The following is a 55,186-nucleotide window of genomic DNA, read 5'->3' on the forward strand; positions in this document are numbered from 1 at the left end:
GAGATCGAGGGAGCCGCGCACGCCGCGGCCGCCGACCGGGCCGACCCGTTCGCCGAGGGGGCCCTCAGCCCGGCCGGAGCCGCCGTGCTGCTGGGCCTCGCCGCCGTCGCCGCCTCGCTGGTCATCTCCGTCCGCATCGGCCGCGTCCTGGTCGTCGAGCTGGTCTCGCTGCGCAACACCGCCCTGGAGATCGCCCACCGCAAGCTCCCGTACGCCATGGAGCGGCTCCGGGCGGGCCAGGACATCGACGTCGCCGCCGAAACCCCGGCCGGGCCGCCCGCCGACGACGAGATCACTCAGGTCGGCGAGGCACTGGCCACGGTCCACCGGGCCGCGCTCAGCGCCGCCGTCGAACGGGCGGAGCTGGCCAGCGGGGTCTCCGGGGTCTTCGTCAACCTCGCCCGCCGCAGCCAGGTCCTCGTACACAAGCAGCTGACCCTGCTCGACTCGATGGAACGGCGCGCGGACGACCCGAACGAGCTCGGCGACCTGTTCCGCCTGGACCACCTGACCACCCGGATGCGCCGGCACGCCGAGAGCCTGATCATCCTTTCGGGCGCCGCCCCCGGACGCGCCTGGCGGATGCCGGTCCCGCTCACGAACGTCGTACGGGCCGCCGTCTCCGAGATCGAGGACTACCCCCGTGTCGAGGTGCGCCAGCTCGCGGAGGCCGCCGTGGTCGGCGGAGCCGTCGCCGACCTCACCCACCTGCTGGCCGAACTCATCGAGAACGCCGCCCAGTTCTCCCCGCCGCACACCAAGGTCCGGGTCAGCGGCGAGCCGGTCGGCGCCGGCTACGTCCTGGAGATCGAGGACCGCGGGCTCGGCATGGGCCGCGAGACCCTGAGCGACGCCAACCGGCGCATCGAGCAGTCCGAGGCGCTCGACCTCTTCGACAGCGACCGGCTCGGGCTCTTCGTCGTCAGCCGCCTCTCGTCCCGGCACGGTGTGAAGGTGCACCTGCGGACCTCGCCGTACGGGGGCACCACCGCCGTGGTGCTGCTGCCGAACTCCGTGCTCCAGGGCGCCATCACGGCCGGCGCCCCCGAGCCGGAGCCCCGAGCGGGGGCGGCCGGCGGCCCGCGGGCCGCGGCATCGGCACCCATGGCGGTGGCCGCACCGGTACCGGCCCCGCAGGCCGGAAGGGCGGACCGGCCGCCGGCGATGACCGTCGTACGGGAGGACGCGCGCGGGCTCGGCGCCCCGGATCCCCGCCCCGCCCCCGATCCGCGCCCCGCTCCCGCCTCCGGTTCACTGCCTGGTTCAGTGCCCGATTCCGCGTCCGGTTCCGCGTCCGGTCCCGCCCCGGACCCGGCCGGACCCCGCCCCGCCCCCGTGGCAGCCCTGCGGCCGCGTACTCCCGGCGGCGCGGTCACCGGCACGCAGTTCGCCGCGGCCCCGGCCGCCTCGGTGACGGAACTGCCGCGCCGGGTCCGCCAGGCCAGCCTCGTCCCGCAGCTGCGCGAAACCCCCGCCCCCGAGGCCCCGGCGGGCGCGGGCCTCGCCGGCGATCCGCCGGGGCGCAGCCCGGAGCAGGCCCGGGACCGGATGGCCGCGTACCGGGCCGGATGGGTCCGCGGCGCCCAGGAGAACTCGCCGCACGCACGCCGCGAAGGCCGCGCAGGCCGTGAAGGCACCGCAGGCAGCAAAGGAGAACTGTGATGATCGAACACCAGAGGACCGACCTCAACGGCAGCGTCCGCAGGTCCGGCGAACTGGACTGGCTGCTCGACGACCTGGTGCTCCGGGTCCGGGAGGTCCGGCACACCGTGGTCCTGTCCAACGACGGTCTGCCGGTCGGCGCCTCCAGCGCGCTGAGCCGGGAGGACGCCGAGCACCTGGCCGCCGTGGCCTCCGGTTTCCACAGCCTGGCCAAGGGCGCGGGCCGGCACTTCCACGCCGGGGGCGTGCGCCAGACGATGGTCGAGATGGACGAGGGCTTCCTCTTCGTCGCGGCCGCCGGGGACGGATCCTGTCTGGCCGTGCTGAGCGGCGCCGGGGCCGACATCGGGCTGATCGCCTACGAGATGGCCCGCCTGGTGAAGCGGGTCGGCGAGCACCTGTACACCCCGCCCCGGTTCGCGGCGCGGCCGCCGGCCGCCGGCTGAGGGCGGCGGTCCGGCACATGAACGGCCAGTGGTACGACGCCGACGCGGGCCCGCTCGTGCGTCCGTACGCGATGACCGGCGGGCGTACGAAGCCGGGACCCCACGGGGTCCGCTTCGACCTGATCGCGCTGGTCGTCGTGGATCCGGAAGGCACCGACGCGGCTGCCGAGTCGCTGCTCGGCCCGGAACACCGGGCACTGCTCGGACTCTGCCGGTCCGAGACCCAGTCGGTGGCGGAGCTCGCCGCCGACGCCGACCTGCCCGTCGGGGTGGTGCGGGTGCTCCTCGGCGATCTGCTGGAGGGCGGGCACGTCAAGGTCAGCAGGCCCGTACCGCCCGCACAGCTGCCGGACGAGCGGATTCTGCGGGAAGTCATCGAGGGATTGCGAGCGCTGTGATGGGACTGCATGACGACGGACCGGCGGATCCCGGTCCCGGCGAGGACACCGAACTGGCGGCGCTCGCGCTGAAGATCCTCGTGGCGGGCGGCTTCGGGGTCGGCAAGACCACGCTGGTCGGCGCGGTGAGCGAGATCCGGCCGCTGCGGACGGAGGAGTTGCTGAGCGAGGCGGGCGAACTCGTCGACGACACGGGCGGAGTGGACCAGAAGACGACCACGACCGTGGCCATGGACTTCGGGCGGATCACCATCCGGTCGGGGCTGTCCCTCTACCTGTTCGGCACGCCCGGCCAGGACCGGTTCTGGTTCCTGTGGGACGAGCTGTCGCAAGGGGCGCTGGGCGCCGTGGTGCTCGCCGACACGCGGCGGCTGGAGGACTGCTTCCCGGCGGTGGACTACTTCGAGCACCGGCGCATCCCGTTCGTGGTGGCCGTCAACTGCTTTGCCAACGCACGGCGTTACGGAGCCCACGACGTGTCGAGGGCGCTGGACCTGGACCAGGGGACGCCGGTGGTGCTGTGCGATGCGCGGGACAAGGACTCGGGGAAGGAAGTGCTGATCAGGCTGGTCGAGTACGCCGGGCGGGTGCACACCGCCCGCCTGCTGGACTCGGTGGAGCCGCAGGCCGGCCCGGTGTGAACCGGCCTGCGGCCGCGCGGGACCGGTCAGTCCGAGATCCCCGCGAAGGCGATCACCTTGTCGATCGGGACCCGGACGAGGAGCTCGCTCGGCACGGCGTTGCGGCGGCCGAAGGCCTCCGCGCGCTCCTCGCCCATGTAGCGGGCAGCGATCCTGGTCGCCCAGTGCAGGGTCGCGTCGGGGTCGTCGCCGTGCTCGTTGATCTCGGCGCGCCCTTGGAGCACGACGTAGGAGAACGGCGGGCGGTCGTCGTCCACGCACAGCGCGACCCTGCCGTCACGGGCCAGGTTGCGCCCCTTCACGGTGTCCTTGCCGGTGTTGAACACGAAGGAGTCGCCGTCGAGTACGAACCAGACGGGAGCGATGTGGGGGCTGCCGTCCTCGCGCACGGTGGAGAGCTTTCCGGTGCGGGTGGAGTGGGAGACGAACGCCCGCCATTCCTGTTCAGTCATCTTCTTCGCCATGAGTACATCCTCCTTGCCGGAAAGGCACTGGTGGGGAAGGCTTGCGGAACGACTACGCGGGGCGCGGCGCGGCCAGGTGGGCGGCGTCGACGGGGAGGGGCTCGGAATGGCACTGGACAAGCAGCTCGACTGGCTGCTGGACGACTTGACGCGCAGGGTCCAGCAGGTGCGGCATGCGGTGGTGCTGTCCAACGACGGCCTGGTGACGGGGGCGAGCGCCGGATTGGCGCGGGAGGACGCGGAGCACCTGGCGGCCGTGGCGGCCGGACTGCAGAGTCTGGCGAGGGGGTCGGGCCGGCACTTCAAGGCCGGCGAGGTCCGGCAGACGATGGTCGAGTACGACGACGGGGTGCTCTTCGTGATGGGCGCGGGCGCGGGCAGCTGCCTGTGCGTGCTGAGCGCCTCCGAATCGGACATCGGGCAGGTCGCGTACGAGATGACGCTGCTGGTCAACCGGGTGGGTGAGCACCTCGGCGTCGCGGAGCGGCGCGTCACCGGCGGCTGAGTTGTCCACAGGCCTCGCGGCCTGTCGTTGCGCTGAGTTACGGTCTTCACGCAGAGTAACCATGCTCGTGGGGGGAGACCGTGATGACGACGACGATGATGATGACGTTGGCGACGACGCAGCGCGCCGATGCCGATGCCAATGCCGATATCGCGCAGGCCGAGGTGCTGGTGGGCGGTGTACAGGCCGCCGGGGAACTGGGGCTGACCCGGGGAGAGTTCGCCCGGGCCGTCCAGCTGGGCATCGTGCGCGCCGGGCCCCCGGCGCCCGGTCGAGCCGCCCGCTACGCGCGGGCCGAGCTGGAGCGGGTCAAGGCCGCCGGGGGAGGCCCCGGCGAGGGCGGGCCGCAGGCGCTGCGCGAGCGGGTGGCGACCGTGGGCGGGGCGGAGGCGGCGGCCGGGGTACTGGGGGTCGGACCGAGCCGGTTCACCCGCCTCGCCCGCTGCGGGCACCTCACCCCGGTCGGCTACCGGATCAACCGGTACCGGGCGGTGGTGTGGCTCTACCTGACCGCCGAGCTACGGGAGTTCGCGGCGCGGGAGCCGGCGCTGCTGCGCGGAGTCGCACCCCCGGCGGACCGGAAGATGCTGGAGGCCAAGGCGGACCTGCGCCCGTGGAAGTGGCGCGGACGGCACGTCGGGCTGCTGCTGAGACGGACCGCCGACCCCTGGGAGCGTGCCGCGGTCCTGGCGTCCGTGCTCCCGGAGGAAGAGCTCCGGCGGGCCGTGCCCGATCCGGCGGAGCGGATCGTGCTGGCCGCCCTCGCCCCGCCCCCGCCGTACGGGCACCCGCAGGCGCCGGCGGCCGCGGCCGTGGCCCTGCGGCTGCTCAAGGCCGACCTGCCCGAGGAGGTCAACTGGTACCGCACCAGCCTGGACTTCGCTCTGACCGGGGCCCGCGGTCAGTCGAACTCGACGGGGGAGAGGGGGCCGACGTAGACCCAGGCGCCGGCCTCGCGGGAGAAGGCGCTGTGCTCGTGCAGTGAGCCCGTGTGCCCGCCCTCGCGGTAGTGCGCCCGGAACTCCACCGAGCCCTCGGTCTCGAACATCCCGCCGCGCTCGGTCGCGAGGATCTCCAGCCGCTCCCAGCGCTGACCGGGATCCAGGTCAAGGCGGGCCGGGCGGGTCGAGGGATGCCAGGAGCGCAGCAGGTAGGCGGTGTCGCCCACGGCGAAGGCGCTGAACCGGGAGCGCATCAGGCGTTCCGCGGTCGGTGCCTGCTGGGCACCGGAGTGGAAGCGCCCGCAGCACTCCGGGTACGCGGCGGGCAGCCCGCAGGGGCAGGGGACGGCCGGGGTGGGCATGGGTGTGCTCGGTTCCTCGTGAGGGCGGGGGCCGCGGGAGTTGCCGGGGCCCGGGGCTACTGGGCAGGCGGGGGAGGCGTGGCCGGGTACGGGCGGAAGAGGCCTTCCTGGACCACGGAGACCAGCAGTCTGCCCTCCAGGTCGTAGATGCGGCCCCGCGCCAGGCCCCGGCCGCCGTGCGCGATGGGGGACTCCTGGTCGTACAGGAACCACTCGTCCGCCCGGAACGGCCGGTGGAACCACATGGCGTGGTCGAGGCTCGCCATGTCGAACCCGCGCATCCCCCACAGCGGTTCCACCGGGATGCGCACGGCATCGAGGAGGGTCATGTCGCTGGCGTAGGTGAGGGCGCAGGTGTGCACGAGCGGGTCGTCGCCCAGCGGGCCGACCGCCCGCATCCACACGGCGCTGCGCGGATCGGCGCCCTTGAGCTCCTCGGGAGTCCAGCGGAGCCGGTTCACGTACCGGATGTCGAAGGCCTGGCGGCGGGCCATCCGCTCCAGGGACTCCGGCAGCGCCCCGAGGTGCTCGCGGATCTCGTCCGCGACCTTGGGGAGCGTGTCCGGATGAGGGACGTGGTGAGGAGGCAGCTGGTGCTCGATGCTGCCCTCCTCCGGATGGTGGAAGGAGGCGGTGAGATTGAAGATCGTCTTGCCCTGCTGGACCGCGGTGACCCGGCGCGTGGTGAAGGACCGCCCGTCGCGCACCCGCTCCACCTGGTACACGATCGGCACCCCGGGGATGCCGGGGCGCAGGAAGTACGCGTGCAGCGAGTGGACCGGGCGGTCGCTCTCCACGGTGCGGCCCGCGGAGACCAGCGCCTGGCCGGCGACCTGGCCGCCGAAGACGCGCTGGAGGGACTCCTGCGGGCTGGCGCCGCGGAAGATGTTGACCTCGATCTGCTCCAGGTCGAGCAGGTCGACGAGTCTCTCGGCGGGGTTCGTCATCAGAGGATCTCCCTGGTCACTGTCGGGTCCGGCGGGCGGGGTGGGATACAGCGGACGGTCAGAGCGCTCCGAGCTCGCCGACCGAGGTGACCCGGATGACCGCCCGGCCCTCCTCGTCGGAAGCCGCCAGGTCCACCTCGGCGCTGATGCCCCAGCCATGGTCCCCGTTGGGGTCGGCAAAGGTCTGGCGGACGCGCCACAGCCCGTGCGCCGCGTCCTCCTCGATCTGGAGCAGCTTCGGGCCGCGCGCGTCGGGGCCGGTGCCGAGGTCGTCGTACTCGTCCCAATAGCCGTCCATGGCCTCGCCCCAGGCGTCCGCGTCCCAGCCGGACTCGGCGTCCAGCTCGCCCAGCACGTTGACGTGGTCGAGGGCGGCCAGCTCCACCCGGCGGAACATCGCGTTGCGGACCAGGACGCGGAAGGCACGCGCGTTGGCGGTGACCGGCTTGACCTGGTCGGCCTTCTCCTGGGCCTGCTCCGCCGTCTCCACCTCCGGGTTCGCCAGCTGCTCCCACTCGTCCAGCAGGCTGGAGTCCACCTGGCGGACCAGCTCGCCGAGCCACTCGATCAGGTCCTGGAGGTCCTCCGACTTGAGGTCGTCGGGGATGGTGTGGTCCAGCGCCTTGAACGCGCTGGCCAGGTAGCGCAGCACGATGCCCTCGGTGCGGGCCAGCTCGTAGAAGGAGGTGAACTCGGTGAAGGTCATCGCGCGTTCGTACATGTCACGGATGATCGACTTGGGGGAGACCGGGTGGTCGCGCACCCACGGGTGGCTCTTGGCGTACACGTCGTAGGCGTGCAGGAGCAGTTCTTCGAGCGGCTTGGGATAGGTGACGTCCTGGAGCCGCTCCATCCGCTCCTCGTACTCGATCCCGTCGGCCTTCATCTGGCCGACCTGGATGCCGCGCTCCTTGTTCTGCTGGGCGGCCAGGATCTGCCGCGGGTCGTCCAGCGTGGACTCCACGACGGACACCATGTCCAGCGCGTAGGAGGGGGACTCCGGGTCCAGCAGGTCGAAGGAGGCCAGGGCGAAGGTGGACAGCGGCTGGTTGAGCGCGAAGTCCTGCTGGAGGTCGACGGTGAGCCGGATCGTGCGGCCCTCCGCGTCCGGAGCGTCGAGCTTCTCGACCACACCGCCGTCGAGCAGCGAGCGGTAGATCGCGATGGCCCGGCGGATGTGCCGCAGCTGCGCCTTGCGCGGCTCGTGGTTGTCCTCGAGGAGGTGGCGCATCGCCTGGAAGGCATCGCCCGGACGGGCGATGACCGACAGCAGCATGATGTTGGTGACCTTGAAGCGCGAGGTCAGCGCCTCCGGGTCGGCCGCGATGAGCTTCTCGAAGGTGGTGTCCGACCAGGCGACGAAGCCCTCGGGAGCCTTCTTGCGCACCACCTTGCGGCGCTTCTTCGGGTCGTCGCCCGCCTTGGCCAGCGCCTTCTCGTTCTCGATGACGTGCTCGGGCGCCTGGGCGACCACATAGCCCGCCGTGTCGAAACCGGCCCGGCCGGCGCGGCCCGCGATCTGGTGGAACTCGCGGGCGCGCAGCGTGCGGACCCGGTTGCCGTCGTACTTGGTGAGCGCGGTGAACAGCACCGTGCGGATCGGGACGTTGACACCGACGCCGAGGGTGTCGGTTCCGCAGATCACCTTCAGCAGACCGGCCTGCGCGAGCTTCTCGACCAGGCGCCGGTACTTGGGCAGCATCCCCGCGTGGTGCACACCGATGCCGTGCCGGACGTAGCGGGAGAGGTTCTGGCCGAACTTCGTGGTGAAGCGGAAGTTGCCGATCAGCTCCTGGATCTTGTCCTTCTCCTCGCGGGTGCACATGTTGATGCTCATGAGCGACTGCGCCCGCTCGACGGCCTGGGCCTGGGTGAAGTGCACGATGTACACCGGGGCCTGCCGGGTCTCCAGCAGCTCGGTGATCGTGTCGGTGATCGGCGTGGTCACGTACTCGTACGACAGCGGGACGGGCCGCGTCGCCGAGCGGACCACGGAGGTGGGCCGGCCGGTGCGCCGGGTCAGGTCCTCCTCGAACCGCTTCATGTCGCCGAGGGTCGCCGACATCAGGATGAACTGGGCCTGCGGCAGCTCCAGCAGCGGGATCTGCCACGCCCAGCCGCGGTCCGGCTCGGCATAGAAGTGGAACTCGTCCATCACGACCTGGCCGATATCGGCGTGCTTGCCGTCGCGCAGGGCGATGGAGGCCAGCACCTCGGCGGTGCAGCAGATGACCGGGGCGTCGGCGTTCACCGAGGCGTCACCGGTCAGCATGCCGACGTTCTCGGTGCCGAACAGCTTGCACAGGTCGAAGAACTTCTCCGACACCAGAGCCTTGATCGGGGCGGTGTAGAAGGTGACCTTGTCCTGGGCCAGGGCGGTGAAGTGCGCGCCCGCGGCGACCAGGCTCTTGCCCGAGCCGGTCGGGGTGGAAAGGATCACGTTCGCCCCGGAGACGACCTCGATCAGCGCCTCCTCCTGAGCCGGGTACAGGGTGATGCCCTGGTCCTCCGCCCACGAGGAGAAAGCCTCGAAGAGGGCATCGGGGTCGGCGTTCGGCGGGAGCTGATCAATGAGGGTCACACCCCCCATCTTGCCTGGCTTCCCCCCGGATGAGGGAACCGGCGGACGGAAGGAAGATCATCGACGGTACGCTGTGCCGTCGAAACGGCCCCGGCGAAACCGTCGACCAGGCCCGAGCACGACATCAGACACCACACCACCGGGGCGGGGAACGACCATGATGGGTCCGGCGCATTCACTCTCGGGGGCAGCGGCCTGGCTGGGGGTGGGCGCGGCGACCGCGGCGGCCGGGCACCCCATGCCGTGGCCGGTGCTCGTCGTCGGCGCGCTGATCTGCGCCGGAGCGGCCCTCGCCCCCGACCTCGACCACAAGTCGGCGACGATCTCCCGCGCCTTCGGGCCGCTCTCCCGGGGTCTGTGCGAGGTGGTCGACAAGATCTCCTACGCCGTGTACAAGGCCACCCGCTCGCCGAAGGACGCCCGCCGCACCGGGGGCCACCGCACCCTCACCCACACCTGGCTCTGGGCCGTCCTGATCGGCGGCGGCGCCTCCGCGCTCGCGGTGACCGCCGACCGCTGGGGCGTGCTCGCGCTGCTCTTCGTCCACCTCGTGCTCGCGGTCGAGGGCCTGCTGTGGCGGGCCGCCCGGATGTCCAGCGACGTCCTGGTGTGGCTGCTCGGCGCCACCAGCGCGTGGATCCTGGCCGGGGTGCTCGACCAGCCGGGCAACGGCGCGGGCTGGCTGTTCACCGGACCGGGCCAGGAGTACCTCTGGCTCGGCCTGCCGATCCTGCTCGGCGCCCTCGTCCACGACATCGGCGACGCCCTGACGGTCTCCGGCTGCCCCGTCCTGTGGCCCCTCCCGATCGCCGGAAAGCGCTGGTATCCGATCGGCCCGCCGAAGATGATGCGCTTCCGGGCCGGCAGCTGGGTGGAGCTCAAGGTCCTCATGCCGGTGTTCGTCCTGCTGGGCGGCTTCGGCGGGGCTTCGGCCCTCGGCTTCGTCTAGGGGTGTCCCGGGCGCACGGCGCGGGGGCGGTCGGACCGCCCCCGCGCAACGCGGCTCACCCGTGCCAGGAGCGCCACAGGGCCGCGTACGCGCCGCCCGCCGACACCAGTTCGTCGTGCGAGCCGAGTTCGCTGATCCGGCCGCCCTCGACCACCGCGATCACGTCCGCGTCGTGCGCGGTGTGCAGGCGGTGGGCGATCGCGATGACCGTACGCCCGTCCAGCACCCGGGCCAGTGACCGCTCCAGATGCCGCGCGGCCCGCGGGTCCAGCAGCGAGGTCGCCTCGTCCAGCACCAGCGTGTGCGGGTCCGCCAGCACCAGCCGGGCCAGCGCGATCTGCTGCGCCTGGGCCGGGGTCAGCGCCGTCCCGCCGGAACCGACCTCGGTGTCCAGACCCGACTCCAGGGCGCGCGCCCAGCCGTCCGCGTCCACCGCGCCCAGCGCCGCCCACAACTCCGCGTCCCCGGCGCCCGCCCTGGCCAGCCGCAGATTGTCCCGCAGCGAGCCCACGAACACGTGGTGCTCCTGGTTGACCAGCGCCACGTGCTCGCGCACCCGCTCCGCCGGCATCTGCGACAGCCGCGCCCCGCCGAGGGTGATCTCACCGGTGCGGGGGGCGTAGATGCCCGCGAGCAGCCGGCCCAGCGTGGACTTGCCCGCCCCCGAGGGGCCGACGAGCGCCATCCGGGTGCCCGGCGGCACGGACATCGACACCTCGTGCAGGACGTCCACGCCCTCCCGGTAGCCGAAGTGCACCCGGTCCGCCCGCACGTCGCGGCCGTCCGGCCCCACCTTCGCGTCCCCGGCGTCCGGTTCGATCTCCCGCACGCCCACCAGCCGGGCCAGCGACACCTGGGCGATCTGCAGCTCGTCGTACCAGCGCAGGATCAGGCCGATCGGCTCGACCATCATCTGGGCCAGCAGCGCACCCGTGGTCAGCTGTCCCACCGACATCCAGCCCCGGAGCACGCAGTAGCCGCCGATCATCAGCACGGAGCCGAGGATCGTCACGTACGTGACGTTGACGACCGGGAACAGGACCGTCCGCAGGAACAGCGTGTACCGCTCCCACGCCGTCCATTCCTTGATCCGGCGCTCCGACAGCGCGATCCGCTCCGGCCCGAGACGGTGCGCCTCGACCGTGCGGCCCGCGTCCACCGTCTCCGTGAGAGCGGCCGCCACCGCCGCGTATCCGGCCGCCTCCGAACGGTACGCCGACGGCGCCCGCCGGAAGTACCAGCGGCAGCCGATCACCAGCACGGGCAGCGCCACCAGCGAGGCCAGGGCCAGCGGCGGCGCGGTCACGGCCAGCGCCCCGTAGAGCAGCCCCGCCCACACCACGCCGATGGCCAGCTGCGGCACGGCCTCGCGCATCGCGTTGGCCAGCCGGTCGATGTCGGTGGTGATCCGCGACAGCAGATCACCGGTACCGGCCCGCTCCAGTACGCCCGGCGGCAGCCCCACCGACCGCACCAGGAAGTCCTCGCGCAGATCGGCGAGCATCTCCTCGCCGAGCATCGCCCCGCGCAGCCGGACCAGCCGCACGAAGAAGGTCTGCACGGCCAGCGCCAGCGCGAACAGCAGGGCCACGCGCTCCAGATGGAGTTCGCGGGCCCCCGCCGTGAGATCGTCCACGACCCGGCCCAGCAGGTACGGGCCGGCCATCGAGGCGATCACCGCGGCCGCGTTGACCGCCACGAGCACCGCGAAGGCCCGCCGGTGGCGCCGGAACAGGCCGCGCACATAGCCCCGTACGGTCGCCGACGTGCCCACGGGCAGGGTCGCGGCCGACTCGGGGGCCGCCGGATCGTAGTCCGGCGGTGCCACGCCGATCATGCGGACTCCTCGACTTCTGTGAGTGTGTGTTCGAGCTGTGCCAGTCCCCCGCGGGCGATCCGCTGCTCGTCCTCCGTCTCGCGGGTGACCACCGCCCGGTAGAGCGGTTCGCCGTGCAGCAGCTCGCGGTGCGTACCCGCCGCCGCCACCGCGCCCTCGTGGACCAGGACGACCCGGTCGGCCCGGTCCAGCAGCAGCGGCGAGGACGCCAGCACCACCGTGGTGCGCCCGGCCCGCAGCGCCGCGATCCCGTCCGCGATCCGTGCCTCGGTGTGCGAGTCGACCGCCGAAGTGGGCTCGTCCAGCACCAGCACCTCCGGGTCCGTGACCAGGGACCGCGCCAGCGCGAGCCGTTGGCGCTGCCCGCCGGACAGCGACCGGCCGCGCTCGGTGATCCGCGCGTCCATCGGATCGTCGATCCCCTCCGGCGCCGACTGGAGCAGCGCGTCCAGCACGTCCGCGCACTGGGCCGCCGCCAGGGCGGCCCCGGGCTCGACCGTCCCGGAGGCCGGTACGGCGAACAGCTCGCGCAGGGTTCCGGACAGCAGCACCGGATCCTTGTCCTGTACGAGGACCAGCGTGCGCGCGACGTCCAGTTCGAGCTCGTCCAGCGCGACTGCGCCGAGGAGCGCCGAGGGACCGCCGGCGGCCGTCTCCGTGGGATGGCCGCCGAGCCGCTCCGCGAGCCGTCCCGCCAGGTCCGGGTCCCCGCACACCACGGCCGTGAACCGCCCGGCCTGCGCCAGCAGCCCGGTCTCCGGGTCGTACAGGTCCCCGCCCGGAGCGGGGGCCTTCGGCGCGACGGCGGCCGCCGGCCGCTCGTCGGCCTCCGTACGGGTCAGGGACAGCACCCGGGCGGCCCGCTGGGCGGAGGGCCGTGAGAAGGAGTACGCCATGGCGATCTCCTCGAAGTGCCGCAGCGGGTAGAGCATGGTCGCCACCGCGCTGAACGCCGCGACCAGTTCACCCATCGCGATGCGCCCGTCCACGACGAGCGTGGCCCCGTACCAGACCACCGTGATCAGCAGCGCGCCCGGCAGGAGCACCTGGATCGCGGAGATCAGCGCCCACATCCGGGCGCTGCGCACGGCCGCCTTGCGGACCTCCTGCGAGGCCTCGCGGTAGCGGCCGAGGAACAGTTCCTCGCCGCCGATGCCCCGCAGCACCCGCAGGCCCGCGACGGTGTCGGAGGCCAGCTCGGTGGCCTTGCCCGCCTTCTCGCGCTGGACGTCGGCGCGTTGGGTGGCCCGCGGCAGCAGCGGCAGCGCCGCCAGGGCGATCACCGGCACGCCGACGGCCACGACGACGCCCAGCGCGGGTGCGTAGAACAGCAGGCCTACGCAGACGAGGACGACGGCGAACAGCGCGGCCAGGAACCGGGAGACGGCCTCGACGAACCAGCCGATCTTCTCCACGTCCGCGGTGGAGACCGCGACCACCTCGCCCGCGGCGACCCGGCGGGTCAGCGCGGAGCCCAGTTCGGCGGTCTTGCGCGCCAGCAGCTGCTGCACGCGTGCCGCGGCGGTGATCCAGTTGGTGACGGCGGTGCGGTGCAGCATGGCGTCGCCGACCGAGATGGCGACACCGAGCAGCGCGAGCAGCCCCCCGACGAGCAGCAGCCGGGCGGAATCGCGGTCGACGACCGCCTCGACGCCCGAGCCCACCGCGTACGGGAGTCCGGCGACTCCGGAGAAGTGCACCAGCCCCCAGCACAGGCTCTTGAACTGTCCGCCCAGCTGCCCCCGGCCGAGCCACAGCAGGAACCGGGGACCGGAACGGGCGTCGGGTACCCCGGGATCCGCGTACGGAAGATCACTGATCTGCATGACGCCCCATGACTGCTCGAGTGGTCCAAACCGTGCAAGGTTCGCCTTACGGACCAGGGCCGGGCAATCGGTTTTCCGCGGGCGGAGGCCTGCCGTACGCGGGTTCGCGGGCACGTCGGACGCAGGAGCGCCTGGTCAGGGGGCGCGCACACCGGCGCTCAGGGGCGGGTGGCGTGCTCCAGTTCGAGCAGGACCGAGGAGTAGGAGCGTCCCGTCGCCCGGTCCATGCCCACCTCGCACATCCGGTTCGCCGACAGGTGCGCGTCGAAGGTCCGGGCGGTCACCTCGGCCGCCTCGCGCGCCGTCGCCGAGGCCGTCAGCTCGGGGTGCAGCATGCCCCGGTCCCCGGCGAAGGCGCAGCAGCCCAGGTCGTCCGGGACCACCACCTCGTCGGCGCACGCCTCGGCGACCGCCCGCAGGTGCGCCTCATCGCCCAAGTGCCGCATCGAGCAGGTGGGATGGAGGACGGCGGAGCCCACCGTGCGGCGGATCTCCAGGTGCGGCAGCAGTTCTTCGGCCGCCCAGACGACCGAGTCGACGATCCGCAGTTCCGCGTGCAGGGCCCGGTTCTCCTCCGTCAGGCAGGGGACCACCTCGTGTGCGATGCCCAGCGTGCAGGAGGAGGCGTCGACGACCAGGGGCAGCCGCCCGCCCGCGGTCCAGCCCCAGGCCGACTCCACGACGCGGTTGGCCATCACCCGGTTGCCCGCCTCGTAGCCCTTGGAGTGCCAGATCGTCGCGCAGCAGGTGCCGGTCACGTCCCCGGGGATCCACACGGGCTTCCCGGCCCGCTCCGACACCGCCACCACGGCCTCCGGCAGGGAGGGGCCGGGCCCGGCGGCGCCGGAATTGCCGAAGATCCGGTTGACGCAGGAGGGGTAGTACACGGCGAAGGCGCCCGCCCGCCGGGTGACGGGGAGTCTGCGCGCGGCGGCGCCGGGGATCTGCGGCAGCCACCGCGGCACCAGGTCCGGTCGTACGGCTTTGCGCGCGGCGCCCGTGACCGCCGCGAGCAGCCCGTCCCCGAGCCGGTCCGGCAGCCCGTCGGCGACGGCCACCGCCAGCCGGGCGGCGGCCTCCACCGCCCCGAACCGCTCCGCGGCCAGTGCGGCGGCCCGCTCCTCGCGGGGGCTGTGCCGGCGGTGGCGGAAGTCCTTCATCAGCGCGCCGGTGTCGATGCCCACCGGGCAGGCGAGCATGCAGGTGGAATCACCCGCGCAGGTGTCGACGGCGTCGTAGCCGTAGGAGCCGAGGAGTCCGTCCAGCACCCTGGAGCCGGGCTGCTGGCGCATCATCTCGCGGCGCAGCACGATCCGCTGGCGCGGAGTGGTCGTCAGGTCCCCGCTGGGGCAGGCCGGTTCGCAGAACCCGCACTCGATGCACGGGTCGGCCACCGCCTCCACCCGCGGAATCGTCTTCAGTCCGCGCAGGTGGGCCTGCGGGTCGCGGTCGAGGAGGATGCGCGGGGCGAGCACCCCGTCGGGGTCGACGAGGCGTTTCGTGCGCCACATCAGCGCGGTGGCCTCGGGTCCCCACTCGAGTTCCAGGAACGGCGCCATGTTGCGTCCGGTGGAGTGCTCGGCCTTCAGGGAGCCGTCGAACCGCTCGACGGTGAGCCGGCAGAAGGCGTCCATGAAGGCCGCGTACCGCTGGACGTCGGCCGGGTCGGCGGCGTCGAAGGCGAGCAGGAAGTGCAGGTTGCCGTGGGCGGCGTGCCCGGCGACGGCCGCGTCGAAGCCGTGCCGCGCCTGGAGTTCGAGGAGCGCCGTACAGGCTTCGGCGAGGCGGGACGGCGGTACGGCGAAGTCCTCGGTGATCAGGGTGGTGCCGGGGGCGCGGGCGCCGCCCACGGCGGTGACGAAGGCCTTGCGGGCCTTCCAGTAGCCGTTGATGGTGCGCGCGTCGCGGGTGAAGGCGTTGGTGACCGAGGCCACCGGTGCGACCAGGTCGAGCCCGGGGAGCAGCTGCGCCGCCCGGCTCTCGTACGCCTCCAGGCCGGCCTCGTCCGCGGCGCGGAACTCCACGAGCAGGGCGGTGGTGTCCTTGGGCAGGTCCGCCCAGTCGGCGGGTACGCCCGCGACGCTGACCGAGGCGCGCAGGGTGTTGCCGTCCATCAGCTCCACGGCGAGCGCGCCCGCCTCGTTGAAGAGGGGCACGGCGGCGGCCGCGGCGGGCAGCGAGGGGAAGAACAGCAGCGCGGAGCAGAGCGCGCGGTCCAGCGGGAGGGTGTCGAAGACGACCTCGGCGATGAAGCCGAGGGTGCCCTCCGAGCCGACCGCCAGTCCGCGCAGGATCTCCACGGGGGTGGCGCCGTCCAGATAGGCGTCCAGCCGGTAGCCGGTGGTGTTCTTGATCTCGTACTTGGCGCGGATCCGGGCCACCAGTTCCGGGTCGGCCTCGATCTCCCTCTTGATCTCCATCAGCCCGTGGCACAGGGCCGGCTCGGCGCGCGCCAGCTCCTCGTCGGCCAGCGGGTCCGCCGTGTCGACGACGGTGCCGCCCGGAAGGACGAGGGTGAGCGAGGAAAGCGTGCGGTACGAGTTCCTCGTGGTGCCCGCGGTCATGCCCGAGGCGTTGTTGGCGACGACGCCGCCGAGGGTGCAGGCGAGGGCGCTGGCCGGATCGGGGCCGAGGACGCGGCCGTGCCGGGCGAGGGCGGCATTGGCCCGCATGACGGTCGTGCCGGGCCGGATCCGGGCGCGGCGGCCGCCTTCCAGCACCTCGACGCCGGCCCAGTGGCGGCGTACGTCGACCAGGATGTCCTCACCCTGGGCCTGGCCGTTGAGCGAGGTTCCGGCGGCGCGGAAGACGACCTCGCGCTGCCGGCCGTGGGCGTAGGACAGGACGGCCGAGACGTCGTCGATGTCCTCGGCGACCACCACGACCTGGGGGACGAAGCGGTAAGGAGAGGCGTCGGAGGCGTAGCGGACCAGGTCGGAGACCTTCCACAGGACCTTCTCGGCGCCCAGCAGCTCGGTCAGTTCGGTGCGCAGCGGCTCGGGGGTGCCGGCGGCCCGGTGGTCCGGCAGCCGGTCCTGGGCGGGGCCGCTGACACGGCGCGGGCGCAGGGCCCCCGGCTTCGGTTCCAGCAGCGGCATGTGCCACCCCTCGCCTCGTTCGCGGCCACGCGCGGCCTCGTCAGCAGCTGTGCTCCGCCGGCGCGTCCGACAGGGCGTTCAGCAGACCGCCGAGCACCTCGCGCTGGTCGGCGGTCAGTGGAGCCAGGATCTCCTCTGCCGCGTCGGTTCGCGCGTTGCGCAGACGGCGCAGCGTGGCGCGGCCGGTGTCGGTGAGCTCGATCCGGATGACCCTGCGGTTCGCGGGGTCGGGTGCCCGGCGTACGCACCCGGCCGCCTCCAGGCCGTCCACCAGCGTGGTCACGGCGCGGGGGACCACTTCCAGGCGGGCGGCGAGATCCGCCATTCGGGGTGCCTGGTCGCCCTCGTAGTGCGAGACCAGACGCAGCAGCCGACTCTGGGCGGGAGTGATCCCGAGCGGTTCCATGTGGCGCTTCTGGATCCGGTGGAGCCTGCGCGTCAGGCGGAGCAGCTGTTCGGCGAGGAGGCGATCGGTGTCGGAGGCGGAGCTCATGCCGGGAACAATATCAGGATGCCGTTCATTGTGAGTATAGGTAACAATGACCTATGCTCCAATGGACCTGACTTCCGACCCCGAGAGGGCGCCCATGCGCGACGACGAACCGAAGTGGACCCCATCGAAGGAATCCCTCGATCCGAGCCGTCCGGGCCCGGCGGAGCGGCCGCGCGAGCTCGGCCGGATCGTGGGCCTCTTCCGCCCGTACCGCGGCCGCCTCGCCGTCGTCGGCCTGCTGGTCGGCGCCTCCTCGCTGGTGGGCGTCGCCTCGCCGTTCCTGCTCAAGGAGATCCTCGACGTCGCGATCCCGCAGGGCCGCACCGGGCTGCTCAGTCTGCTCGCGCTCGGCATGATCCTCACCGCCGTCGTCACCAGCGTCTTCGGCGTGCTCCAGACCCTGATCTCCACCACGGTCGGCCAGCGCGTCATGCACGACCTGCGCACCGCCGTCTACGCGCAGCTCCAGCGGATGCCGCTGGCCTTCTTCACCCGGACCCGCACCGGCGAGGTGCAGTCCCGCATCGCCAACGACATCGGCGGCATGCAGGCCACCGTGACCTCCACCGCGACCTCCCTCGTCTCCAACCTGACGGCGGTCGTCGCCTCCGTCGTGGCCATGCTCGCCCTCGACTGGCGGCTCACGCTGGTCTCACTGCTCCTGCTCCCGGTCTTCGTGTGGATCAGCAGGCGCGTCGGCCGCGAGCGCAAGAAGATCACCACCCAGCGGCAGAAGCAGATGGCCGCCATGGCCGCGACCGTCACCGAGTCGCTGTCGGTGAGCGGGATCCTGCTGGGCCGCACCATGGGCCGCTCCGCGTCCCTCACCGCCGCGTTCTCCGAGGAGTCGGAGAAGCTCGTCGGCCTCGAAGTGCGCTCCAGCATGGCCGGGCGCTGGCGGATGTCCACCATCGGCATCGTCATGGCCGCCATGCCCGCGCTCATCTACTGGGCCGCCGGCATAGCCCTCCAGACGGGCGCCCCCTCGCTCTCCGTCGGCACCCTCGTCGCCTTCGTGACCCTCCAGCAGGGCCTGTTCCGGCCCGCCGTCAGTTTGCTGTCGACCGGCGTGCAGATCCAGACCTCGCTCGCCCTGTTCGCCCGCATCTTCGAGTACCTCGACCTGCCGGTGGACATCACCGAGCGCACCGACCCGGTCCGCCTGGAGCGGGCCGAGGGCGAGGTCCGGCTGGAGGACGTGCACTTCGCGTACGACGCCAAGAGCGGCCCGACCCTCACGGGCATCGACATCACCGTCCCGGCCGGCGGTTCGCTCGCCGTGGTCGGCCCGACCGGCTCCGGCAAGAGCACCCTCAGCTACCTCGTGCCCCGGCTCTACGACGTCACCGGCGGACGGGTCGCCCTCGACGGGGTCGACGTGCGCGACCTCGACTTCGACTCGCTGGCCCGCTCGATCGGCGTGGTCTCGCAGGAGACCTACCTCTTCCACGCCTCGGTCGCGGACAACCTGCGCTTCGCCAAGCCGGACGCGACGGACGAGGAGATCGAGGCGGCGGCCCGCGCCGCCCAGATCCACGACCACATCGCATCCCTGCCCGACGGGTACCAGACCCTGGTGGGCGAGCGCGGCTACCGCTTCTCCGGCGGTGAGAAGCAGCGCCTCGCCATCGCCCGGACCATCCTGCGCGACCCGCCCGTGCTGATCCTGGACGAGGCCACCAGCGCCCTCGACACCCGCACCGAGCACGCCGTCCAGCGGGCCATCGACAACCTCTCGCGGGGCCGCACCACCATCACCATCGCGCACCGCCTGTCCACCGTCCGCGACGCCGACCAGATCGTGGTCCTGGACGGGGGACGGATAGCCGAGCGCGGCACCCACGAGGAACTGCTCAAGGCGGACGGCCGGTACGCCGCCCTCGTCCGCCGGGACCGGGACGCCGCGCTGCCGCCGGAGCAGGCGCCGCAGGCCGAGCTGGATCCGGTGAACGTATGACGGTGTGACCGGCGCACGGGCTGGATACCGGGCTCGGCGCGACGTGCGGGTTAGCTTTCCCGCATGCGCCCTGAGTACCGGCCGCCACAGCGCCGTTCCCGGCTCACCCGCCGGGGCCGGCTGGCTCTCTTCTTCGGCACGCTGCTCGTGATCGGGGCGGTCACCCTGATCCCCCTGCTGAAGGGTGGTGAAGCGCCCGAGAAGCCGCGTCGGCTGGTGATCCCCGAAGGCTGGCGGGCCTCCCGGGTGTACGCGGCGATCGACCGCGAGCTGAAGGTGCCGCCCGGTTCCGCCAAGGCGGCCGCGGCCACCGCCGGCCTGGCGCTGCCCGCCGAGGCGAAGGACAACCCGGAGGGCTACCTCTTCCCGGCGACCTACCCGGTGACCTCGAAGACCACCCCGGCCGTCCTCCTCGCGGCCATGGTGCGCACGGCGAACGAGAAGCTCGCCACGCGGGCCGTCGCCGACGGCGGCAAGGCCCACGGGATGACCCCGTACCAGACCGCCACCCTGGCCAGCATCCTCGAGGCGGAGGCCGACAACCGCGCCGACATGGGCAAGGTCGCGCGGGTGGTGCACAACCGGCTGGCGAAGTCGATGCCGCTCCAGATGGACTCCACCCTCAACTACGCGCTGAACCGCAGCACCGTGGACACCACCCTCGGCGACACCCGGATCGACAGCCCGTTCAACAGCTACGAACGCCAGGGACTGCCGCCCACGCCGATCGGCAGCCCCGGCCTGGAGGCCATGACGGCCGCGGTCGCGCCGACACCCGGGGACTGGCTGTTCTTCGTCACCGTGCAGCCGGGGGACACCCGCTTCTCGACGACGTACGAGGAGCACAAGAAGCACGTGGCGGATTTCAACCGGATCCGCGCCCAGGCGGGCGCCCGCCCGGACCGGGGCGCTGCCGCCGGGAAATGAGGGGCGGCGGGCCGGCGGGCGGCTCTACCATCGGCGGCCTGCCGAGTGCGTGGACCGAGGGGGCCGAACCGTGAAGTGGCCGTGGAGAGGGAAGACGAACGCCGAGGCGCAGGCCGGGAGCGAGTCCGACGCGGAGGCGAGGGAAGAGCCCGTACAGCCGCGCCTGGACGCGGCCGCGGAGGCCGCCGCGGCCGCCGAGCGGGCCGCGCACCAGCGGGTGGCCCGACGATGGGGCAGCAGTGCGGCCGAGTGGCGCGGCTGGCTGGCCCGTTCCCCTGTCGGCGTGGACCTGATCCACTGGTGGGCCGACGAGGTGGACCTGCTCGCTCTGGTCGGCGAGGACCGGTACGTGGAACGGCTGGGAGAACTGCTCTCGCAGGCCGCGCCGCGCGACATGGCCGCGATGGGGCTCGGCTGCACCCGGCGCGTTGACCGGGCCTGCCGCTTCGCCGAGACCTGCAGTCAGGATCCCGTCGTACCGCCGGGAGGAACGATCGAGAGCCATCGGTACGGGGAGGTGCCCGGGGCGTGCAGCAGTTTCATCGACTGCTGGTCCCGGCACCAGATCGAGGTCGATTTCACCGCCGGCGACCGCCACCGGTCGGTGCTCCTGTTCCGTGACCACCCGTTCGAGGCCCGGCTCTGGGTGGACGGCGTGCGGGTGGGGGAGGGTGAGGGGCTGGACAAGGGCGGTTTCTGGGAGGACGAGCGCTTCTTCACCATCCGGATCGAAGGCCCGGAAGACCACCCGCAGCAGGGGCTCGGTGACATCGGCAATCAGCTCTACAACATCGTCTCGCTGCTGATCCACGACGCGGAGCGGGGCACCACGCGCATCCTCGTCCCGGAGGACACCGAGAACTGGACCGATCCCTTTCTGGACGTGCGGGACGGGACGGGCTACGTGTACCCGACCCGGGAGGCCCGCGCGGCCGGAGCCCACCCGGACCGGACGTTCCCGATCGACGAACCGTGAGGCCGGCCGAAGGCTCAGCCGACGGGGGCTCCGACCGGCTCTGCGGCCCGTTCACGGGCCAGCAGCCGGCGGATCTCACGGACCGCGGCGCCGCCCGCGCGGTTGGCGCCGATGGTCGATGCCGAGGGGCCGTAGCCGACGAGGTGGATCCGCTCGTCGCGCACGGCCCTGGTCCCCTCGACCCGGATGCCGCCGCCCGGTTCGCGCAGCCGCAGCGGGGCGAGGTGATCGACGGCGGCGCGGAACCCGGTCGCCCACAGGATGACGTCCGCCTCCACCCGGCTGCCGTCCGCCCAGGCCGCGCCCGTGCGGGTGATCCGGTCGAACACGGGCCGGCGGTCCAGCACCCCCGAGTCGAGTCCGGCCCGTACGGCCTCGTTCAGCGGGAGGCCGGTGACGCTGACCACGCTCTGCGGCGGCAGCCCCCGGCGGACGTGCTCGTCCACCAGGGCGACCGCCGCCCGGCCCTCGGCCTCGCCGAAGGTGCCGTCGCGGAAGACGGGGGGCCGCCGGGTCACCCAGGTGGTCTCCGCGGCCGTTTCCGCGATCTCCAGCAGGTGCTGCACCGCCGAGGTGCCGCCGCCGACGACGATCACCCGTTTCCCGGCGAACTCCTGCGGCCCCGGGTAGTTCGCGGTGTGCAGCTGCCGGCCGCCGAAGGTCTCCTGGCCCGGGTAGCGCGGCCAGAACGGCCGGTCCCACGTCCCGGTGGCGTTGATCAGGGCCCGGGCGGACCAGGTGCCGGCCGAGGACTCGACCAGCAGCCGGCCGTCGGCGCCGGCGCGGACCGCCGAGACGTCCACGGGCCGCCGTACGCGCAGGCCGAAGCGTTCCTCGTAGGCGGCGAAGTACTCCCCGATCACCTCGGAGGAGGGTCGCAGCGGGTCGGCGCCGGTCAGCTCCATACCGGGCAGGGCGTGCATTCCGTGGACCCGGCCGTAGGTGAGGGAGGGCCAGCGGAACTGCCAGGCCCCGCCGGGACGGGGTGCGTGGTCCAGGACCACGTGGTCGATCCCGGCCCGGGCGAGGTGGTAGGCGCCGGACAGGCCGGCCTGCCCGGCCCCGACCACCACGACGTCCACGTCCACGGCCACATCCACGACCCGCGTCAGATTGTTCACGGTTCTACTAACTATCGGGCGGTGTCGGATCTTCCCCGCCCGGCGGAGCGCAGCGTCGCCCGCACCGGTCCGGCCGGCTGCAGGGTGAGCCCCGGGAAGACCCCGGCGCGCTCGCTGCCGCTGTCCAGGTGGAACCGCTGCGCCAGTACTGCCAGCACGAGCGCGGCCTCCACCAGCGCGAACCGCGCGCCCAGACAGGCCCGCGGCCCGCCGCCGAAGGGGATCCAGGCATGTTCGGGCACCGGATGCGGAGCGTCCGCGTCCCACCGCTCGGGCCGGAAGGCCTCCGGATCCGGGAACCAGCGCTCGTCCCGGTGCATCGACCACGGGCTGATCCACATCCCGGTCCGCGCGGGGACGGCGCGACCGCCGATGCTCGCGCCCTCCCCGGCCACCGCCGAGATCAGCCAGATCGGCGGATAGACCCGCAGCGACTCCTTGACCACCTGCTGGGTCCAGGGCAGCCGCGCGTAGTCGTCGTACGTCGGCAGCCGCCCGCCCAGCACCCGGTCCAGCTCCTCCGTCAGCCGGGCCCGCGCCTCGGGCGCCCCCGACAGCAGCTGCCAGGCCCAGGTCAACGTGGTCGAGGTGGTCTCGTGGCCGCCGATGTAGAGGGTGATCGCCTCGTCCCGCAACTCCTTGCGGGACAGCGGCGCGCCGTGTTCGTCGCGGGCCGCGAGCAGCCGGCTCAGCAGGTCGTCGCGCTCCTCCCCGGCCGCCGAAGCCGCCTCGTGCTCCCGTATGACGTGCTCGATCTCCCGGTCCAGCACGGCCACGGCTTCCCGCATTCGGCGCCGGCCCGGCGTGCGCACCCAGGGCGGCAGGAACAGCGTCACGCCCCGGAACTCGGCCCCCAGTTCCCGCTGGGCCGTGGCCATGGCCGCGCTGATGGGCGCCTCCCGGCCGGCGGCGTCGCTCCCGAACAGGGTGCGCACCGCGATCCGCTGGGTGAGTCCGGCCATCTCCCGGTGCACGTCTATCCGCTCGCCCTCGCGCCAGCTCCGCGCCAGTGCGTCCGCGCACTCCACCATCGTGGCGGCGTACGAGCGCACTTGGCGCGGCCGCACCGCGGGCTGGACCAGGGCCCGCTTGCGCCGCCAGTCGTCCCCGGTGGCCACGACGACCCCCTCGCCCAGCAACTGGTGGAAGGCCCAGCCCAGTTCCATCGGCGTGAAGGTGCCCTCCACCGCCCCGAGCAGCTCGCCGGCGTGCTCGGGCCGCGAGATCAGCACGTTGCGCCGCGGCCCGAGCGCCCACGGCACCCAGTCCCCGTAGTCGTCGCGCATCAACTCGAAGAAGGCCAGCGGGTCACGGGCGAAGGAGGGCAGGTTCCCGAGCAGGGGCCACTGGCGCGGCCCGCTCCCGGCGCCCCGGGGCAGCGTGGTGGCGGTCACGCAGGCATCGTGGCAGCCCCCGTGCCGGGGCACCAGAGGGCCGCGCCACCCTTCGGCGGGCGGCCCCCGCAGTCCGGTCCGGCGTCAGGCCGCGGTGCGCGCGGCCAGCCAGTCGTACGCCGCGTCCGCGGTGAACTCCCGCTGCCCGCCCGGGAAGAGCAGCCCGGCCCCCGCGAAAGCGGCGTCGTGAGCGGTCTGCGGCACGTACGGGATCGCCACGCATTCCATCCCGGCCGCGCGGGCGGCCAGGACTCCCGGCGCCGCGTCCTCGATGACCACGCAGTCGGCGGGCCCGGCGCCCAGCCGGCGGGCCGCCTCCAGGAACACGTCGGGGGCGGGCTTGCCGTGCGCGACCTCCTCGGCGGAGACCGCCGTCTTCAGCAGGGCGTCCAGACCGGTGCCGGACAGCACCGCGTCGATCGCCTCGCGCGAGGAACCCGAGGCCACCGCCATCGGCACCCCCTCGGCGCGCAGCCGCTCCACGAACTTCCGCATCTGCGGGAAGACTTCCGTCCCGGCGCGGGCCAGCTCCAGGTAGGAGGCGTTCTGTTCGGCGAGGAGCTGCTCCACCGGCACCGGGATCGCGTACCGTTCCCTGAGGATCTCCAGCGTCTCCAAGGTGCCGATGCCGATGAAGCGCGCGTGCTCCTCCCAGGTGAACTCGGGGACCCCGTGCCGCTCCAGGGTGCGGCGCCCCGACTCGTAGTAGTTCGGCTCGCTGTCCACGAGGGTGCCGTCGAGATCGAATATGACGGAAATCATCCGTTGTGCCCGTCCTGCCGGTCGTGTCCTGTCCTGACCATCCTGTCAGGTGGTGCGAGCGGACCGTCCCACGGACTCGACCAGCGGCAGCAACCGGTGCGCGACCCGCTCGCGCAACGCCACCTCGGTGCGGGTGCGGACCACCCCCGGGAGCTGGATCAGCCGCTGGATCACGTCCTCCAGGTGGGCGTTGTCCCGGGCCGCCACGCGGGTGAGCAGATCCCCGCCGCCGGTGATGGAGAAGGCCTCGATGATCTCGGGAACGGCCGCCAGTGCCTCGCCCACGTCGTCCAGGTGCCCCTGGGTCACCTCGATGTGCACGAAGGCCAGCACCGGATGCCCCAACGCGGCGGGGGAGAGCGAGGGCCCCGTCCCGGTGATCACCCCGGTGCGCTCCAGCCGGTCCAGCCGGGCCTGCAGCGTGCCGCGGGCGATGCCGAGGATGCGGGCGTACTCGCGGACGCTGGTGCGCGGCTGCTCGATCAGCAGGCGCAGGATCCTCGTGTCCAGCTCGTCCACCGCCATGCCGCGACTGTACCAATGGCCCGGTTCATCCGGTGTGCGGCCGCGGTCAGGCATGCCGGAGGGCTTAGGGTCCGGAGGATGAGCGACCTGCTGCTGGTGAGGCACGGCGAGACGGCGTGGAGCGCCGACGGGCGGCACACCGGGCGCACCGACGTCCCGCTGACCCCGCGCGGCATCGAGGAGGCGATCTCGCTGGCCCCCTTCTTCGGCGGCCGCCATCCGGCGCTGGTCCTGACCAGCCCGCTGCGCCGCGCCGTCGCCACGGCGGAGCTCGCGGGACTGACCGGCGGGGTCACCGACCCGGACCTGTACGAGTGGGACTACGGCGGCTACGAGGGCGTCACCACCGCGGAGATCCAGCGGACCGTCCCCGACTGGTCCCTGTGGACCCACGGGGTGCCGCCCGGCGACGCGGACCACCCCGGCGAGAGCGCCGCCCAGGTCGGCGCCCGGGCGGACCGGGTCCTGGCCCGGGTCGCCCCGGTGCTCCGCGCGGACGGCGGCCATGCCGTCATCGTCGCCCACGGCCACTTCCTGCGCGTCCTCACCGCCCGCTACCTGGGCCTGGATCCGGTGGAGGGCCGGCTGTTCCTGCTGCGGACCGGCACGGTCAGCGTGCTCTCCACGGAGCACGGCCTCCCCGTGATCGCGGGCTGGAACACCCGCCCCTCGTAAGGCCCTCGGGTCTCCCGCCTCGCGCGGTCCCCGCCCTCGGGCGAGGATGCGTACATGGCCGAAGACAGCGCGGGCAGGGACGGCCCGCAGGCCGCCGTCCCGGAGCCGGGGCTGAAGGCCAACGCGATCGGATTCCTCGACGCGCTGGTCATCGGCCTGAACTCGACCTCGCCCGCCTACTCCCTCGCCGCCGTGCTCGGGCCGATCGTGGCCCTCGTCGGGATCTACGCGCCGGGCGTGATGCTCGCCTCCTTCGTCCCGATGCTGCTGATCGCCGCCGCCTTCTACTACCTCAACAAGGTGGACCAGGACTGCGGCACCACCTTCTCGTGGGTCACCCGGGCCATGGGCCCCTGGGCGGGCTGGCTCGGCGGCTGGGCCATCGCCATGACCGGCGTCCTGGTCATCGGCTCACTGGCGGACGTCGCCGTCACCTTCGGCCTGCTCGCCGCCGGACTCGGGGACTGGGCCGCCGACGACGTGATCCGCCAGACCCTCACCGTCGCCGTGATCGCGGCCATGACCACGGTCTGCGTCATCGGCACCGAGCTGTCCGCGCACGTCCAGGACGTCCTCATCCTCGCCCAGGTCTTCTTCCTGCTGGCCTTCGCGGTGGTGGCCATCTACCGGATCTACGCCGGCACCGGCACCCTCGACGCGATCGAGCCGTCCGTCACCTGGCTCAACCCCTTCGGAGCCGGCGGAGCGGCGCTGACCGGCGGACTGCTGCTGGGGGTGTTCATCTACTGGGGCTGGGAGTCCGCGGTCAACCTCACCGAGGAGGTCCAGGACTCGGCCACGGCGCCCGGCAAGGCCGGCATCTGGTCGACGGTGGTCCTGCTGGTGACCTACCTGTCCGTGGGCTTCGCCGTCGTCGGCTACGCCGGAACCGCCTTCCTCGCGGAGAACGCCGCCGAGGAGGAGGCCGTCTTCGCCGTACTGGCCCACGAGGTCATGGGCGGCTGGGACTGGGTGGTCCTCCTCGCGGTCTGCACCTCGGCCCTCGCCTCCACCCAGACCACGATCATCCCCGCCTCCCGCACCGCCCTGTCCATGGCCCGCCGCCACGCGCTGCCGCACGGGCTCGCCCACATCCACCCCCGCTTCCGCACCCCGGACGTGAGCACCTGGTGGGTCGCGGGCATCGCCATCGGCTGGTACCTCGTCGTCAACCAGATCAGCGAGAACGCGCTCCTGGACTCGCTGACCGCGCTCTCCCTCCTCATCGCCTTCTACTACGCGCTCACCGGGCTGGCCTGCGCCGTCTACTACCGGCGCCACCTGCTGGAGAACGCGCACAACTTCCTGCTGATCGGCCTCGGCCCGGTGCTCGGCGCCGGACTGCTCGGATGGCTGCTGGTGGAGTCGGTCGGCGACATGTCCGACCCGGAGAACTCGGCCGGCGGCGTCTCCTGGTTCGGGCTCGGCCCGCCCCTGGTCATCGGCATCGCGATCGCCGTCGTCGGCGTCCTCGTGATGTGCTTCCGGCGGCTGCAGGACGGCACGTTCTGGCGGGAGCGCCGCGGGGTGGCCGACCCGGACCTCGTCCGCGGCCGGAAGAGCTGAGGAGTCCCGATGTCCGTCGTCCTCGGATACGACGAGTCACCCGGTGCGGAGCGGGCCCTGCGCGTCGCGCTGGAGGTCGCCGCCGCCTTCGGGGAGCCCCTCGTCCTCGTCTACGGGGCCGCCGCCCCCGGCGCCGCCGGTGAGGAGTACCGGGCGCACCGGGAGGCCGTCCGGCAGGCGGGCCGCAGCGCCCTGGCGCACGCCGTGGAGGCCGCCGACGAGGCGGGCGTGCCCTCGGCGGTCGAGGTGGTCGACGAAAGGCCCGCGCAGGCCCTGCTCGACGCCGCCCGGCGGCACGACGCCCGCGTCATCATCGTCGGCACCTGGGGCGACAGCCCGATCCGCGGCGCCCTGCTGGGCTCCACCCCGCACAAGCTCCTCCACCTCTCTCCGGTTCCGGTGCTGTGCGTACCGACGGAGCACGGCGGCGAAACGGTCTGAAGAACCACCACGGACGACCAACTTGGCCGGAAATCGCGCCATTTCGTGTGTCAGTATGCTCAAGGCCTGTGTGATCAAGGAGTTTTATCGATCACAAATGGGCAGAGTGGGGCGGCCGATCAACATCCCCACGTGACCGCAGGACCGGAGAACCGATGGACAGGAACCTTGTCATCCAGCCCCACCCTGGTGGCCAGGCGTTCGACGAGAGACAAGTGCCTCTCTACTACAGCCGCAAGACGGCTGACATCCTCCACAAATACGGTCCGGGACCGCGGGTCCACTTCCACATGGGGCTCTTCGCCCCCGGCGCGACACCGAACACCACGGTCTCCCAACGGGTGCTCAAATGCCGCATCATCGAGTCCCAGGAGGCGGTGGTCGACCACGCGGCCCGGTCCTGGGGCGCGTACGCCAGCCCGCCCCGCAGCCTCCTCGACATCGGCTGCGGGCTCGGCGGCGGCTCGCTCTACTGGGCGCAGGAACACGGTGCGAGCGTCACCGGCCTCACCGTCGCGGCGGAACACGTGCCCCTCATCGAGCAGTTCGCCCGCCAGGCCGGGGTCGGCGACCGGGTGACACCGCTGCTCGCGGACGTCCACGAGTTCACCACCGAGCGAACGTACGATGCCGCCTACGCCAACGAGAGCTCCGGCTACATGGACCGGGAACGGCTCTTCGAGGTGGTCGCCAAAGCCCTGAAGCCGGGCGGCTGGTTCGGGATACAAGAGCACTTCATCCGCCGCCCCGAGTGGACCGAGTTCATCGACGGCTACTACAAGACCCGCCTCGGCACCCTCACCGAGTACATAGCGGCCGCCGAGGCCGCCGGGTTCGAGCTGGAGCAGGACGAGGACCTCACCGACCGGGTCGCCGAGTTCTGGGTCCAGTCCATGGCCTGGAACACCGCCGAACTGGACCGGCTCGAGGACACCGCCGCCCCCTCCGTCTGGTCCCGCGAGCGGCTCCGGGAGTCGACCATCACCCACGGCAAGCTGTTCCGCATCTGGCGCGACCACGCGCTGGAGACCCGGCTGCTGCTCTTCCGGCTGGGCGGGGGGAACTGATGCCACCCGTGTACGCCGAGGGCTCCTACCCCTCCCGGATCGGCTGGCAACTGCCACCGTTCTACTGCCCGTTCGAAAAGGGCCTCATCCATCCCGCCGCGGCGGAGATCGAGAAGCGGGCCATCGCCTGGATCGACACCCACGGGTTCTACCCGGACGCCACCGAGCGTGCCTGGGGGCTGGCCACCCGCGCCGCCGACTTCACCAGCCGGATCATCCCGTACGGCGAGGTCGAGCCGATGCTGCTCTTCACCCAGTGGAACTACTGGGCCTTCGCCACCGACGACTGGCAGGACTCCAACACCGGCGCGTCGAGCACCGCCTCCGTCGCGGACCACGGTGCGCGGCTGGTCCGCACCGTCGAGGCCCCCGGCTCCGGCCTGCTGCCGCCCGGCCCGCACACGGCCGCGCTGGAGGACCTCGCGGCCCGCACCCGGGAGATGCTCGCCCCCGTCCAGCTGCGCCGCTTCACCGAGGGCATCCGGGACTGGGTGGCCGGCGCCGCCTGGCAGACCGCCCATGCCGAGCGGGGCACCATGCCGAGCCTGAACGACTTCGTGGCGGCGCGGATCTCGAGCAACGGGACCCGCTTCACCCTCACGTGGTGCGACGTGGCCAACGGGATCGCCGTGCCGGGCGACGAGCTGTACTCCGCGCCCGTCCAGGCCCTGACCGACGCGGCCGGGTTCATCGTCAGCTGCGACAACGACCTGTTCTCGTACAACAAGGACGACCACCACGTCCCGTGGGAGCACAACCTCGTGAACGTCCTGGCCGCGCAGGACGGGTGCACCCCGGCCGAGGCGCTGCCCGCCGCGTTCGCCCTGCGGGACCGGACGGTGGCCCTGTTCGTCCGGCTGCGCGAGCAGCTCGGCCGTGACGCGGGCGAGCAGCTGAGCCGGTACCTCGGCTCGCTGGAGCACTGGATCGCCGGGGACCTGGAGTACCACTCCCGGGCACCGCGCTACGCCAGCCCGCGCAATCGCAACGAACTCCCCGTGGAGGGGGCCCGGTTCGACGTCAGCTGGCGCGACACGCCCAGCGACCCGCGGGCCGAGCCGCCGCCGGTACCGGCTCTCGCCTGGTGGTGGCAGCAGCTCGACGCCTGACGCGACCGGTCAGCGGCGGCGGCCCAGCAGCCGGGCCCACCACCGGACCCGCACCGCCGGCCGTTCCCCGGGAAGGGGAGCGGGAGCGGCCGGCGCGGCGGCCGCCGCCGCGGCCGGTGCCCGCGTACTGCCCGTGACGGAGGATCCCCGCGGGGTGAACCGCACCGGGAGCGCCACCAGGTGGCGGGACATCAGGGACGCCGTCCACTGCAGCGCGTCCTCGGGGACGGCCAGTTCCAGGTCGGGCAGCCGGGTCAGCAGGGAGTCGATCCCGGTGTCCGCGATGGCCCGGCCGATGTCCTGGCCGGGGCACTCGTGGGGGCCGCTGCTGAAGGACAGGTGCGAGCGGTTGCCGTGGACGGGCGCCGTCAGGTCGGGCCGGATCTCCGGATCGACGTTCCCGGGCGCGAGCCCCAGCAGCAGCATGTCCCCGGCCTTGATCTGCGCCCCGCCGAGCTCGGTGTCGCCGGTGGCCCAGCGCCCCAGGATCGTGGTGAACGGGGGCTCGTCCCACAGGACCTGCTCCAGCGCGTCGGGCAGGGTCATGTGGCCGCCGGAGAGGTTCGCGCGGAACCTCCGGTCGGTGAGCACCACGCGCAGGGTGTTCGCGATCAGATTGGCGGTCGACTCGAACGCCGCGATCATCACCAGGCGCAGGTGCTCGACGATCTCCTCGTCGGTCAGCGCGGTCGGGTGCTCGGCCATCCACGTGGTGAAGTCCCGGCCGGGCACCGCCCGCTTGCGCATCACGAGTTCGCGCAGGGTGGCGGTCACGTACGCATTGCTGGCGACGGCCGTCTCGGTGCCCTGGAGCATGTCGCGGGCGGCCTCCACCAGGCGCGGGCCGTACGAATCCGGCGCCCCGACCAGCTGGGTCATCACCAGCATCGGCAGCGGCTCGGCGAAGTCCGCGACGAGGTCGCCCTGCCCGGCCTCGACGAACTGGTCGATCAACTGGTCCGCGAACCGCTTGACGTAGCGCCGTACACCGCGCCGGTCGAAGCGCTCCAGCGACTCGGTGACCGCACCGCGCAGCCGCTCGTGCTCCGCACCGTCGACCAGGTGGCACACGGGCTGCCACGCGGTCATCGGGGTGAGCGGGTGGTCGGCCGGAACCCGGCCCTCCTGCTGGTCCCGCCAGCGCCGCGGGTCCCGGGAGAACCGCGACGGCGTACGGGCCACGTCCAGGTTCTCGCGGTGCCCGAGCACCAGCCAGGCGGGCAGGTCGCCCTGGACGAGGACCGGCGCCACCGCGCCGTGCTCGGCGCGCAGCTTCTCGTACAGGCCCATCGGATCGGCTTCGGCCTCGGGACCGTACAGCCGGTGCGCGGGGCAGCCCGGCGGCGGAGAGGAAGCGGCGGGGGAGGGGGGAGTGGTCACGATGCCTCCGGGGTCACGGCGAGGGAGTGCAGGTAGTGCATCAGCGTCATGAGGACGTCACGGCTGGAGTCGCGGCGCCGGGCGTCGCAGAGCACCAGCGGCACGGCCGCGGGCAGGTCGAGGGCGCTGCGCAGCTCCTCGACCGGGTACTGGGGGGCGTCGGGGAAGGAGTTGACGGCGACCACGAAGGGCACCCCGCGCTCCTCCAGCCGGCCGATCACATCGAAGCTGACCTCCAGCCGGCGGGTGTCGACCAGGACCACCGCGCCCAGCGCACCCTCGAACAGGCCGCGCCAGAGGAACCAGAACCGCTGCTGGCCGGGGGTCCCGAAGAGGTACAGCACCAGTTCCTCGTTGATGCTGATCCGGCCGAAGTCCATGGCCACGGTGGTGGACGTCTTGCGCTCCACGCCCGCCGTGTCGTCGACGCCGACCCCGGCCTGGGTCATCGTCTCCTCGGTGGTCAGGGGCCGGATCTCGCTCACCGCGCCGACCAGGGTCGTCTTGCCGACCCCGAACCCGCCCACGATCACCACCTTGACCGCGGCGGCGGCCGTGGCGGGCAGTACGTCCTCGCGCCGCGGCCCGGCGGGCGACGCCTCAGAGCTTTCGAAGTCCATCGATCACTGCCTCAATCAATGCCAGGTCGGGGAGTTGGGCACGGGCCACGGGTGCGCGGGAGAGCACCTTGCCCGCGGTGAGCAGGTCGTCGATCAGGACGGTGACCACGCTCACCGGCAGGCCGAGGTACGCGGAGATCTCGGCCACCGAGAGGGGCGCCTGACACAGCCGCATGATCGCCGCCTGCTCCGGCGGCATGCCGGGCCGGGGCCCCGACGTGGCGACGATCAGCGTGACCAGGTCGAGGCCGCTGGGAACTAACGGTGCGCTGCGACCGCCCGTGATGACGTACAGCCGCTCGGGGCTGCCGTCTTCCCAGCTGTTGCCCGGGTCTCTCACGCGGTCTGCCTGTCGCTGCGCGGCGGGCTGCTGAGGTGCTCTCCGATCCGTGCCACGAGGTCACGCATGCGCTGGCCCATCAGCCCCGCGTCGACGCCCTCGTCGGCCAGTACCGCCAGGTAGGCCCCGGCGCCCGCTGCCATCAGGTAGAAGAACCCGCCGTCCATCTCGATGACGACCAGCTTCATCCGACCCCTGCTGTTCGGCAGTTCGGAGGCCACCGCGCCGGCCAGGCTCTGCAGTCCGGCGCAGGCGGCGGCGAGCCGGTCGGCCGTGTCGGTCTCCGCACCGTACTGGGCCATCCGCAGGCCGTCAGCGGAGAGCACGATGACGTGCCGGGTCTGCGGAACGCTCTCGGCCAGGTCCTTGAGCATCCAGTCCATATTGGTCTGCAGCTGACTCATGGCTGTTCCCCCTTGCTCGCCGAGGCCGGCGAGGCGTCTGGTGTCTGGCTGTCCGCGATGTGGCTCCCGTCGGTCCGGCTGTCCCCGGACAGGCCGCTCTGGAAGGCGGCCAGCCACATCCCGGGCTGTGCTTCGGTCCGGCCGGGGACCTCGGCAGTGGTCTGCGCGGCGGCAGGCTCTTCGGGAGCCGTGGCACGCGCCTTGCGGCGGCGCTGCGGCAGCCCGTTGGCGGTCCGCTCGGTCACGACGGGCACCTCGTCCCTCTCCGCCGCAAGCTGCGGGCCGGTGGCCGGCCGGGGCGTCTGCGCGGGCACGGCCGAGGAGGCGGGCGCGGCCGAGGAGGCGGGCGCGGCCGAGGAGGCGGGCGCGGCCGACGGCGCGGGCGCGGGCGCCGGCGGGAGGGCCGCGCGGGGCCCCGAGGAGGTGCCGATGCCGTGGGCCACGCCGGTCGCGGTCGACACGGTGGTGATCAGGCCCTGCGGGACGACGAGGATGGCCCGTACCCCGCCGTACGCCGAGGAGCGCAGCGACACCCGGAAGTCGTACGCCTGCGCGAGCCGGCCGACCACGGCGAGGCCCAGCCGCGGGGTCTCTCCCAGGTCGGTGAGGTCGATGCCCTCCTGCGCCTGGCGCAGCATGCGCTCGGCCCGCTTGCGGGCCTCCTCGCTCATGCTCAGACCGCCGTCCTCGATCTCGATCGCGATGCCCGAGTTCACGTCGACGGCGGTCAGGTGCACCTTGGTCTGCGGCGGGGAGTAGCGGGTGGCGTTGTCCAGCAGCTCCGCCAGGGCGTGGATGAGCGGCTCGACCGCCGGGCCCTCGACGGCGACCTGCGAGACGGAGTGCAGCTCGACGCGCTGGTAGTCGATGATCCGGGACATGGCACCGCGCAGCACGCTGTACAGCGGCACGGCCTTGTTCCACTGGCGGCCGGGCCGCGCGCCGCCGAGCACGGCGATGGAGTCGGCGAGCCGGCCGATGAGCGCGGTGCCGTGGTCGAGCCGGAGCAGATCGCCGAAGACGGCCGGGGTCTGGCCGTGCCGGTCCTCCATCTCCCGCAGCTCCTGGGCCTGCTGGTGCACGATCGCCTGGACGCGGCGGGCGATGTTCACGAAGGCCCGCTGCGCGGAGTCGCGCAGGTCCTCCTCCGCCACCACGGCGTCGAGCACCGAGCGCAGCACCGCGTGGTGGGCGGCCCGGAACGCGGGGGTCAGGCCGGGCTGGTAGGTACTGGCGTCCTCCAGGGAGGCGAGTACGTCCTCCGGGAACTCGCCCTTGCGCAGGCGCGCCACGACGTCGGGCAGCAGTGCCTCGGCCAGCCGTACGGTCTCGGTCTGCTGCCGCGACAGGGCGGCCTCCTGCACCGCGACCGTGGCACGGAGCGCCGCGACCGCCTTGCCGCGCCGGGCGGCCTCACCACACGAGAGCGCGACGGCGACGAACGCCGCGGCACCGACCCACGCCACGGGGGTGCGGGCAGGTGCGGAGACCAGCGCCACGGTGACCGCCGCGAGCGCCGCGGTCAACAGGGCGGGCAGCGCCCATACGACGGGTGAGGTGGGCCCTGGACTGCCGGGCGACGATCCCTCTCGAACCATCAGAACCCTCAAACGATCGGATGCGAAAGATCATTGGACAACAGCCCGGGATCTTATCCGTTCAGCGCATGACTCTTGACAACAGGTCATGATGCTGGCCGCCCACCGCAGTTGGCGCCACGCATGCTGTCCGGAAATGGATCCCCGCCCGACCGGCCGCTCCGCAGTGGCGACCCGCCGTCCGCGCCGCCAGGACCCGCACGATGCCAGCCCGCGACCCGTACACGAGCACGTGCCGAGGAGGCGAGGCGCCTCCCCGATTGGCTGATTTACGTAGGGTGCCCGGCGGGCGGCCGAAAACTCGTCCCGGCCATACCGCGAGCCGGGCCGATCCGTACCGGCGGACAGGCCGCGGGCCGGTCGCCGCCGACCAGGCGCGCACCCCGGCCGGATCGCCGCCGGGCCGGTCCGTTGGCACCCCCCTGGCCGAATATCACGGCCTCCAGCTGGGCCAATGGACCAGTGCGGCGCCGGCGTGTTGAGCCAGTGGGCCCACAGATGCTTATCTGTGTCATATCCATGTACTTACGGCGCTGCGCAGCGCCGGACGGCGACGAGGCCGGATCCGGAGCGCGGCGCCTTCGCCGTGCCCGTTCACCGCCCACCACCCCCGGGCGGCCGCCGGGCCGGCGCGCACCACTGCAAGGGGGGCGGCACACCGCCGTGAAGAGGATGTTCGTGGCTCCGGACCCGGGGCGTATGAGACTGCGGAACTCGGCCCGCGCGGTGATCGGCGTCGCAGCCGCCGTGGCCCTCGCGGAGCTCTGCGGTCTTTCCCTGACCGCCTCCATCACCGGAGGACTGGCGGCCCTGCTGGCCCTCTTCACCGTGGTCGACCCGAGCGTGCGCGCCCAGCGCACCACCACCGCCCTGCTGCCCGCCGTCGGATTCCCCGTCCTCGCGCTGGCCACCACCCTGCACGGGGTGCCCCTCGCCCGGGACGCCGCGTTCCTCGCCGTCGTCTTCGCCGGGGTCTACGCCCGCCGCTGGGGCGCGCGCGGCCACGCCCTCGGCATCTTCGGCTTCATGATGTTCTTCGTCACCCAGTTCCTGCACGCCCTGCCCGGACAGCTGCCCGAGCTGTACGCCGCCGTCGGACTGGCCCTCTTCGCCTCCGGGACCGTGCGCTTCGTGCTGTGGCCCATCGAGCGGCGCACCCCGCCCCCCGCCGCCCCGCCGGGGCTGCCGGGCACCGGTCTCGCGCGGCCCACCACCCGCCAGGCCTTCCAGGCCGCCGCCGCCTGCGCCTTCGCCCTCGCCATCGGCCAGGCCCTCTCCGAGGACCGCTGGTACTGGGCCGTCGGCACCGCCTGGTGGATCTTCGTGAACACCGCCTCCCGCGGCGAGACCCTCGTACGGGGCTTCCGCCGCGTCCTGGGCACCGTCCTGGGCATCGCCGCCGGGCTGCTGATCGCCGTACCGCTGCACGGCGCGCCCGCGCCGACCGCCGCACTCGTCGCCGTGTGCGTCTTCGGGATCTTCTACACCGCGGCCCCCTCCTACTCCTGGATGATGTTCTTCGTCACCGTCATGGCCGGGCTGCTCTACGGACTCCTCGGCGTCCTGCACCCCGGACTGCTGCTCCTGCGCTTCCAGGAGACCGCGATCGGCGCGCTCGGCGCCGCACTCGCCGTCGTGATCATCCTCCCGGTGACCACCCACGCCGCCAACGACGCCTGGATCCAGCGGGCCCTGCACTGCGTCCGCGCCTCCACCGCGGCCGCCCTGGACCGGCTCGCCGGCAACCCCGCCGCCGACCCCGCCCCCCACGCCGCCGAGCTGGACCTGCTGCTCGGCCGTGTACGGATGGCCCTCGCGCCCCTCGTCCACCCCCTGAGCCCGCTGCGCGCCCGCAAGGCCCGCGCCCGGCAGGTTCTGGCGCTGCTCGACGACTGCGCCCGGGAAGTGCGCGGGCTCGTCGCCGTCGCCGCCGACCCGCAGGCCTCGCACGACGCCCGGCTGGCCGCGGCCTGCTGGCGGGTGGAGGCCGCCGTCGAGGCGCTCACCGCCCCCGACAGCACCCCGGAGCTCATCGTTCCGCCCCGGCCCGCCGAGCCCGCGGAGCCGGCCCTCGCCCACCTGCACGGCCTCGAGCACGCCTTGGTCGCGCTCGCCGCCCCGCTGCGCACCGACCCGCGGGCCCCGCTGGTCATCAGCGCCTGAGCAGCCCCTCCCCGGCCGCCTCCAGACCCGCCGGCAGCCTGCCCGCGGTGTGCACCACCCCGAGGGCCTGGGTGGCCCGGGTGAGCGCCACGTACAGGTCGCTCGGCTGGAGGGCGGCCGGCTCCACCACGATCACCGTGTCGAACTCCAGCCCCTTGGCCTGGCGCGGGTCGAGGAGGACCACCTCCCGGGTCAGATCCGGCTGCGCCCCGGCCCGTACCCCCGGCAGCTCCCCGGCCAGTTCGGCGTGCAGCTCCCGCGGCGCGATCACCGCGAGCCGCCCCTCAGCGGGCAGCTCCTGCCGCACGGCCTCCGCGACCGCGCCCGCCAGGTCGTCCGTCGCCCGCGCCCACGGCCGCACCCCGGTGGCCCGCACCGAGCTCGGCGGGGCGAAACCGGGGTCGCGCTCCCGCAGTACGGCGGCCGCCACCTCCATGATCTCGGCGGGCGTACGGTAATTGACCCCCAGCCGGACCAGCTCCCAGCGCTCGCCCACGTACGGGCCGAGGATGCGCTCCCACGATCCGCAGCCGGCCTCCTCGGCGGTCTGCGCCGGATCACCGACCAGCGTCATGGAACGGGTCGGACAGCGCCGCATCAGCAGCCGCCACGCCATCTCCGACAGCTCCTGCGCCTCGTCCACGATGACGTGCCCGAAGGCCCAGGTGCGGTCCGCGGCGGCACGCTCGGCCGCGCTGCGGTGGTCGGCCTCCTCCTGGCGCTCGGCCATCCGCTCGGCGTCGATGATGTCGTGCGCCGCCAGGTACTCGTTCTCCTCATCCTCGAACTCGTACGACCGGGAACCCTCCGAGAGGTCCAGCACCCCCTGCGCGTACGCGATGCGCCGCTGCCGCTCGCGCTCCTCGGCGGCGCGCCGCGCACGGTCGTCCTCGCCGAGCAGCTCCGCCGCCTCGTCCAGCAGCGGCACGTCGGCCGGGGTCCAGTCCGGCCGCGCCGACGGCTCGCGCCGGATCAGCTCCGCCTCGTGCGCCGGCAGGTGCGTGGGGTCGGCCAGGAAGTCCGCGACGAGTCGCTCGGGGGTCAGGGAGGGCCACAGGGAGTCGATCGCCGCGTGCACGGCCGGGCTCATCGCGATCTCCTTGCCCAGCTGGGCCACGTCGTCCGAACCCAGCAGGTTCGGACCGCCGTACGGATCCGCCCCCAGCCGGTCGGCCAGCTGCGCCGTGAGCGCGTCGATGATCCGGAAGGCGAAGGAGGGCCGCGCCTGGTTGTGCGGCAGCCCGGTGGCCCGGGCCCGGTCCCGTGCCTCGTAGGCCATCGTGCGGTCCAGCAGCAGCGTCCCGTAGTCGTCGTGGTCGATCTCCAGCGCGGGCTCGGGGACGGTGTCGTACTCCTCGCCGGTGTCCGCCGGAACCGTCTCCGGCAGGCGCTGGCGGTCCTCCACCACGCGCGCCAGGACCTGCGCCATCGAGGCCCGGCCCTTCACCGCGGCCGCGCCCGGACGGTCGGTGCCCGTCGCGTGGACACCGGGATAGAGCTCGCCCGGCGTCGCCAGCAGGACGCCCGTCTCACCGAGCGCGGGCAGGACCCCGCCGATGTAGCCCAGGAACGCGGGGCCCGGTCCGACGATCAGCACACCGCGCTTGGCGAGCAGCTCGCGGTGCGCGTACAGCAGGTAGGCGGCCCGGTGGAGGGCCACCGCCGTCTTCCCGGTGCCCGGACCGCCCTCGACGACCAGCACCCCGCGGTGCGTGGAGCGGATGACCCGGTCCTGCTCGGCCTGGATCGTGCGCACGATGTCGTGCATGCGGCCCGTGCGGGCGGCGTCCAGCGCGGCGAGAAGGACGGCGTCCGCGTCGGCGCCCTCGTAGCCGGTGCGCTCGGCGTCGGTGAGGTCGAGGATCTCGTCGTGCAGGGCGGTCACCACGCGCCCCCGGCTGCTGATGTGCCGGCGGCGGCGCAGGCCCATGGGGGTGTGGCCGGTGGCGAGGTAGAACGGGCGGGCCACCTCCGCGCGCCAGTCCAGGACCAGCGGCGTGCGCTCCGCGTCGTCGGCGCGGATTCCGATCCGGCCGATGTGGTGGTCGCGGCCGTCGGAGAACTCCAGACGGCCGAAACACAGGCCGTTCTCTCCGGCATTCAGAGCGGAAAGCAGCCCGGACTGCTCGGCGACCAGGACATCGCGCTCCAGACGTGCCTGAGCACCGTTCCCCACCTCGCGCAAAGCTCCCTCGACAGCGCGTTCGGCCTGGTCACGCAGGTGGTCGAGGCGCACATAGAGGTCAGTGACGAATTGCTGCTCTTTCCGGAATTCCTCGGTTGACAATTGCACTCCTGCCGCGATACAGTGTCCTCGAAAGCTTCCCCATGACTTCCCTTCCCAGTGAAGTCATGAACCATTGAATATACGCTCTCTCCTCCCTCGGCAGCGAATTCCGCCGGGGGATTTTTTGCGTACCGTGGATCCCATGACCACCGCACACGGTTCCGCCGACGGCATCGTCTACCGCCTCGCACGCCCCGAGGACGCGGGGGCCATCGAGGCCCTCGACGGTTCTTTCACCACCGACACCGTCTTCGAGGTGGTTCCTTCCGGTGGCGCCGCCGGCTTGGGGTTCCTGCTCCGGGAGGTTCCGGCGGATCCGCCCCTGTACAAGGAGTTCCCGCCCGAGGAGCACGATGAACAGGGGTCCGGCGGTGGTGCGGGCGCCGGCGGGGACGCGCGGACCTATGTCGCCGTCGAGGGCGGCCGGGTGTGCGGCTTCGCCGCGGTGGGCTACGCCGCGTGGAACCGGAGGCTGACCATCGAGGACATCGAGGTCTCGCCCGGTCACCGGGGCCGCGGCATCGGCCGCGCGCTGATCGAGTGCGCGGCGGACTTCGGCCGTGAACGGGGCGCCGAGCACCTCTGGTTGGAGGTGAGTTCCGTCAACGCGCCTGCCGTGCACGCCTATGGGCGCATGGGGTTCTCCCTGTGCGGTCTGGACACCACCCTGTACGGCGGCACGCCCGCTGCCGGGGAGCAGGCGCTCTTCATGAGCCGGCCCTGTCGCTGACAGGTTGCGTCCCTGGGTCAACTCCCGCGCTGCGGCGGATCGTACGCCCCTTCGGATGCGGCCCGCAGGCCGATCGCTGAAGATCACTCGGAGGAGTGTTCCGGGCGAAGCCTTGCCCGCGGCGCTGACCTGCGGCATGTACAACGGGTGATTGTTCATTGCACATTCATCCGGCATGTACAGGGTGGATCTGGTCGGACAGGGGGTAACCGCCCGGAATGGAAATACTTCAGCAGCGCTCCACCACCGCTCAGGTGTGGGAAGCGGCCGAGGAGTTCATCCGACTCTTCCACAGGGAGAACCACGCTGCGGGCGATCCGCGGGAACGGCTCGCCGCCGTACGGGCCGAACTCGCGGAGACCGGCACGTACCGGCACACCCCCGAGGAGCTCGTCCACGGGGCCCGGGTGGCCTGGCGCAACAGCAACCGCTGCATAGGCAGGCTCTACTGGAACTCCCTGCGGGTCCGTGACCGCCGGGAGCTGACCGACGCCGACGGTATCGCCGCCGAGTGCTTCGAGCACCTGCGCGAGGCGACCAACGGCGGCCGGGTGCGGCCCACGATCACGGTCTTCGCCCCGGAGGCCCCGGACCGGCCAGGGCCGCTGATCTGGAGCGAGCAGCTCGTCCGGTACGCCGGCTACGGGGACCACCCCTCCGTCACCGTCGGCGACGCCCGCAACGCCCCGCTGACCGAGGCCCTGTTGCGGCTCGGCTGGCCCGGTGGCGCCGGCACCCCCTTCGACCTCCTGCCGCTGGTGGTGCAGGGCGTCGACGACAAGCCCCGCTGGTTCGACACCCCGCAGGACGCCGTCCTGGAGGTGCCGATCGAGCACCCCGACGACGAGGGCTGGGCGGACTGGGCGCTGCGCTGGCACGCGGTGCCCGCCATCTCCAACATGTGCCTGGAGGTCGGCGGCATCCATTATCCGGCGGCGCCGTTCAACGGCTGGTACATGGGCACCGAGATCGGTGCCCGCAACCTCGCCGACACCGACCGGTACAACCTGCTGCCGGCCGTGGCACGCCGGCTCGGCCTGGACACCTCCAGCGACCGCTCGCTGTGGAAGGACCGGGCGCTCGTGGAGCTCAACCGGGCGGTCCTGCACTCCTTCGACCGCGCCGGGGTCACGATCGCCGACCACCACACCGAGTCCCGCCGCTTCCTGTCCCACATGGAGCGGGAGGAGCGCAAGGGCCGGGAGGTGGGCGCCGACTGGTCCTGGATCGTGCCGCCGATCTCCGGCTCGGCGACCCCGGTCTTCCACCGCACCTACGAGGACCGGCCGAGCAGTACGGCGTACGTCCATCACCCGGGCGCGCGGGAGCGGGCCGAAGGACGGGATTTGGTATAGACCTTCTGTTACCGTCGGCTCCGAACGGATCCGGACGGCGGAGAGGGCATCCCGTGGGCGGCGCGAACAGTACGGACGACCAGCGCGGCGGACACCGTGCCTACATCGGCTCGTTCACCTCGGGGGGCGGCCGCGGCATCACCACCGCGGCCGTGGATCCGATCACCGGAGCGCTGAGCCCGCTCGCCGTCACCGACCCCTTCCCCGATCCCTCCTGCCTCACGCGCGACCCGGACAGCGGGGTGCTCTACGCGGTGAGCGAGACGGAAGCCGGCGCCGTGGGCGCCTTCCGGCCCACGGCCGAGGGGCTGACGCCTCTGGGGCGGCCGGTGCCCGTCGACGGTTCGGGCCCCACCCACCTCAGTGTCCGCGGGCGCAGCCTGCTGACGGCCAATTACGTGTCCGGAAGCGTCAGCAGCCTGCCGCTCGGCGCCGACGGCAGCCCGGGCGGCCCCGTCAGCGTCCTCGCGCATCACGGCTCCGGCCCCGACGCCGAACGGCAGGAGGGCCCGCACGCCCACCAGGTTCTGCCCGACCCGAGCGGCCGCTGGGTGCTCAGCGTGGACCTGGGAACCGACTCGGTGCGGGTATGCGCGCCGGACCCGGGCACGGGGGCGCTCACGCTCCACGCCGAGACCGTCCTGCGCGCCGGAACCGGCCCCCGCCACCTCGCCTTCCACCCCGACGGCGCCGTGCTCTACGTCCTGCACGAGCTGGAGCCGCAGCTGACCGTCTGCCGCTGGAACGCGGCCTCGGGTGAAGTGGAACCCGTCGGGGAGGTTTCGCTCGCCTCTGCGGGCGCTCCAGGGGCCACGCGGGAGTACCCCTCGACGCCGCTGGTGTCGCCCGACGGGCGCTTCCTCTGGGCGGCGGTTCGCGGCTCCAACGTCATCGCCACCTTCTCGCTCGTCGATGAGCCCGGGAAACCGCAGCTCACGGACACCGTGGACTGCGGGGGCAGCTGGCCCCGGGATCTCGTCGCCGACCCCGCGGGGCGCCGGCTGTACGTCTCCAACGAGTGGTCCGGGAACGTCACCTGGTTCGACGTCGACCCGGTGACGGGGAAGCCCCGCCGCGCCGGGCAGCTGGAGGTGCCGGCAGCCGCCTGCGTGGTCTTCGGCTGAGCTCCGCGAGACGCGGCCGCGTACGACGAGGGCCCGCCTCCGGACTTCCGGGGGCGGGCCCTCGTACGGCTTTCGGGGCCTCAGTGGGCAGCGGCGCCCTGGGTGATCCCGAGAGCCGCGGAGTACTGCGTGACGGCGAGCTTGCCGAGCGCCCCGTAGGCGCCCAGCACCTCGGAGGCGGCGCAGTCGGCTTCCTTGCAGGCGGTGTCCAGCAGCCCCTCGGCGGCCTCCGGGCCGATCAGGTACGGGGCGAGCGCGAGCTGCGTGGAGCCCTCGCGGCGCAGCTGCTCGGCGACGGCGGCCACCGAGCCCTCCTCGTCGAGCGCGGCCGCCTTGACCGGCACGGCGAGCCGGGCGGCGAGCAGCATCCCGGTGATCCCGGCGGCCTGTACGGCCTCCTCGCCACCGGTGGTGGCCAGGACGATGCCGTCGGCGGCGGTGGTCACGGTGAACAGCCGGGCGCGGTCGGCGCGGGCCAGGCCCGCCTCGGACAGGCGCACGTGCAGGCCCTCGGCGAGCAGCGGGTGCGGGCCGAGTACGTCGGCCAGCTCGGCCGCGGCCGAGGAGTCCATCAGCGCCTGGCGGACCCGGCGCAGCAGGTCGCCGTCGGGACCGGCCAGCAGCGGGACCACCACGGCGTCCGGGCCGGTCGGCGCGGGCACCTCGTGGCCGGCGGCGCGCGCGAACTCCGCACGCGCGGCACGCTCGGTCGCGACGGCGGTCAGCACGCCCGACAGGGACGGGAACTCGGAGGCGTCGTCACCGTCGAGGAAGCCGATGCGGGCGTCGAGGCCCGGCAGCTCGGAACGGCCGATGCTGATGATCTCTTCCGCCAGCCCGCGCGAGGCGGCCGAAGGGACCCCGGGCACGGCGAGCACCAGCGCGGGCGCGCCCTCGGGCGCCACCGCGGGCTCGGGCCGGCGGTGCCGTCCGGTCTGGCGGGGTCGCGGCATTCGTACGGGCAGGCCATTTGCGGGCCCAGTGGGGGAGCTCATGGCGCCGCATGCTACTGGCTTATCGGAACCGGGTGTTCGGGCAGGGCCTTCTCCGGTGGCATCTGTCCGTATTTATCCGGTGAAGGGCAGACAGGTTCAACTGACGGACGGCAAGCGCCAGTCCACAGGCTGTGAACCTTGCTCCTCCAGGAGCTGGTTCGTCCGGCTGAACGGCCGGGACCCGAAGAAGCCGTAGTCGGCCGATTTGGGGGAGGGGTGCGAGGACTCCACCACCGGCAGCGCGCCGAGGAGCGGCCGCAGGTTGCGGGCCGCCCGCCCCCAGAGGATGGACACCAGCGGCTTGCCGCGCGCGGCGAGCGCCCGGATGGCCTGGTCGGTGACGGCTTCCCAGCCCTTGCCCTGGTGGGCGTTGGACCGGCGGGGCGCGGTGGTCAGCGAGCGGTTGAGCAGCAGTACGCCCTGCCGGGTCCACGGGGTGAGGTCGCCGTTCGCGGGGCGGCCGGTGCCGAGGTCCCGGTGCAGCTCCAGGAAGATGTTGTCGAGGCTGGGCGGCACCGGCCGCACCTCGGGCGCGACCGAGAAGGACAGGCCCACCGCGTGCCCCGGGGTGGGGTACGGGTCCTGGCCCACGATGAGGACCTTGACCTCGTCGAAGGGCTGCTGGAAGGCGCGCAGGACGTTGGCCCCGGACGGGACGTAGGTCCGGCCGGCCGCGATCTCGGCGCGCAGGAAGTCGCCCATCGCGGCGATGTGCCCCGCCACCGGCTCCAGAGCCCGGGCCCAGCCCGGCTCGACGATCTCGTTCAACGGTCGTGCTGCCACGGTGGATCACTCTACTGGCCGATCGTCGCCGCCCGCACGCACAGCACATCGGGCAGGTGCTCGGCCAGCAGCCGCCAGCTTTCGCCGTCGTCGTGGCTGGCGTACAGCTCGCCGTTGCGGTTGCCGAAGTAGATCCCCGCCGGGTCGGCGTCGTCCGTGCACAGGGCGTCGCGGAGCACCGTGCCGTAGTGGTCCCCGGCCGGCAGGCCCTTGGAGAGCGGCTCCCAACTGGCCCCCGCGTCGCGGGTGCGGAAGACCCGGCACCGGTGCTCGGCCGGCACCCGGTCGGAGTCGGCGTTGATCGGGAAGACGTAGGCGGTGTCCGGCCGGTGCGGGTGGGCGGCCACCGCGAAGCCGAAGTCCGAGGGCAGTCCGCCGCCGATGTCCGTCCACCGGGCGCCCGCGTCGTCGCTGCGGTAGACGCCCCAGTGGTTCTGCAGGTACAGCCGATCGGTGTTCCCGGCGTCCTGGGCGATCTTGTGCACGCACTGGCCGAACTCGGGGTGCGGATCGGGCAGGAACACCGCGGAGACCCCGTCGTTGGAGGGCTCCCAGCTGGCGCCGCCGTCCTTCGTCCGGAACACCCCGGCGGTGGAGACGGCCACCGTCACGGCGTCCGGGTCGCGCGGGTCGGTGATCACCGTGTGCAGTCCCTCCCCGCCGCCGCCCGGCTGCCAGCTGCCGCGGCTCGGGTGCTCCCACAGCGGGCGGACCAGCTCGAAGGACTCGCCGCGGTCCGTCGAGCGGAACAGCGCGGCCGGCTCCGTCCCCGCGTAGACCACGTCCGGGGCCTCGGGCCCGGCGGGGTGGAGCTGCCAGACCCGCTCCAGCGAGGCGCCGGTGTCCTTGGGGAACCTCACCGCGGCCGCGGCGGGCTCCCGCCAGGTGGCCCCGAGGTCGTCGGAGCTGAACACGGACGGCCCCCAGTGCGAGCTGTCCCCGCCGGCCAGCAGCCGGGGCGCCGGCCCCCGCCGGTCGATGGCCACCGCGTACACGGCCTGGGCGTTGAAGTGGGGGCCGTCGAACGCCCACGATGCAACGCCGTCCTGGCGGCGGCCGATGAAGAGTCCCTTGCGGGTACCCACGAGCAGCAGTACGTCGGCCATGGCCGGCACCTCCGGACTAGTCGTCCATGCTTCCAGAGCTTTTCGGCCAGTCTGCACCCGCCCACTGACAGCGGCCCGGCGCGCGGCGGCGGGTCCACTCGGCGGATCAATACTGATCATTTACCACTCATTTACCACTGGGAAATGGTCGCTGCTTGCATCTGGCTGTTCGGAATAGGTTGACTTCAGGCCATCTCAGCCGCACGCGAGAGGACCCACGTGGCCACCGAGCACTTGTCCCCGCTCGACCTCGCCTTCTGGCGGATCGAATCCGCCGCCCACCCCATGCACCTCGGCGCCCTCGCGGTCTTCACGGCCGCGGACCGTCGCGGATCCGGCCCCGGCCGGCACGCGCAGGCGCTGCGCGCCGAGCTCGCCGCCGAACATGCCGCCGAGCTGCTCACCGCCCGCTGCGCCGCCGTACCGGGTCTGCGCCGCCGGATCCGGGACGTCCTGCTGCCGGTCGGCGCGGCCGCCTGGTCGCCCGACCCCGGCTTCGACCCGGCGCGGCACGTCTTCCTCGTACGGACGGACCAGGACGCGCACACCGCCGCGGGCCCGCTGATGGCCCGGCCGCTGGACCGGGACCTGCCCCCCTGGGAGGCGCACGTACTGGCCGGGCCCGATCCGGCCACCTTCGCCGTGCTGTTCAAGTTCCACCACGCGCTCGCCGACGGCCTGGGCGCGCTCGCCCTGGCCGCGGCGCTGTTCGACGAGGGCCCGGCCCTGCGGCCGGCCGCGCGGGCCGTCCCCGTCCCCGTCCCCGCTGCCGCTGCCGCTGCCGCTCCCGTCCCCGTCCCCGGGCAGCGCGCCGGCGCCGCCCTGCGGCGGCTGCCCGGAGTCCTCGCGGCCCGGGCGCAGGAGGTCGGCCAGGCCCTGGAGATCGGGGCCGCCGTGGTCCGCGCCGGGCTGCCGCCCGCCCGACCGTTCGGAGGCGGTCCCGGGGCGCTCACCGCCGGCGCCTCCGGCACGGGAGCCCGCGCGGTGGCGGGGCTCGCCCTCGACCTGGACGAGGTCAACCTCGTCCGCAAGGCCGCCGGGGGCACCGTCAACGACGTGCTGATCTCCGTGGTCGCGGGCGCGCTGCGGCGCTGGCTGGAGGGCCGGGGCGACCCCGCGCCCAGCGGTCCGGGCCCGCGCGCCCTGATTCCCGTGTCCCGGCGCGGCCGGCCCGGAGGCGGCGGGGGCAACCGGCTCTCCGGATACCTGCTGCGGCTTCCGCTCGCCGAGCGCGACCCGCTGCTGCGCCTGGACCGCGTACGGGCCGCGATGGACCGCAACAAGGACGCCGGACCCGGCCGCGGCGCGGGAGCCGTCGCCCTGCTCGCCGACCACGTCCACCCGCTCGGCCACCGGCTCGGCGGCCCGTTCGTCGCCCAGGCCGCCCGGCTGCTCTTCGACATCCTGGTCACCAGCGTCCCGCTGCCCGGCCTGACCTTCTCCCTCGGCGGGAGCCGGGTCCGCGAGGTCTACCCGCTGGCCCCGCTGGCCCACGGCCAGTCCCTGGCCGTCGCGGTCTCCACCTACAAGGGCGCCGTCCACTACGGCCTCGTCGCCGACGCGGCGGCCGTGCCGGACCTGCCCGCCCTGGCGCAGGCGCTGCGCGCCGAGCTCGACGCGCTTGTACGAGAGGTCTCGTAGTACGAGAGATTTCGTAGTACGGTGAATCTCGTACTTAGCCGATCCCCGGTGCGCCGGTGACGTCTGGAGAGCCCTCATGAGTGCTGCCCCCGCCGCTTTCGCTGCCCTGTTCGCGCCCTACACCCTCCGCTCGGTCACGATCCCCAACCGCGTGTGGATGGCCGCCATGTGCCAGTACAGCGCCGAACCCGACGGCCCGAACGCGGGCGTGGCCCACGAGTGGCACTTCGCCCACTACGCCGCCCGCGCCGTCGGCGGTACCGGCCTGATCGTCCAGGAGGCCACCGCCGTCTCCCCGGAGGGCCGGATCTCCCCCTACGACCTCGGCATCTGGAACGACACCCAGGTCGAGGCGCTGCGCCGGATCACCTCCTTCCTCAAGGCGCAGGGCACCGTCCCCGGCATCCAGATCGCCCATGCCGGACGGAAGGCGTCCACCGAGCGCCCCTGGAAGGGCGGCGGCCCGGTCGGCCCCGAGGCGCACGGCTGGCCCACGGTCGCACCCAGCGCGGTGCCGTTCTCCGAGGGCCACCCGGTCCCGCACGAGCTGACGGCCGATGAGATCCACGCGATCACCGGGCAGTTCGCGGCCGCGGCCGAGCGCGCGCTCGCGGCGGGCTACGAGGTCGTGGAGATCCACGGCGCCCACGGCTACCTGATCGGCGAGTTCCTCTCCCCGCACAGCAACCGGCGCACCGACGCGTACGGCGGCTCCTTCGAGAACCGCACCCGCCTCGCCCTCGAAGTCGTCGACGCGGTACGGGCCGTGTGGCCCGAGGAGCTCCCGCTGTTCTTCCGGATCTCCGCCACCGACTGGCTGGAGGAGGACGGCTGGACCGCCGACGACACGGTCCGGCTGGCCGGGCTGCTGGCGGAGCACGGAGTGGACCTCCTCGACGTCTCCACCGGCGGCCTCGCCCCCGGCGTGACGATCCCGGTCGGCCCCGGCTACCAGGTGCCGTTCGCGGCCCGGGTCAAGGCCGAGACCAGCCTGCCCACGGCCGCCGTCGGCCTGATCACCGAACCGGAGCAGGCCGAGAAGATCCTGGCCAACGGCGAGGCCGACGCGGTCCTGCTGGGCCGTGAGCTGCTGCGCGACCCGTACTGGGCCCGCCGCGCGGCCGCCGAACTGGGCGCGGAGATCCGTACGCCCGCCCCGTACCACCGGGCCTGGTGACGGCGGGGCCGCGCCCGGCCCTGCTCATACGACGTCTCTCGTACGATGGGGGCCCGACCAAGCCGAGCGAGCGGAGCAGGGACATGACGGAACGTGACGCGGCCCGCGCCCTGCCCCACCCCGAGGCGGCCGGGATCCGCCTGGAGGGCGTGCTGCACGCGCTCTCCGACCCGGTCCGGCTCTCCATCGTCCGGGACCTGGACGGCTCGGCCTCGGCGCTGGCCTGCTCCTCCTTCGAGCTGCCCGTCACCAAGTCCACGACCACCCACCACTTCCGCGTCCTGCGGGAGAGCGGGGTCGTCCGCCAGACGTACCGCGGCACCACCAAGCTCAACGCCCTGCGCCGGGAGGAGCTGGAGGAGCTCTTCCCCGGGCTCCTCGACAGCGTCCTCACGGCGGCCGCCGCCGAGGAAGCCCGACTGGGCAAGGGCTGAGCCCGCCGGGCCCCGCGAGGTGCCGGCGGACCATGGTCCGGACGGGCTACTCCGCCGGGTGCGGGCAGGCGGGGACTTCGATACTGGCCGCGCGGGCGCGCCGACGGCGGGGCGCCATGACGAGGGAGTAGCGACGTGAACTCACCGATGGCAGGCGAATCCGGATGCGATCTGATGAAGCGCATCGCGAAGGAGCTCAAGGCGACCATCAAGGCCGCCGAGGCGCACGCGGCCGAGCTCGCGCGCAGGATCGCCGAGCTGGAGGCCCAGCCCGATCCGGACGAGAAACAGATCGGCGCCCTCAAGCAGACGCTGGAAGCCCTCAACAAGAAGATCGAGGAGGACCGCCTGTCACTCTCCACGCTGGAGGACGTGATCAGCGAGAACTGCTAGGGGGTGTGCCTGACGCGGCACTGGCCCTGTCGTCGGCGTTCACGGGCCGGCCCGTGCTCCTTCGGCGACGCTCACTGGCCCAGCCCGGCCGCGCCCAGCAGGCCCTGCCAGTCGGGGATCTTCACCGAACGGCGGCCCAGGGAGCGGCCGAGGTCGGCCTCCGCGGCCTCTATGGCCAGCCAGCCCGGCCACTCCACCGGCCGCAGGCCCGCCGCGCGCAGCGCGTCCAGCGGGTCGTCGGGGAGCTCGCGCCGGGCCAGCGTCCCCGCGTCCTGGAGCAGCGAGGAGGCCGTCTCCTTGGCGCAGGGACGGTTCGTGCCGATCACGCCGGTCGGGCCGCGCTTGATCCAGCCCGCCACGTACTCGCCGACCGAGGCCCGGCCCGCGCGGAGCACCCGGCCCGCCGCGTGCGGGACCGTGCCCTTGGCCGGGTCGAAGGGCAGGCCTGCCAGCGGGACGCCCTTGTACCCCACCGAACGCAGCACCAGCTGCGCCTCGATGTCCTCGTACACGCCCGTCCCGGTCACCCCGCCGCGGCCGTCCGGCGCGGTCCGCTCGAAGCGCATGCCGCTCACCCGGCCGTCCGGCCCGCCCAGGATCTCCACCGGGCGCAGATAGAACCGCAGGTCGATGCGGCGGCGGGCGCCGCCCGGGCCCCGCTCCGCCCAGTCGCGCAGCACCTCGAGGTTGCGCCGGGCCACCGCGGGCAGCGCCGCGGCCGCGACCGGATCGCCGTACACCGGGTCGATGGCCGCCTCGGCAGGGTCCACCACGGCGTCCACGTCCGGCAGCGTGCCCAGCTCCCGCAGCTCCTTGGTGGTGAACTTGCCCTGTGAGGGACCGCGCCGGGCCACCATCGCCACCCGCCGCACCCCGCTGTCCGCGAGTGCGCCGAGCGCCGGCTGCGGCATGTCCGTCGGTGCCAGCTCGGCCTCGCCCCGGGCCAGGATCCGTGTCACGTCCACCGCGACGTTGCCCGCGCCGACCACGACCGCGGAATCCACCGCGGACAGGCCGAAGGCCTCCGCGACGGCGTCCGGGTGGCCGCTGTACCAGGACACGAAAGCCGTCGCGGAATGCACCCCGGCCAGCTCCTCGCCGGGGATCCCCAGCATCCGGTCGCGCGCCGCGCCCACGCAGTACACCACCGCGTGGTACAGCTCCAGCAGCCGCTCCGTCGACAGCAGCTCCCCGCCGACCTCGACGTTGCCGAGGAAGCGGATCCGCTCGTCCTCCAGCACGCCGCGCAGGTTGCCCTGCAGCGACTTGATCTTCTCGTGGTCGGGCGCGACCCCGTACCGCACGAGCCCGTACGGAGCCGGCAGCCGGTCCAGGACGTCGACGCACACCCCCGGGACCTCGCGCTGCTGAACCAGCGTCTGGGCCGCGTAGACCCCGCTGGGGCCCGATCCGACGACGGCGATACGAAGCACGGCGGAGCTCCTCCCGCAGGTGGTCCCAGCATGACACCGGGTGCTCCGGCCGTCAGCCCATCGCGCGCATCCGGTGGATCTCGGCGGTCTGGGTGGCCACCACCTCGGTGGCCATCTCCTCCACCGCCACGTTGTTGCCCCCGGCCAGTGCCTGGCCCGCCATCTTCAGGGCGCCCTCGTGGTGGGCGGTCATCAGCTTCAGGAAGAGCCGGTCGAAGTCGGCGCCCGTGGCCCCCGACAGCTCCTGCAGCTGCTGTTCCGTCGCCATGCCCGGCATGGCGCCGTGGTGGTGGCCGGGGCCGCCCGAGCCGGCCGACGGGGCCGGATGGAGGGTCAGCCACCGCTCCATCGCCCCGATTTCGGGCTGCTGGGCGGCCGCGATCCGCTCCGCGAGGCGCTTGACCCCGTCCGCCGAGGCCCGCTGCGGCGCCAGTGCGCTCATCGTCAGCGCCTGCCGGTGATGTTCGATCATGCCCTGGACGTACGCGTGGTCGGCGGCGTTCGGGCTGTCGTCGGGCTTCTCCCTGGCCGCCTGTTCAGGGCTGAGCGTGCGCGCCTCCTCGCCCGGCCGGCCCGGAGCGACGACCACGGCCGGGCCGTCCTCGGCGGCCGCGCCGGGCGGGTCCTCTCCCTGACAGCCGGCGAGGGCCAACAGGAGGACGGCGGCCACGGCCGCTGCGGCGCATCGGCTCCGCCGCGTTCGCGAGGGCTGGCCCCTCCGGGGGTCTTTTGCCATGTCCATGAAAAGGAAGATACTGCCGGGGTCCGGGTTCCGTTCCCCCATCGAACGGAACCGATCGGACTCCCATGGGAGGGCACAGTGAGCTCGTTCCACAGCACGAGAGTGCGCAAAGGGAGGGTGGGGGCGGCCGCCGCGGCGGCCGGGCTCCTCGCCACGCTCCTGACCGCCGGACCGGCGGCCGCCACCCCGGACCCGGGCGACGTGGCGCCCGGCGGCGGCAGCCGGCAGGACGCGGGCCTCGTCCAGGGCAGGGAACTCGCCCCCGGCGAGATCCCCGGTCAGGACGAGATCGTGCACAGCGCGAACATCAAGCCCCTGGCGAACATCCCCCTCGCCGCCACCGCCACCGTCAACTCCGACCTGGCGTTCCAGGGCAAGTACGCCTACGCGGGCAACTACAACGGCTTCACGATCTACGACATCTCCAACCCGAAGGCACCGAAGACCGTCACCGAGGTGTTGTGCCCCGGCGGCCAGAACGACATCTCCGTCCTCGGGGACCTGCTCTTCCTCTCCACCGACTCCTCGCGCAGCGACGACTCCTGCAACAGCGTCTCGCAGCCCGCGACGGAGAAGTCCTCGTGGGAGGGCATCAAGATCTTCGACATCAAGGACAAGAAGAACCCCAAGTACATCAAGTCCGTGGAAACGGCCTGCGGTTCCCACACCCACACCCTGGTGCCGGGCGGCCGCGACATCTACCTCTACGTCGCCTCGTACTCCCCGAACGAGGCCTTCCCCGACTGCAAGCCGCCGCACGACGGCATATCGGTGGTGAAGGTCCCGAAGAAGGCGCCGACCCAGGCCGCGGTCGTGGCCTTCCCGATCCTGTTCCCCGACGGCGGCAACCCGGGCGGACCCACCAACCCCGGCGTCTCCAAGACCACCGGCTGCCACGACATCACCGTGCTTCCGTCGAAGAACCTGGCCGCCGGAGCCTGCATGGGCGACGGCATCCTCTTCGACATCAGCGCGCCCGAGCAGCCGAAGGTCATCGACCGGGTGCAGGACAACGTGAACTTCGCGTTCTGGCACTCCGCCACCTTCAACGAACGCGCGGACAAGGTGGTGTTCACCGACGAACTCGGCGGCGGTGGCGGCGCCACCTGCAACGCGGCCACCGGCCCCCACCGGGGCGCCGACGGGATCTACGACATCACCGGCAGCGGAGACGGGCGCAAGCTCGCCTTCCGCAGCTACTTCAAGATCCCGCGCCACCAGGCCGACACCGAGAACTGCGTGGCCCACAACGGCTCGCTGATCCCGGTCGGCGGCGGCCGCGACATCATGGTGCAGGCCTGGTACCAGGGCGGCGTCTCCGTATGGGAGTTCACCGACTCCGCACAGCCCAAGGAGATCGGGTACTTCGAACGGGGCCCGCTGACCACCGACAAGCTCGGACTCGGCGGATCCTGGTCCGCGTACTACTACAACGGGCACATCTACTCGAACGACATCGCCAAGGGCTTCGACGTGCTGAGGCTCGACGACTGGCGCACCGAGAGCGCCAAGTGGGTGTGGATGGACCGGCTCAACGTGCAGAGCCAGCCTGAGTACCACTGACCTCGTGATGACCTGAGTGGATCGTTCCGCCGGGCGGCCCCCCGTCCGGCGGGACGCCCAGCTCCCAGTCCAGCCCGTAGCGCTGGAACAGCTCGGCCCGCAGCCGGGCCGGCGGCATGGGCGCACCGGGCAGCAGGACGGCCACCACGGCGCCCATCAGCAGTGCCCGCAGCAGCGGATAGTCCGCGTCCACGTCCGGCGAGCCGTACCGGGTGACGGTGTCCCGCAGCAGCTCGGCCAGCCGCTGCTGCTCCGGGCACTGCACGAAGCCCTCGGCAGTGAGGATGCCCGCCATGTGCGTCCGCATCAGCAACGGCTCGTCCCGGGCCAGCCCCAGGACCGCGTCGATGGCGCGCGCCAGCCGCTCCCGACCGTCCTGGCTGCGCGGTTCGCGCTCCAGCGCCGCGTGCAGGGTGAGGTGCATCAGCCGGTGCACCGCCGACTGCAGCAACTGTCGTTTGCCCGGGAAGTAGTACGAGACCAGGCCGCGTGCCGCGCCCGCCCGGTCGGCGATGTCGCCGAGGGTCGTGGCCTCGTAGCCGCGCTCGGCGACGAGCTCGACCGTGGCCTGGAGCAGCCGCTCCCGGGAACGTCTGCGCAATTCTTCATTGACCGATGCGCTGCGCGGGGACATGCTTACTCCTGCGTTGACTGGCTCGGAGCCAATATACTCAGCGCGCGGGGCCGCCTGCTCTGGGTGACACGGGGGATCGCCCAGGGCAGGCACATCCCCGGCGGGGGCCCGGAGCCATCACGGCCAGGGCCGCCAGGGCCACGCCCAGCAGCCATCCCCCCAGTACGTCCGACGGCCAGTGCACGCCGAGGTAGATCCGGGTGAAGCCGACCCCGAGGACCGACACCACGGCCGTGGCCCAGGCGGTGCGCACCGCCCACCGCGGGGTCCGGCGGGGAAGCAGGCACAGCAGCACCCCGCACACCACCGTCGCCGTCATGGCGTGGCCCGAGGGATAGGCCGCGAAGTGGGCCGAGTCCACCGGGTCCGGCCACACCGGACGCTCCCGCCCCACCACGGCCTTCAATCCCTGCTGCACCGCGGACACCGCGAGCGCCGCCACCGCCACCCGCACCGCCCGCTCCCGCCGGCCCCGCCGCCACAGCACCAGGCAGACCACGGCGGCCAGGGCGCGCATGGTCCAGGGGTCCCACACCCAGTCGGTCAGGATCCGCACCGTGTGGGTGACCGCGGGATGGTCGAGGGCATGGCCGTGCGCATCCCGGACGATCCGGTCGTCGAACGAGAGCAGAGGCCGCCACCGCGCCGCCACCAGAGCCGTCAGGACGGCCGCGAGCAGTGCACAGCCGATGCCGGCCGGCCTCAGGTGACGCAAGTGATCGATCCGCATGGGGTGATCCTCGCACCGACCGCCCCCGCCCCCGGACAGCACGTCCAGGCCCGGCCCGGCGCCTATGCCAGAGCGCTCAGCCCGGGCACCAGGGCCACCAGCAGCGGCACCGCCGGGACCAGGGCGGCGGTCGCCGTCAGCCGGAGCCTGCTCATCGCGGACAGCCGGGGCGTGGCCGCCAGCAGCCGGCGCACCCGCTCCTGGACGTGCGCCTGCGGGGCCGCCGTGGGCCCGAACACCCCGCGGTCCTCGTTCAGTCCGACCAGGGCCAGCGCGATCGTGAGCCGCCCGTACCGGCGCGAGGCCACGTCGTCGGCGGCGAGTTCGACGAGGCGGTGCATCTCCGCCTCGAACGCCGCGAAGACCGGCACCTGCGGGAAGCCCCCGGCCAGCGCCCGCGAACAGTGCAGCAGCCAGTCGTGCCGGGCCGCCGCGTGCCCCTGCTCATGGGCCAGTACGGCGTCGAGCTGGCTCCCCTTCAGCCGGCCCAGCGCCGCCGTCGTGACCACCAGCTGCGGGGCCGCGCCCGGCAGCCACCAGGCGTCCGGCCGAGGACCCTCCAGTACGACGAGCCGCGCGCCCGTGGGTTCCTCCCCGGGCAGCAGCGGGGCCCGCACCAGCAGTTCGCTGCCCTGGGCACGCCGCCGAGCCCGCGCCCGGAGCACCTCCCGGGCCAGCATCGCCGCGGTCCACAGCGCCCCGCCCGCCAGTACGAGCGCGGTGCCGGCGGCCCAGGGACCGCCGGAAGCGCCCAGGGCGTACGCGTCGACGACCCCGTGCGGGGCGGCGGCGAAGAGCCGCCCGCGCACCGCCTGCCAGGCCGCCGCCGCACTCAGCAGCATCGACAGCCCGAAGCACAGGAGCACCGCGGCCACCACGCACTGCCACACCCACAGGGCCACGACGGGTTCGCGCTCGGGCCATCGGGCCCGGGCGAGCAGCCGCGGCGCGAGCACCGCGGTCAGCACGCCGAGCAGCAGGAGAGCGGCGGGGACCATCATGGCCGCCAGCCTAAGAGCGCGGGCCTACCTGCGGGTACGGTCACGGGGCATTGGTGACGCAGGACACGTGCGCCCGCGCCCTCACATCATGAGCAGCATGGCCAACATCCCCATCCCCATGGCCAGTCGGCAGGCCCGGGTCAGCTCGGTCGGCCCCACCGGTAAGGAGCCCCGCACGGCGCCGCCCGCCGCGACCAGCCGGGTCCCGCCCAGCAGGACGTACCCCGCGAAGTAGAGCAGCAGCAGTCCGGTGACCGCCGACGGCCCCCCGCCGTGCCCGGACCCGGCGGCCGCCGTCAGCGCCATCCAGGCCATGGCCACCGAGCCCACCAGGTGGTGCGCGTGGTGCACCCCGCCGCGCAGCAGCCACACCGCGTGCAGGGCGGCGCCGCAGAACACCGCGGCGAGCACGAGCGCCTGCCACCCGCCCCGGTCCCCGAGGGGCACCGCCATCAGCGCCATGCCGAACGCCATCACGGCCTCCCCGGCCGCGGCGCCGCCCGATCTGCGCACCTGCCGCAGGCAGTAGGCCCCGCTCACCGCGCACAGCACGACGAGCAGCCAGGCGGAGGCCAAGTCGGCGGAGGACATGGCGGAACCGTGCACGGCGGAACCTCCCGGTTCGTCGGCGTCACGGGAAGAGATGCCCCTCTCACACCGCCTTCACGCGGCCCCGGGATACGCTCTCCCTGCCGTACCCGGCATGTCACATGCCACCGCGCAGAACGGAGCCACCGATGTCGACCGCCCACCCCGCCGCCCTCAGCTTCCGCAGTGCCGTCGAGGCGGACGTCAGCGAGCTGGTGGCCCTCGTGGAGTCGGCGTACCGGGGTGACGCCAGCCGCGGCGGCTGGACCACGGAGGCCGACTTCCTGGACGGGCA

The 55,186-nt window shown here is 73.1% G+C and carries 52 protein-coding genes (2 of these 52 running past the window's edge); 25 read left to right on the forward strand and 27 right to left on the reverse strand.

Annotated elements, in window-relative coordinates:
* The 4 genes in view from ACZ6I1_RS02520 to ACZ6I1_RS02535 are tightly spaced (at most 17 nt apart) and all read left to right on the forward strand, a layout consistent with a single transcriptional unit that may run on beyond the window.
* Positions 1–1,662 carry the 3' portion of a sensor histidine kinase gene (locus tag ACZ6I1_RS02520; RefSeq protein WP_469282246.1) on the forward strand. It extends 1,107 nt beyond the left edge of the window, so only the last 1,662 of its 2,769 coding nucleotides appear in the window; the start codon falls outside the window, past its left edge; its stop codon occupies positions 1,660–1,662.
* Entirely contained in the window at positions 1,662–2,108 is a 447-nt protein-coding gene (locus ACZ6I1_RS02525; RefSeq protein ID WP_469282248.1) for a roadblock/LC7 domain-containing protein, read from the forward strand. Before ACZ6I1_RS02520 ends, ACZ6I1_RS02525 begins: the two co-directional genes overlap by 1 nt.
* Positions 2,109–2,125: 17 nt before the next feature.
* Positions 2,126–2,506, forward strand: a complete 381-nt coding sequence (locus ACZ6I1_RS02530; RefSeq protein ID WP_069919003.1) for a DUF742 domain-containing protein — start codon at positions 2,126–2,128, stop codon at positions 2,504–2,506.
* Entirely contained in the window at positions 2,506–3,147 is a 642-nt protein-coding gene (locus tag ACZ6I1_RS02535) for a GTP-binding protein (protein WP_469282250.1), read from the forward strand. The genes ACZ6I1_RS02530 and ACZ6I1_RS02535 overlap by 1 nt, the downstream gene beginning before the upstream one ends.
* Before the next feature lie 26 nt (positions 3,148–3,173).
* Here the strand turns inward: ACZ6I1_RS02535 and ACZ6I1_RS02540 are convergent, their stop codons facing one another.
* Complete coding sequence (locus tag ACZ6I1_RS02540) at positions 3,174–3,611, reverse strand: PPOX class F420-dependent oxidoreductase (RefSeq protein ID WP_469282252.1); 438 nt, start codon at positions 3,609–3,611, stop codon at positions 3,174–3,176.
* A gap of 106 nt (positions 3,612–3,717) precedes the next feature.
* Here ACZ6I1_RS02540 and ACZ6I1_RS02545 point away from each other — a divergent pair, with 106 nt between their 5' ends.
* Positions 3,718–4,116, forward strand: a complete 399-nt coding sequence (locus tag ACZ6I1_RS02545; protein ID WP_469282254.1) for a roadblock/LC7 domain-containing protein — start codon at positions 3,718–3,720, stop codon at positions 4,114–4,116.
* Positions 4,117–4,199: 83 nt separating this feature from the next.
* Entirely contained in the window at positions 4,200–5,054 is an 855-nt protein-coding gene (locus ACZ6I1_RS02550) for a DUF6397 family protein (protein ID WP_469282256.1), read from the forward strand.
* Here ACZ6I1_RS02550 and ACZ6I1_RS02555 read toward each other — a convergent pair.
* Genes ACZ6I1_RS02555 through ACZ6I1_RS02565 form a run of 3 tightly spaced genes read right to left on the reverse strand, consistent with a single transcriptional unit; the run spans position 5,018 to position 8,947 of the window.
* Positions 5,018–5,419 carry a YchJ family protein gene (locus tag ACZ6I1_RS02555; protein ID WP_469282258.1) on the reverse strand — a complete coding sequence of 134 codons (402 nt, stop codon included), beginning with the start codon at positions 5,417–5,419 and terminating at the stop codon, positions 5,018–5,020. The genes ACZ6I1_RS02550 and ACZ6I1_RS02555 overlap by 37 nt on opposite strands.
* Before the next feature lie 56 nt (positions 5,420–5,475).
* On the reverse strand, positions 5,476–6,366 hold the full coding sequence (locus tag ACZ6I1_RS02560; protein WP_469282260.1) for an acyl-CoA thioesterase: 891 nt from the start codon (positions 6,364–6,366) through the stop codon (positions 5,476–5,478).
* A 58-nt stretch (positions 6,367–6,424) separates the two neighbouring features.
* On the reverse strand, positions 6,425–8,947 hold the full coding sequence (locus tag ACZ6I1_RS02565) for a DEAD/DEAH box helicase (protein WP_469282262.1): 2,523 nt from the start codon (positions 8,945–8,947) through the stop codon (positions 6,425–6,427).
* A 157-nt stretch (positions 8,948–9,104) separates the two neighbouring features.
* On the opposite strand from ACZ6I1_RS02565, the gene ACZ6I1_RS02570 reads away from it, so the two are divergent.
* Positions 9,105–9,896, forward strand: coding sequence for a metal-dependent hydrolase (locus ACZ6I1_RS02570; RefSeq protein WP_469282264.1), 792 nt, complete (start codon positions 9,105–9,107; stop codon positions 9,894–9,896).
* 55 nt (positions 9,897–9,951) lie between these two features.
* Here ACZ6I1_RS02570 and ACZ6I1_RS02575 read toward each other — a convergent pair whose 3' ends face one another.
* From ACZ6I1_RS02575 to ACZ6I1_RS02590, 4 genes are all read right to left on the reverse strand, one after another.
* Entirely contained in the window at positions 9,952–11,733 is a 1,782-nt protein-coding gene (locus ACZ6I1_RS02575; protein WP_469282266.1) for an ABC transporter ATP-binding protein, read from the reverse strand.
* The gene (locus ACZ6I1_RS02580) at positions 11,730–13,559 is read right to left on the reverse strand and encodes an ABC transporter transmembrane domain-containing protein (RefSeq protein WP_469282269.1); all 1,830 of its coding nucleotides are present in this window, start codon (positions 13,557–13,559) and stop codon (positions 11,730–11,732) included. Before ACZ6I1_RS02580 ends, ACZ6I1_RS02575 begins: the two co-directional genes overlap by 4 nt.
* A gap of 158 nt (positions 13,560–13,717) precedes the next feature.
* Positions 13,718–16,657: an FAD-binding and (Fe-S)-binding domain-containing protein gene (locus ACZ6I1_RS02585; RefSeq protein ID WP_469282270.1), complete on the reverse strand. Its 2,940-nt coding sequence runs from the start codon at positions 16,655–16,657 to the stop codon at positions 13,718–13,720.
* A 40-nt stretch (positions 16,658–16,697) separates the two neighbouring features.
* Positions 16,698–17,150 (reverse strand): MarR family winged helix-turn-helix transcriptional regulator, encoded by a 453-nt coding sequence (locus tag ACZ6I1_RS02590; RefSeq protein WP_469282272.1) that lies wholly within the window; start codon positions 17,148–17,150, stop codon positions 16,698–16,700.
* Positions 17,151–17,244: 94 nt separating this feature from the next.
* Here ACZ6I1_RS02590 and ACZ6I1_RS02595 point away from each other — a divergent pair, with 94 nt between their 5' ends.
* The 3 genes from ACZ6I1_RS02595 to ACZ6I1_RS02605 all read left to right on the forward strand — a co-directional run bounded on the left by ACZ6I1_RS02595 (position 17,245) and on the right by ACZ6I1_RS02605 (position 21,010).
* Positions 17,245–19,107, forward strand: coding sequence for an ABC transporter ATP-binding protein (locus tag ACZ6I1_RS02595; RefSeq protein ID WP_469282611.1), 1,863 nt, complete (start codon positions 17,245–17,247; stop codon positions 19,105–19,107).
* Positions 19,108–19,170: 63 nt separating this feature from the next.
* Complete coding sequence (mltG, locus tag ACZ6I1_RS02600) at positions 19,171–20,034, forward strand: endolytic transglycosylase MltG (RefSeq protein WP_469282274.1); 864 nt, start codon at positions 19,171–19,173, stop codon at positions 20,032–20,034.
* Between the two features lie 70 nt (positions 20,035–20,104).
* Complete coding sequence (locus ACZ6I1_RS02605) at positions 20,105–21,010, forward strand: hypothetical protein (protein WP_469282277.1); 906 nt, start codon at positions 20,105–20,107, stop codon at positions 21,008–21,010.
* Between the two features lie 14 nt (positions 21,011–21,024).
* Here the strand turns inward: ACZ6I1_RS02605 and ACZ6I1_RS02610 are convergent, their stop codons facing one another.
* The 4 genes from ACZ6I1_RS02610 to ACZ6I1_RS02625 all read right to left on the reverse strand — a co-directional run bounded on the left by ACZ6I1_RS02610 (position 21,025) and on the right by ACZ6I1_RS02625 (position 24,812).
* A complete protein-coding gene (locus ACZ6I1_RS02610; protein WP_469282279.1) occupies positions 21,025–22,131 on the reverse strand; it encodes an FAD-dependent oxidoreductase in 1,107 nt (368 codons plus the stop codon).
* A gap of 11 nt (positions 22,132–22,142) precedes the next feature.
* The gene (locus tag ACZ6I1_RS02615) at positions 22,143–23,525 is read right to left on the reverse strand and encodes a cytochrome P450 (RefSeq protein WP_469282281.1); all 1,383 of its coding nucleotides are present in this window, start codon (positions 23,523–23,525) and stop codon (positions 22,143–22,145) included.
* 84 nt (positions 23,526–23,609) lie between these two features.
* Positions 23,610–24,287 (reverse strand): HAD family hydrolase, encoded by a 678-nt coding sequence (locus ACZ6I1_RS02620; RefSeq protein WP_469282283.1) that lies wholly within the window; start codon positions 24,285–24,287, stop codon positions 23,610–23,612.
* A gap of 45 nt (positions 24,288–24,332) precedes the next feature.
* Positions 24,333–24,812, reverse strand: coding sequence for an Lrp/AsnC family transcriptional regulator (locus ACZ6I1_RS02625; RefSeq protein ID WP_469282285.1), 480 nt, complete (start codon positions 24,810–24,812; stop codon positions 24,333–24,335).
* Between the two features lie 78 nt (positions 24,813–24,890).
* Here ACZ6I1_RS02625 and ACZ6I1_RS02630 point away from each other — a divergent pair, with 78 nt between their 5' ends.
* From ACZ6I1_RS02630 to ACZ6I1_RS02650, 5 genes are all read left to right on the forward strand, one after another.
* Positions 24,891–25,487, forward strand: coding sequence for a histidine phosphatase family protein (locus tag ACZ6I1_RS02630; RefSeq protein WP_469282287.1), 597 nt, complete (start codon positions 24,891–24,893; stop codon positions 25,485–25,487).
* A gap of 54 nt (positions 25,488–25,541) precedes the next feature.
* The gene (locus ACZ6I1_RS02635; RefSeq protein ID WP_469282289.1) at positions 25,542–27,053 is read left to right on the forward strand and encodes an APC family permease; all 1,512 of its coding nucleotides are present in this window, start codon (positions 25,542–25,544) and stop codon (positions 27,051–27,053) included.
* Between the two features lie 9 nt (positions 27,054–27,062).
* Positions 27,063–27,494, forward strand: a complete 432-nt coding sequence (locus ACZ6I1_RS02640; protein WP_469282291.1) for a universal stress protein — start codon at positions 27,063–27,065, stop codon at positions 27,492–27,494.
* Between the two features lie 155 nt (positions 27,495–27,649).
* Positions 27,650–28,561 (forward strand): SAM-dependent methyltransferase, encoded by a 912-nt coding sequence (locus tag ACZ6I1_RS02645; protein ID WP_469282293.1) that lies wholly within the window; start codon positions 27,650–27,652, stop codon positions 28,559–28,561.
* Positions 28,561–29,670, forward strand: coding sequence for a terpene synthase family protein (locus ACZ6I1_RS02650; protein WP_469282295.1), 1,110 nt, complete (start codon positions 28,561–28,563; stop codon positions 29,668–29,670). Before ACZ6I1_RS02645 ends, ACZ6I1_RS02650 begins: the two co-directional genes overlap by 1 nt.
* A 9-nt stretch (positions 29,671–29,679) precedes the next feature.
* Here ACZ6I1_RS02650 and ACZ6I1_RS02655 read toward each other — a convergent pair whose 3' ends face one another.
* From ACZ6I1_RS02655 to ACZ6I1_RS02675, 5 genes are read right to left on the reverse strand one after another with little or no spacing between them, the layout of a single operon-like run.
* Positions 29,680–31,050, reverse strand: a complete 1,371-nt coding sequence (locus ACZ6I1_RS02655) for a cytochrome P450 (protein WP_469282297.1) — start codon at positions 31,048–31,050, stop codon at positions 29,680–29,682.
* Complete coding sequence (locus ACZ6I1_RS02660) at positions 31,047–31,670, reverse strand: GTP-binding protein (RefSeq protein WP_469282299.1); 624 nt, start codon at positions 31,668–31,670, stop codon at positions 31,047–31,049. The genes ACZ6I1_RS02655 and ACZ6I1_RS02660 overlap by 4 nt, the downstream gene beginning before the upstream one ends.
* The gene (locus tag ACZ6I1_RS02665) at positions 31,651–32,010 is read right to left on the reverse strand and encodes a DUF742 domain-containing protein (RefSeq protein ID WP_469282301.1); all 360 of its coding nucleotides are present in this window, start codon (positions 32,008–32,010) and stop codon (positions 31,651–31,653) included. Before ACZ6I1_RS02665 ends, ACZ6I1_RS02660 begins: the two co-directional genes overlap by 20 nt.
* Positions 32,007–32,414, reverse strand: coding sequence for a roadblock/LC7 domain-containing protein (locus ACZ6I1_RS02670; RefSeq protein WP_469282302.1), 408 nt, complete (start codon positions 32,412–32,414; stop codon positions 32,007–32,009). Before ACZ6I1_RS02670 ends, ACZ6I1_RS02665 begins: the two co-directional genes overlap by 4 nt.
* On the reverse strand, positions 32,411–34,012 hold the full coding sequence (locus ACZ6I1_RS02675; protein WP_469282304.1) for a sensor histidine kinase: 1,602 nt from the start codon (positions 34,010–34,012) through the stop codon (positions 32,411–32,413). The genes ACZ6I1_RS02670 and ACZ6I1_RS02675 overlap by 4 nt, the downstream gene beginning before the upstream one ends.
* 672 nt (positions 34,013–34,684) lie before the next feature.
* Here ACZ6I1_RS02675 and ACZ6I1_RS02680 point away from each other — a divergent pair.
* A complete protein-coding gene (locus ACZ6I1_RS02680; protein WP_469282613.1) occupies positions 34,685–36,175 on the forward strand; it encodes an FUSC family protein in 1,491 nt (496 codons plus the stop codon).
* On the opposite strand, the gene ACZ6I1_RS02685 is transcribed toward ACZ6I1_RS02680, so the two are convergent.
* Complete coding sequence (locus ACZ6I1_RS02685; protein ID WP_469282306.1) at positions 36,165–38,468, reverse strand: HelD family protein; 2,304 nt, start codon at positions 38,466–38,468, stop codon at positions 36,165–36,167. The genes ACZ6I1_RS02680 and ACZ6I1_RS02685 overlap by 11 nt on opposite strands.
* A 136-nt stretch (positions 38,469–38,604) precedes the next feature.
* Here ACZ6I1_RS02685 and ACZ6I1_RS02690 point away from each other — a divergent pair, with 136 nt between their 5' ends.
* The 3 genes from ACZ6I1_RS02690 to ACZ6I1_RS02700 all read left to right on the forward strand — a co-directional run bounded on the left by ACZ6I1_RS02690 (position 38,605) and on the right by ACZ6I1_RS02700 (position 41,671).
* On the forward strand, positions 38,605–39,192 hold the full coding sequence (locus ACZ6I1_RS02690; protein ID WP_469282308.1) for a GNAT family N-acetyltransferase: 588 nt from the start codon (positions 38,605–38,607) through the stop codon (positions 39,190–39,192).
* Positions 39,193–39,410: 218 nt separating this feature from the next.
* Positions 39,411–40,547 carry a nitric oxide synthase oxygenase gene (locus tag ACZ6I1_RS02695; protein ID WP_469282309.1) on the forward strand — a complete coding sequence of 379 codons (1,137 nt, stop codon included), beginning with the start codon at positions 39,411–39,413 and terminating at the stop codon, positions 40,545–40,547.
* Between the two features lie 53 nt (positions 40,548–40,600).
* The gene (locus tag ACZ6I1_RS02700; protein WP_469282310.1) at positions 40,601–41,671 is read left to right on the forward strand and encodes a lactonase family protein; all 1,071 of its coding nucleotides are present in this window, start codon (positions 40,601–40,603) and stop codon (positions 41,669–41,671) included.
* Positions 41,672–41,751: 80 nt separating this feature from the next.
* Here the strand turns inward: ACZ6I1_RS02700 and ACZ6I1_RS02705 are convergent, their stop codons facing one another.
* The 3 genes from ACZ6I1_RS02705 to ACZ6I1_RS02715 all read right to left on the reverse strand — a co-directional run bounded on the left by ACZ6I1_RS02705 (position 41,752) and on the right by ACZ6I1_RS02715 (position 44,555).
* Positions 41,752–42,666 carry a sirohydrochlorin chelatase gene (locus tag ACZ6I1_RS02705; RefSeq protein WP_469282311.1) on the reverse strand — a complete coding sequence of 305 codons (915 nt, stop codon included), beginning with the start codon at positions 42,664–42,666 and terminating at the stop codon, positions 41,752–41,754.
* Positions 42,667–42,762: 96 nt separating this feature from the next.
* Positions 42,763–43,449, reverse strand: a complete 687-nt coding sequence (locus ACZ6I1_RS02710) for a uracil-DNA glycosylase (protein WP_469282312.1) — start codon at positions 43,447–43,449, stop codon at positions 42,763–42,765.
* 11 nt (positions 43,450–43,460) lie between these two features.
* Positions 43,461–44,555: a WD40/YVTN/BNR-like repeat-containing protein gene (locus ACZ6I1_RS02715; protein WP_469282313.1), complete on the reverse strand. Its 1,095-nt coding sequence runs from the start codon at positions 44,553–44,555 to the stop codon at positions 43,461–43,463.
* A gap of 219 nt (positions 44,556–44,774) precedes the next feature.
* Here ACZ6I1_RS02715 and ACZ6I1_RS02720 point away from each other — a divergent pair, with 219 nt between their 5' ends.
* From ACZ6I1_RS02720 to ACZ6I1_RS02735, 4 genes are all read left to right on the forward strand, one after another.
* Positions 44,775–46,196, forward strand: a complete 1,422-nt coding sequence (locus ACZ6I1_RS02720; protein ID WP_469282314.1) for a wax ester/triacylglycerol synthase family O-acyltransferase — start codon at positions 44,775–44,777, stop codon at positions 46,194–46,196.
* 76 nt (positions 46,197–46,272) lie between these two features.
* Complete coding sequence (locus ACZ6I1_RS02725; RefSeq protein WP_469282315.1) at positions 46,273–47,373, forward strand: NADH:flavin oxidoreductase/NADH oxidase; 1,101 nt, start codon at positions 46,273–46,275, stop codon at positions 47,371–47,373.
* 83 nt (positions 47,374–47,456) lie between these two features.
* Positions 47,457–47,807 carry an ArsR/SmtB family transcription factor gene (locus tag ACZ6I1_RS02730; RefSeq protein ID WP_469282316.1) on the forward strand — a complete coding sequence of 117 codons (351 nt, stop codon included), beginning with the start codon at positions 47,457–47,459 and terminating at the stop codon, positions 47,805–47,807.
* 174 nt (positions 47,808–47,981) lie between these two features.
* The gene (locus tag ACZ6I1_RS02735; RefSeq protein WP_469282317.1) at positions 47,982–48,200 is read left to right on the forward strand and encodes a hypothetical protein; all 219 of its coding nucleotides are present in this window, start codon (positions 47,982–47,984) and stop codon (positions 48,198–48,200) included.
* A 71-nt stretch (positions 48,201–48,271) separates the two neighbouring features.
* Here the strand turns inward: ACZ6I1_RS02735 and ACZ6I1_RS02740 are convergent, their stop codons facing one another.
* Together ACZ6I1_RS02740 and ACZ6I1_RS02745 are read right to left on the reverse strand one after the other, a co-directional pair.
* Positions 48,272–49,633, reverse strand: coding sequence for an FAD-dependent oxidoreductase (locus ACZ6I1_RS02740; protein WP_469282318.1), 1,362 nt, complete (start codon positions 49,631–49,633; stop codon positions 48,272–48,274).
* A 52-nt stretch (positions 49,634–49,685) separates the two neighbouring features.
* Positions 49,686–50,369 carry a DUF305 domain-containing protein gene (locus ACZ6I1_RS02745; RefSeq protein WP_469282615.1) on the reverse strand — a complete coding sequence of 228 codons (684 nt, stop codon included), beginning with the start codon at positions 50,367–50,369 and terminating at the stop codon, positions 49,686–49,688.
* 84 nt (positions 50,370–50,453) lie between these two features.
* Here ACZ6I1_RS02745 and ACZ6I1_RS02750 point away from each other — a divergent pair, with 84 nt between their 5' ends.
* The gene (locus ACZ6I1_RS02750) at positions 50,454–51,938 is read left to right on the forward strand and encodes an LVIVD repeat-containing protein (protein ID WP_469282320.1); all 1,485 of its coding nucleotides are present in this window, start codon (positions 50,454–50,456) and stop codon (positions 51,936–51,938) included.
* On the opposite strand, the gene ACZ6I1_RS02755 is transcribed toward ACZ6I1_RS02750, so the two are convergent.
* The 4 genes from ACZ6I1_RS02755 to ACZ6I1_RS02770 all read right to left on the reverse strand — a co-directional run bounded on the left by ACZ6I1_RS02755 (position 51,907) and on the right by ACZ6I1_RS02770 (position 54,894).
* The gene (locus ACZ6I1_RS02755; RefSeq protein ID WP_469282322.1) at positions 51,907–52,572 is read right to left on the reverse strand and encodes a TetR/AcrR family transcriptional regulator; all 666 of its coding nucleotides are present in this window, start codon (positions 52,570–52,572) and stop codon (positions 51,907–51,909) included. The two genes, ACZ6I1_RS02750 and ACZ6I1_RS02755, sit on opposite strands and share 32 nt — an antisense overlap.
* 37 nt (positions 52,573–52,609) lie before the next feature.
* A complete protein-coding gene (locus ACZ6I1_RS02760; protein WP_469282325.1) occupies positions 52,610–53,302 on the reverse strand; it encodes a phosphatase PAP2 family protein in 693 nt (230 codons plus the stop codon).
* A gap of 62 nt (positions 53,303–53,364) precedes the next feature.
* Positions 53,365–54,303 carry a M56 family metallopeptidase gene (locus tag ACZ6I1_RS02765; protein ID WP_469282328.1) on the reverse strand — a complete coding sequence of 313 codons (939 nt, stop codon included), beginning with the start codon at positions 54,301–54,303 and terminating at the stop codon, positions 53,365–53,367.
* Between the two features lie 81 nt (positions 54,304–54,384).
* Positions 54,385–54,894 carry a DUF5134 domain-containing protein gene (locus tag ACZ6I1_RS02770; protein ID WP_469282330.1) on the reverse strand — a complete coding sequence of 170 codons (510 nt, stop codon included), beginning with the start codon at positions 54,892–54,894 and terminating at the stop codon, positions 54,385–54,387.
* A 146-nt stretch (positions 54,895–55,040) separates the two neighbouring features.
* Here ACZ6I1_RS02770 and ACZ6I1_RS02775 point away from each other — a divergent pair, with 146 nt between their 5' ends.
* Positions 55,041–55,186: the beginning of a GNAT family N-acetyltransferase gene (locus ACZ6I1_RS02775; RefSeq protein ID WP_469282332.1), read on the forward strand. Its footprint extends 394 nt past the window's final position; the window shows 146 of its 540 coding nt (coding positions 1–146); its start codon is at positions 55,041–55,043; its stop codon lies beyond the right edge, outside the window.

The organism is Streptomyces sp. NPDC046303, assembly GCF_055588085.1.

Excerpts from the sequence above, each read along its gene's own strand:
- ACZ6I1_RS02525 (WP_469282248.1), top strand. The coding sequence starts at position 1,662 with ATGATCGAACACCAGAGGACCGACCTCAACGGCAGCGTCCGCAGGTCC.
- ACZ6I1_RS02530 (WP_069919003.1), top strand. The coding sequence starts at position 2,126 with ATGAACGGCCAGTGGTACGACGCCGACGCGGGCCCGCTCGTGCGTCCG.
- ACZ6I1_RS02535 (WP_469282250.1), top strand. The coding sequence starts at position 2,506 with ATGGGACTGCATGACGACGGACCGGCGGATCCCGGTCCCGGCGAGGAC.
- ACZ6I1_RS02540 (WP_469282252.1), bottom strand. The coding sequence starts at position 3,611 with ATGGCGAAGAAGATGACTGAACAGGAATGGCGGGCGTTCGTCTCCCAC.
- ACZ6I1_RS02545 (WP_469282254.1), top strand. The coding sequence starts at position 3,718 with ATGGCACTGGACAAGCAGCTCGACTGGCTGCTGGACGACTTGACGCGC.
- ACZ6I1_RS02550 (WP_469282256.1), top strand. The coding sequence starts at position 4,200 with ATGACGACGACGATGATGATGACGTTGGCGACGACGCAGCGCGCCGAT.
- ACZ6I1_RS02555 (WP_469282258.1), bottom strand. The coding sequence starts at position 5,419 with ATGCCCACCCCGGCCGTCCCCTGCCCCTGCGGGCTGCCCGCCGCGTAC.
- ACZ6I1_RS02560 (WP_469282260.1), bottom strand. The coding sequence starts at position 6,366 with ATGACGAACCCCGCCGAGAGACTCGTCGACCTGCTCGACCTGGAGCAG.
- ACZ6I1_RS02570 (WP_469282264.1), top strand. The coding sequence starts at position 9,105 with ATGATGGGTCCGGCGCATTCACTCTCGGGGGCAGCGGCCTGGCTGGGG.
- ACZ6I1_RS02575 (WP_469282266.1), bottom strand. The coding sequence starts at position 11,733 with ATGATCGGCGTGGCACCGCCGGACTACGATCCGGCGGCCCCCGAGTCG.
- ACZ6I1_RS02580 (WP_469282269.1), bottom strand. The coding sequence starts at position 13,559 with ATGCAGATCAGTGATCTTCCGTACGCGGATCCCGGGGTACCCGACGCC.
- ACZ6I1_RS02585 (WP_469282270.1), bottom strand. The coding sequence starts at position 16,657 with ATGCCGCTGCTGGAACCGAAGCCGGGGGCCCTGCGCCCGCGCCGTGTC.
- ACZ6I1_RS02590 (WP_469282272.1), bottom strand. The coding sequence starts at position 17,150 with ATGAGCTCCGCCTCCGACACCGATCGCCTCCTCGCCGAACAGCTGCTC.
- ACZ6I1_RS02595 (WP_469282611.1), top strand. The coding sequence starts at position 17,245 with ATGCGCGACGACGAACCGAAGTGGACCCCATCGAAGGAATCCCTCGAT.
- mltG (WP_469282274.1), top strand. The coding sequence starts at position 19,171 with ATGCGCCCTGAGTACCGGCCGCCACAGCGCCGTTCCCGGCTCACCCGC.
- ACZ6I1_RS02620 (WP_469282283.1), bottom strand. The coding sequence starts at position 24,287 with ATGATTTCCGTCATATTCGATCTCGACGGCACCCTCGTGGACAGCGAG.
- ACZ6I1_RS02625 (WP_469282285.1), bottom strand. The coding sequence starts at position 24,812 with ATGGCGGTGGACGAGCTGGACACGAGGATCCTGCGCCTGCTGATCGAG.
- ACZ6I1_RS02630 (WP_469282287.1), top strand. The coding sequence starts at position 24,891 with ATGAGCGACCTGCTGCTGGTGAGGCACGGCGAGACGGCGTGGAGCGCC.
- ACZ6I1_RS02635 (WP_469282289.1), top strand. The coding sequence starts at position 25,542 with ATGGCCGAAGACAGCGCGGGCAGGGACGGCCCGCAGGCCGCCGTCCCG.
- ACZ6I1_RS02640 (WP_469282291.1), top strand. The coding sequence starts at position 27,063 with ATGTCCGTCGTCCTCGGATACGACGAGTCACCCGGTGCGGAGCGGGCC.
- ACZ6I1_RS02645 (WP_469282293.1), top strand. The coding sequence starts at position 27,650 with ATGGACAGGAACCTTGTCATCCAGCCCCACCCTGGTGGCCAGGCGTTC.
- ACZ6I1_RS02650 (WP_469282295.1), top strand. The coding sequence starts at position 28,561 with ATGCCACCCGTGTACGCCGAGGGCTCCTACCCCTCCCGGATCGGCTGG.
- ACZ6I1_RS02660 (WP_469282299.1), bottom strand. The coding sequence starts at position 31,670 with ATGGACTTCGAAAGCTCTGAGGCGTCGCCCGCCGGGCCGCGGCGCGAG.
- ACZ6I1_RS02670 (WP_469282302.1), bottom strand. The coding sequence starts at position 32,414 with ATGAGTCAGCTGCAGACCAATATGGACTGGATGCTCAAGGACCTGGCC.
- ACZ6I1_RS02675 (WP_469282304.1), bottom strand. The coding sequence starts at position 34,012 with ATGGTTCGAGAGGGATCGTCGCCCGGCAGTCCAGGGCCCACCTCACCC.
- ACZ6I1_RS02680 (WP_469282613.1), top strand. The coding sequence starts at position 34,685 with ATGTTCGTGGCTCCGGACCCGGGGCGTATGAGACTGCGGAACTCGGCC.
- ACZ6I1_RS02690 (WP_469282308.1), top strand. The coding sequence starts at position 38,605 with ATGACCACCGCACACGGTTCCGCCGACGGCATCGTCTACCGCCTCGCA.
- ACZ6I1_RS02695 (WP_469282309.1), top strand. The coding sequence starts at position 39,411 with ATGGAAATACTTCAGCAGCGCTCCACCACCGCTCAGGTGTGGGAAGCG.
- ACZ6I1_RS02705 (WP_469282311.1), bottom strand. The coding sequence starts at position 42,666 with ATGAGCTCCCCCACTGGGCCCGCAAATGGCCTGCCCGTACGAATGCCG.
- ACZ6I1_RS02715 (WP_469282313.1), bottom strand. The coding sequence starts at position 44,555 with ATGGCCGACGTACTGCTGCTCGTGGGTACCCGCAAGGGACTCTTCATC.
- ACZ6I1_RS02725 (WP_469282315.1), top strand. The coding sequence starts at position 46,273 with ATGAGTGCTGCCCCCGCCGCTTTCGCTGCCCTGTTCGCGCCCTACACC.
- ACZ6I1_RS02730 (WP_469282316.1), top strand. The coding sequence starts at position 47,457 with ATGACGGAACGTGACGCGGCCCGCGCCCTGCCCCACCCCGAGGCGGCC.
- ACZ6I1_RS02735 (WP_469282317.1), top strand. The coding sequence starts at position 47,982 with ATGAAGCGCATCGCGAAGGAGCTCAAGGCGACCATCAAGGCCGCCGAG.
- ACZ6I1_RS02745 (WP_469282615.1), bottom strand. The coding sequence starts at position 50,369 with ATGGCAAAAGACCCCCGGAGGGGCCAGCCCTCGCGAACGCGGCGGAGC.
- ACZ6I1_RS02755 (WP_469282322.1), bottom strand. The coding sequence starts at position 52,572 with ATGTCCCCGCGCAGCGCATCGGTCAATGAAGAATTGCGCAGACGTTCC.
- ACZ6I1_RS02760 (WP_469282325.1), bottom strand. The coding sequence starts at position 53,302 with ATGCGGATCGATCACTTGCGTCACCTGAGGCCGGCCGGCATCGGCTGT.
- ACZ6I1_RS02765 (WP_469282328.1), bottom strand. The coding sequence starts at position 54,303 with ATGATGGTCCCCGCCGCTCTCCTGCTGCTCGGCGTGCTGACCGCGGTG.
- ACZ6I1_RS02770 (WP_469282330.1), bottom strand. The coding sequence starts at position 54,894 with ATGTCCTCCGCCGACTTGGCCTCCGCCTGGCTGCTCGTCGTGCTGTGC.